This window comes from Saccharothrix obliqua (assembly GCF_019375475.1).
GTDB classification, from domain to species: domain Bacteria; phylum Actinomycetota; class Actinomycetes; order Mycobacteriales; family Pseudonocardiaceae; genus Actinosynnema; species Actinosynnema obliqua.
The window spans coordinates 173,014-230,684 of the sequence record NZ_JAHXGQ010000012.1 but is presented as its reverse complement, the minus strand read 5'-3'; the positions used below and the strand labels follow the sequence as shown (position 1 = coordinate 230,684).

Genomic DNA, 57,671 nt, shown 5'->3' with positions numbered 1-57,671 from the left:
CCTGGAGGAGTCCGCCGAGGAGCACGGCAACGCAGCGGACCGGAGCACGTGGCGGGTCGTCGTCCCGCTGCACATCGCGGAGACGAGGGAGGAGGCTTACCGCGACGCGCGTGAGGGCTTCTCCGACTGGCTTTGGAACTACTGGGGCAAGGCCGCCGGCTTCGACGTGGCCGCCGGCATGGAGGGCGTCCAGCCCGGCCAGGAGCTGGAGGTCGGCGTCGAGAGGGGCTTGGCGATCATCGGCTCGGTGGAGGATGCGGTCGAGGCGATCGAGAACCTCCAGGAGCGGACCGGTGGTTTCGGCTCGTTCCTGGTGTACGGCATGAACTGGGCTTCGTTCGACAAGACGAAGCGGAGTTACGAGTTGCTGGCGGAGCAGGTCGCCCCGCGGTTCTCCGGCACCACGAAGCGCGGCGACGAGTCCGTTCAGTGGAGCATCGACAACCGGCACCTCTTCCCGCACACCGCCGCCCGGCGTGAGCGGATGGAACGCGAGAGGAGCACCACGACCCGCTGACCGGCGCTGCGCCGGGTGTCCCCAGGCACGGCGCAGCGCAACCACAGAGCCCCGCGGCACATCGGGCCGCGGGGCTCTGTGCCGTCGTGAGCAGTGGGAGCCGTTTCGACGCGGCGTCCGCGAGCTTGTTGTTCACGGCGATGATTCCCCCGGCGGCGGTCTTCACGACGGTGACACCACCACAAATGGTGACAGCGGAGTCTGGGAAATGCCGCGCACCAACGCGATGATGAGTGCATGAGCGGGGATATCCGCACCCGATTGGCCTTTTCCGCCGTAGACGTCACCCCGGCCACTTCACCGGCCGAGAACAGTTCATCCCAGGAAGGGGTGGACAGCACTTGTTTCGAGACCCCACCGGGAGTCGGCACCGAAGCCGTCCCGCACCTCACCGCCGACGGCCTGGGCGTCCTGCCGCAGGGCACGACCGGGCTGCACTTCGCACCTGCCCACCAAGAGACACCGGAGAACGCATGAACGCGTGGTTCCTGGAACGAATGCACGATTTCGGCGATGCCGAGGCGATCGTCCACGACGGACGCGTGGTGAGCTACGCGGAGCTTCTCGACTTGGCGGTGGAGTGGCAGGACTACCTCGACCTCAAGGGCGTCCGCGCGGGGCAGGTGGTGGCGCTGGAGTCGGTGAGCGGTGTCGCGGCCTGCGCCGGACTTCTCGCGCTGATCGCCCGCGGCGCCATCTCCGTCCCGCTGGCCCCGTTGTCCGCTGCGAAACGAGCGGAGTTTCACGAGATCGCCCAGGTAGAGGCGGTGATCACCCTCGACGCGCACGGCCGTTCCCACCACGACACCGACCGCAGGGCCGACCACGAGCTGTATCGGCGGCTGCGCGATGACGGCGTCCCCGGCCTCGTCCTGTTCAGTTCGGGAACCACCGGCCGCAGCAAGGCCTCCGTGCTGGACCTCTCGAAGGTCCTGGCCAAGTACGGCGAGGTTCACCGCCCGAAGCGGACGGCCGGTTTCCTCAACCTCGACCACATCGGCGGCATCAACACCGTGCTGCACACCCTCAGCCGGGGCGGGACGCTGGTCACCCTGGCAGCGAGGACACCGGACGCGGTCTGCGCCGCCATCGCCGCGCACCGCATCGAAATCCTGCCGACTACCCCGACGTTCCTCAACATGCTGCTCATCTCGGGTGCCTGCGGGCGGCACGACGTGAGCTCGCTCCAACTGATCACCTACGGGACGGAGCCGATGCCACTCGGCGTCCTGAAGCGCCTGGACGAGGCGCTGCCCGGTGTCCGGTTGAAGCAGACGTACGGTCTCTCGGAACTGGGCATCATGTCGACCAAATCGCGTGCCAACGACAGCCTGTGGATGAAACTCGGCGGGGACGGCTTCGACTACCGCGTCCGCGACGGCGTGCTGTGGGTCCGGTCGGACATGGCGATGCTCGGCTACCTCAACGCCCCGGCACCCTTCGACGACGAGGGCTACTTCAACACCCAGGACGCGGTGGAGGTCGACGGCGAGTACGTGCGAATCCTCGGCCGCAAGTCGGAGATCATCAACGTGGGAGGAGAGAAGGTCTACCCCGTCGAGGTCGAGAACGTCCTGCTGGAACTGCCCTTCGTCGGCGATGCGACGGTTTCCGGACGGCACAGCCACGTCACCGGCCAGGTGGTGAGCGCGCTCGTCAAGCTGACCGAGCCGATCGACCCGCGTGAGGTCGCCAGGCGGGTGCGAGCGCACTGCGCCGGCCGCCTGGAGCCGTACAAGGTGCCGCTCGTGGTCGAGGTCTCCCAAGACGATCAGCACTCCGACCGGTTCAAGAAGATCAGGAGCGCCTCGTGAACGCCACCGCGACGCAACGCAACGTCGGCGTGGTGACAGGCGGCAGCCGAGGACTGGGACGGGTTCTGGTCGAGCGGATGCTGGCGAACGGCTGGCAGGTCGCCACGTTCAGCCGCAACGCCAGCGACTTCACCGAGATGGCCACCGAAAAGTACACAAAGGACTTCTACTGGGAACCCGTGGACCTGCACCACGCGTCAAGCCTGAGGAGCTTCACCCACGCCGTCGAGTCGATCTTCGGTCGGGTGGACCTGCTCGTCAACAACGGTGGCGTGCTGCACCAGGAGTTGTTCCTCACCACCGCTCCGCAGCGGATGCAGGACATCGTGACCACGAACCTGGTCGCCCCCATGCAGCTCGCCCAGGTGTGTGCTCGCGCGATGATGCGCGGCGGTGGCGGCTCGATCGTCAACATCTCATCGATCAACGCCGTCCGCGGCTACCGGGGCGTGGCGCCGTACTCCGCTGCCAAAGCCGGACTGGAGGGGCTCACCCGCAGTCTGGCCAGGGAGCTCGGCCCGCTGAACATCCGCGTCAACACGCTCGCCCCCGGCTTCTTCGACAGCGAGATGACGGCGGAGATCACGTCGGCCAACCGCGAGAAGATCCGCAGCCGCACACCGCTGGGCAGGCTGGGAACCGCGGAGGAGGTAGCGGACGCGGTTTCCTTCCTCGCCTCCCCACAAGCTGCTTTCGTCACCGGTCAGACATTCGTCGTGGACGGAGGAATCACATGTTGAGTGAACCAGAGGTCGAAAGCGTCGTTCTGCGGGAAATCGCCGCTGTGCTGCTCGACGACAGCGGTGACGAGTACCTCCTGGACGACCCGCTGCTCTCAACCGGCTTGAACTCCCTGATGCTGGCGCAGTTGCTGCTGCAGTTGGAGTCCGCGTTCGGCGTTGACCCGTTCGGCGACGAGCGCTCCATCGCCGAGGTTCGGACCATCCGGGACCTGGTCACCGCGTACGAGGAAGCGCTGATGACCAAGACGGCAGGGGCGCTGGACAATGGCTGACAGCACTCTGCTCCTGGCCTCGATCGACGACTACCTGGGCCCGGGCGAGAACCGCTTCTTCTCCCGCGGGTACCAGCGCGCCGGGTACCGAGTCCGCGACATCACCGTCGATCCGCCGGACTTCTCCGAGCCCGGTGTGCGAGCACGGGTGGACGTCGAGTACCCGGCGGACTGGTCCAGGAAGGGCGATGTGGACCAACGGCCGCACCTGAGTACCGTCGACGCCCTCGTGCTGGGCGTTCAACTGACGGAATTGCACCTCGCGCACGGGTTCGGCCTCAGCCCAGCCGACCGTGCCCGCGCCCGGTTGCGCAAGGCGGTACTGCGCGCCGGTGGTGAGCCGCAGGAGGACCTCACGGACATCCCGCTGTCGACTCGGCTGGTACGGAGCGAGGCGACCACGCCGTCGTATTCGCTGTCCGTGTACGACTGCGCGGTCGGATCCCTGCGGATGCGTTGCGAGGTCGAGCACCCCACCGGTGCTTCGAGACGGGAACCGGGCAACTACGACGACCTCGACGACGTTCTCGGCGATGGCGGCAGGCGGTACTACGGCGAAGCTTTCAAGTCCCGACGGCACCACGTGCGGGATGTGCGCGTCGACTTGGACACCCTCGACGCGCAGGCAGAAGTCCACTTCTCCCCGGAACCCGACGTGGCGGATCGGGGCATTGGCGGCCGATTTCAACCGTCGGTCACCTTCGTGGACGCCTTCGTGGTCAACCTCCAGCTCGTTCAGGTCCTGCTCTACGAACTGGACTCCCTGTCCAGAGCGACGAGCAACACGCTGTGGATGATGCAGACCGTCCTGGAGGCACTGGCGCCACCACCTCCGCTGCCTGACCGCGCCGAGGTGGCACTACCCGCCTCTGCGACCCTCGTCGGGAAGCGGCTGCTCACCCTGCGCGGCGGCACGTGGCGTAGCGTCGACATCGAGGCCAGGATGGCCGGCATCGGCATCCGCTGCAGTTTCGCCCACGAGCTGCCGACGTGAGCCTGCACTCAGGTCGCCCCCGGGCCGATCGTCATCCTGTTCCCGGTCGAGGACGACGTCGGCGCTCCTTGTGCCTGGGACCATCGGCCGCAGTTGTGCCGTCGCGGCAGGCTCGGGCACCAACGCGGCGAGCACGATGTTGCTCACGCAGGTGATCGGCAGGTGCCGTCGGATTCCGTCCGCGAGAACGGACTCAAGCCGGCCGGGTCGGTCCGAGCGATATCCGAGCCGGCACCCCACCCAGGCGCGTAAGGTCGCTGTCGGCTACTTGACGTGACCGAGCGCTTGTCGGGGGGTCATCAGGTGCTTGATGAACGGCCGAGCGCGTACGACGCCTTCCTCTCCTACAGCCACGCCGCGGACGGGCGGCTGGCTCCGGCGGTCGAACGGGGTCTGCACCGGTTGGCCAAGCGGTGGAATCAGGTGCGGGCGTTGCGGGTGTTCCGCGATCAGACCAACCTCGCCGCGAGCCCGGACCTGTGGGGCACCATTACCACCGCGCTGGACCGGTCCCGGTTCTTCATCCTGTTGGCCTCACCGGAAGCAGCGGCCTCGCCGTGGGTGGGGCGCGAGGTTTCCCACTGGATCGAGCACCGGGAGCGGGAGACGTTCCTGATCGTGTTGACCGGCGGCGTCATCGCCTGGGCCGGTGACGACTTCGACTGGGACCGCACCGACGCGTTGCCGCCGCGGCTGCGCGGGTGGTTCGACGCCGAGCCGCTGTGGATCGACCTGAGCTGGGCGGGCGACGAGGCGCACCTCTCGTTGGGGCACGCCGGGTTCCGCCGGGCGTTGGCCGCCCTGGCCGCGCCGATCCACGGCAGCACCGTCGACGCCATCGACAGCGAAGACGCGCGACAACACCGCCTGGGCAGGCGACTGCGCCGGTCCGCGGTGGCCGGTGTCGCGTTGCTGCTCGCCGTCGCCCTGGTGTTGAGCACCCTGCTGTGGTCCCGGACCGAGGGCCAGCGGACCGCGGACCAGTCGCGCGCGCTCGCGGCCCGCAGCCAGGCCGTCGGCGACCGGGACCCGGAGTTGGCGCGGCTGCTGGCCCTGGCCGGTCACGCGGTCGGCCCGACCGTCGAGTCCCGCACGGCGATGCTGCTCGCGGCCGACCGCCCGGGGCTGGCCGCCATGGACGGCGGGCAGCCGGTGCACGCCCTCGCGGTCGGCGCTCGCGGCACGCTCATGGCCGGCGGGACGGAGGTGCGCCGGTGGGATCTCGCCACCCGCCGCGAGGTCGCACCACCGAGGCCGATGCTCGACGGCCCGGTCAGGACCGTGGTCTTCAGCCCCGACCTCTCGCACCTGGCCGTCACGAGTCGGCGCAAGGTGGAGGTGTGGGCGTTGGACGAGCGGGGCGAGCCGCGCAACCCGCGCATCATCGCCACCGAACCCCTTGACGACCCCGATCGCCCCGAGCACCGGACGGTGTCGTTCAGCCCCGACGGCGCGCTGCTGGCGATCAGCGGGTCCGGCCACTCCGTGCGGCTCTGGGACGTGCGGGCCTCCCGGCAGGTCGCCCACAGCGACCTCGGGCGGCAACCACCCGCCCTCACCACGTGGACCTCGAACGTGGCGTTCAGCCCGGCCGGGTCGCTGATCGCGACCGGCGGCCGCGACGGGAAGCTGTGGTTCCGCGACGCGACGACCCTCGCCCCGGTGGGCGAGCCGCTGACCGTCGACACCACCGACCACGCCGCGCCCGCCTTGGCCTTCAGCCCGGACGGCGCGCTGCTGGCCACCGCGAGCCCGGACGGCGTGGTCCGGCTCTGGGACACCGCCGCGCGCCGCCCGGTCGGCGAACCTCTCACCGCTCCCGCCGCGGGGCGATCTTCGGTGGCCTTCAGCCACGACGGGCGCCTCCTGGCGACGGGAGACCGTGACGGGGCCGTGCGGTTGTTCGACGTCGACACCCGGCGCCAGGTCGGCGATCCGCTGACGGGGCACGTCGCTCCGGTGCTGTCGGTGGCGTTCGCCCCGGACGGCCCGACGCTGGTCTCCGGCGACGGCGACGGCGTGATCCGCGTGTGGGACGTCGAGAACCACTCGCGCACCGCCGATCCGCTGACCGGACACCCCGGACCGGTCCACGCGGCCGCGTTCAGCCCCGACAGCCGTTTCCTGGCCACCGGTGGTGACTACGGCAGGGATTTCGCCCCACCGGCGCGAGGCTCCTACTGCGCGGAACGCGGCTCGGACGTCTGCGTCCGCGGCGACGGTTGGGAGGCGTCCCTGACCCGCCTCGGGTTCGACACCGGGCTCCTGGGTGACGACGAGATCGCCCACCTCCGGACGCGGGTCGTGGACGGGCCGACCGTGCTGCTGTGGGACACCTCCAAGCGCACCGCGGTCGGCCGGTTCACGACGGGCGACACGCGGACCGTGCGCTCGTTGGCGTACAGCCCGGACGGCTCGACGCTGCTGGTGGGCGGAGCGCAGGCGGGTCCGGGTGTCGCGACCGCGGGCACGGTGTCCACAATGGACCCCACCACCGGTCGCGTTCGCATTGCGGCGCAGTACGGCCCGATCCGCCCGGTGTGGTCGGTGGCCTACTCCCCGGACGGCCGGACGGTCGCGCTGGCCTCGAACAGCCTCGAACGCGACGCCGACAAAGCCACGGTCCACTACTGGGATCCCGTGTCCGGGGCGTCGATCCGCACGGCGCTGAAGGGTCGCACGGCCTACACCACCGCGTTCAGCCCCGACGGGCGGACTTTGGCCGCGGGCGCGGACGACGGCACCGTGTACTTATGGCCCGTGGACGGGGGCGACGGTGTCACGCTGGCGCACGACGGGCCGGTCCGTTCCGTGGCGTTCAGCCCCGACGGCAGGACGCTGGCCACCGCCGGTGCCGACAACCTCGTGTGGTTGTGGGACGTCGCGTCACGTCGACGGATCGGCGAGCCGCTGACCGGGCACACCGGGCAGGTGCACGCGGTGGCCTTCAGCCCGGACGGCGAGTTGCTGGCCTCCGGCGGCGGCGACGGCTCGGTGCGGCTGTGGCACGTCGCCTCGCGGCAACGGGTGGGGCCGACGCACCTCGCCCACGACGGCTCGGTGCGCGCGGTCGCCTTCAGCCCCGACGGGACGATGCTCGCCGGGGTGGGTGAGGACGGATCGGTGCGCTTATGGCGGGCCGGCCACCTGACCGACGTCGAACGCGCGCTGTGCGGCCAGGTGAGCAGGTCGCTGACGGCGGAGGAATGGGCCGAGTACGCGCCGGACGTGCCGCACCGGCAGGTGTGCCCGTGACCCGCGGGGGCGTCCTGGTGCTGGGGTTGGCGATGCTCGCGCTCATCTCGTGCGGCGGGACCGACGAACCGGTCCTCGGCACGACGACGTCCGGGGTGGCACCACTCGATCCCGGGCAGCGCCTGCGGGAACTCGGCACCACCTATCGGGTCGGTGGCCTGCGTTCGTGCTCCCCGCCACGCCTCGACGAGGCGCGCTGCGCCGAAGAACTCGTCGGCGCGGGCAGGGCGGTCGAGAAGTTGAGGGAAGCCGTCACCGCGGACGAGACCGTGGCGGCGACGCGCTACCAAAAGATCGTCGTGGTGGCCGACGACTTCCTGCGAGCGGTGAACGTCATGATCAAAGGCGGGTGCTACGGCTTGGGTCCGCCCTCGGCCGTCGAGGAATCCCTTTCGCTGTGCGGCGACCTCGCGGCGCTCGCGGTGCTGACCTGGATGGAGTTGGAAGCGGTCGCGAGTGGTCGATGACGGTGACCTGGTGCGACCTGCGAGCCACCGCCGCATTGAAACGCGCCGATCGTGCGGAGCAGCACGGTGAGTTGTTCTTCTGCGAGGGAACTGGAGGCAGGGCCGCGGAGGTCTCCCTCCGCGTGGGGGTGCAAGCCGAGCAACGTCGCCTGAACAGGACCACCCCCGTGCGCCGGCTCGGTGATGCGCCCGCGCAACAGGTCTTCCGCCGCGGTCAGGAGGTCGGTTCCCCATTCCCGCACCGCATCGTCGCCGGTGTCAACGCGTTCCTCACCTTCGCTCCCGATGAGCACGCCTTCATCTGCCAGCAGGTCGAGCGTCAGTTCGAGTTCGCGCCTGCCGTCGGCCAGTCGCACCTGGCGGGTGACCGGGTCGTAGCTCGCGGTCAGGCAGTGCAGACCCCGGCGCAACGTGGTGTTCTCCAGCCCTCCTTCCCAGGCCGTGCGTCCCAGTTCGACCCACCCCGCGCCCGTCAGCAACGTCTCCACCCGGTCCAAGACGGTATCGACGTGGCCTTCGCCCTCTCCGGCACCGTAAAGCCGCCGGTATGCGGTGCGGGCCCAGTCGTAGCCGCCGGTCGCGGCGGCGGCTTGTCCGGCGAGGACGATCGGGGTGAGCAAGGCCGTCACTTCAGGGAAGTCGAGGTCGGGGCAGCCGCCGCGGTGGCACCAGTGAGGACCGGGGCACGACAGGACGAGTCGGTGCACCGCGGCCAGGGCGTCGCCACCGCCGGTCGACCGGGTGGCGCACAGCAGGTAGCCGTGCAGCGGGTCGGGTACGGCGCTCAACCCCTCGTCAGCGTGCAGCGCGCCGCCGTAGACGTACACGACCAGCCCGCTCTTGCCCTCGTCCGCCCAGCCGGCGATCGCGGCCGTGGCGGTGCCGAGGAAACCGGTGCCGTCGTCGGGGGTGCTGGTGTCCAGCAGCCAGTGCCGGCTGTGTCGCCAGTCGCCTGCCGACGACAGCGCGGTGATCACCGCTTCGGCCCCGGCAGCGGTGTTGTCATCGACCGGCAGTCCCGCCAGGGTCGCGGTCGTCGCGAGCAACTCGCTGGCCACACCCGGGTCCTGCGCCGCCGGCACGGGCTGTGCGGGCTCGGTGGACCACCAGCGCTCGCCGTCGGGAACCAGGGCCTCGTTGGCCATCTCGTCGATCCGCACCTCACCGCGTGGTCCTTGCTCGTCCGCGGTGCCCAACAGCGCGTGCAGGACGACTTCCAGCTCCCCGATGCCGCCGGGGGCCATGGCCAGTTCCGGGCGGTCGTCGTGGTCGGTGGGCAGGTGGATCGTGACCTCGCCGAGTTCGGGGAAGCTCCGGACCACAACGGGACGACGTGGCCCCTCGCCCTGTGCGCCGGAGGGGTCGCGGTACTCCGGCCGGGCGTTGCCGTGGCGGTCGACCAGCGGGACCCACGACGGACGGCGTTCCTGGTGCCGGGTGATCCGCTCCAACTCGCCGAGCAGTTCTCCCTTGGTGGGGTGCGAACGCAGAAACCCGACCGCGGCAGGCCGTACCAACGCTTCGAGATCGTTCTTGGTCAGCTGCTCGGGGTGCGCGGGGATGTCGATGACCACCTCGGGCTTGGCCAGTTGAGCGATCATCACCTGGACGGCGGCGGCGAACCTGGTGGCGAAGTCCCCCCGCGTCGTCTCGAAGGCGATCCTCGCCGGCTCGAGGTCCACGTTCTCACCGACGAGGCTGTCCAGCATCCCCCGCAACAACTGGTTCCAACTCGCCGGGCTCACCATGGGGAAGACGATACGGATCTTCCAGGACGGAGGGCCGGCCAAGCTGTTTCCTGGAACGGCCTCACGGTGTTGTCGGTCAAGCAGGTGTGTCGGCGTGGTCGGTGGTGAGTCGCTCAGTGAGCTGTTCGACGCCCCGTCAGAGCTGGTCCGAGTGCCAGCTGGGGCGCGGGCGGCCGGCGGTGTCCGGGGTGGGTTCCGGGTTCATCAGGTTGAGCAGCATCATCGAGTCGTGGTCGGCGCTGCCGGGCGGCGCCTGGTAGACCACCAGGCGCTGGTGGTCGTTGAGCACGTCCAGCACCTCGTAGGTCAGGGTCATCAGGCCGACGCCCGGGTGGTCGAGCACCTTGCGGCCGGTCGACAGGCTGCGCACGTCGTGCTCGTGCCACAAGCGCGGGAACTCCTCGCTCTTGGCGCTGAGTTCGTCGACCAGCGCCTTCAGGGCCGGGTCGCCGGGCAGCAGGCCGTCCATCGCGTGTAGGTGCGCCACGGCGTTGCGCGCGATCATGTCCCAGTCGACGAACAGCGTCCGCGCGGTCGGGTGCAGGAAGATGTAGCGGATGGTGTTGCGGCGGGCGGGTGGCCACGACTCCAGACCGGCCAGCAGTGCCAGACCCGCGGCGTTCGCGGCCAGCATGTCGTTCCAGCGGTTCAGCACGTACGCCGGTGACGGGGACACGGTGTCCAGCAGCTGTCGCACGACCGGGCGCACCCGGCGATTCGTCGCCGGTGCGGGCGGGGTGCGCTTGCCGGAGTGCGCCGCCAAGCGGAACAGGTGGTCGCGCTCCTCGCCCTCCAGCAGCAGGGTCGAGGCCAGCGACTCCAGCACCGCGATGCTGGGGTTGCGCTCGCGCCCCTGCTCCAACCGGGTGTAGTAGTCGACGCTGACCCCCGCCGAGGCGGCGACCTCCTCGCGCCGCAGACCTTGCGTGCGCCGGAGGGTGTGCCCCTCGGTCAACCCGATGTCGGCCGGCCGGACCTTCGCCCGGCGCGATCGCAGGAACGTGCTGAGTTCCGTCTGCTGGGCCATGCACCCATGCTGCCACGGGTTCAGCCGGTCAGCCTGGCAGTGGCGCACCCGGGGACGGGGTTCCCAGGGAGGAACGCGTCCTGCCGGTGGGACGACGCACGACGCACGATCGGTGTCGTGACCGAAACGAAGACACCACCCGAGACCAGGACCGCGCTGCCGGTGCGCAGGCTCGCCGGCCGCACCGTCGGCGCGTTCGGCCTGGGCTGCATGGGTATGAGCGAGTTCTACGGCAGCCGGGACGACGCCCGGTCGGTCGAGGTCCTCCACGCCGCGCTCGACGCGGGCGTGACCATGCTGGACACGGCCGACATGTACGGCGACGGCCACAACGAGGAGCTGGTCGGCCGCGTGCTGCGGGATCGGCGTGACGAGGCGTTCGTGGCCACCAAGTTCGGCATCCGCCGGGGCGGGGGCCGCCGGTGGCACGACTCCAGCCCCGGGTACGCCCGCGCCGCGTGCGACGCGAGCCTGCGCCGGCTCGGCGTCGACACCATCGACCTCTACTACGTCCACCGGCTCGACCCGACCACGCCGGTCGAGGACACCGTAGGTGCGCTGGCGGAGCTGGTGCGCGCCGGCAAGGTCCGGCACATCGGCCTGTCCGAGGTGAGCACGACGACGCTGCGCCGCGCGCACGCCGTGCACCCGATCGCCGCGGTGCAGAGCGAGCTGTCCCTGTGGACGCGTGACGTGGTGACCGACGGCGTGCTGGCCGCCGCGCGCGACCTGGGCGTGACCCTCGTGGCGTACTCCCCGTTGGGGCGCGGGTTCCTCACCGGTGCGCTGCGCGACCGCGACGGCCTGGCCGAGGACGACTTCCGGCGGGCCAACCCCCGGTTCACCGGCGAGAACCTGTCCGCCAACCTGTCGCTGCTGACCCCGGTGACCGAGGTGGCGCGGCGGCACGGCGCGACGCCCGCGCAGGTCGCGCTGGCGTGGGTGCTCGCGCAGGGCGAGGACGTGCTCCCGATCCCGGGCACCAAGCGGCTCGACTACCTGCGGGAGAACCTGGCGGCGGCGGCGCTCTCGCTGAGCGCCGCCGACGTGGCCGCGCTCGACTCGGCCTTCGCGCCGGACCGGGTACACGGCGACCGCTACCCGGCGGCCACCATGCCGGACACCTCCGACGCACCGGGGACGCGGGCATGAGCGGCCGGGAGGACGCCGGCCGGCGCGTCATGGGCGTGCTGGGCATCGACCCGGACGCGGTGATCGCCTCGGTCGCCGCGCTCGACGAGCGGTTCGGCCACACGATCGTGGAGTACGCGTTCGGCGACGTCGTCGGGCGCCCCGAGCTGGACCTGCGCACCCGGCAGCTGGTGACCCTGGCCCTGCTGGCCGCGCAGGGCGGGTGCGAGCCGCAGCTCGACACCCACATCCCGGCGACCCTGCGGGCCGGCGCCACCCGCGACGAGATCGTCGCGCTGTTCGTCCACCTCACCCCCTACGTCGGCATCCCCCGGTCGTTGAACGCCCTCTACCAGGCGAAGCGACTGTTCGACGCGGCCGACGACACCATCCCGGAGCAGGAGCGCACCCCGTGACCACCTCGCCGTCCACCGCCGCGCCGCCCGTCGTCGCCGAGGAGGTCGAACCCCGGTCGTGGCCCGCCGTGTGGGTGCTCGGCCTGGGCACCTTCCTGTTCGTCACCACCGAGCTGCTGCCGATCGGGCTGCTGCCGTCGATCGGCGCCGGGGTCGGTGTGCCGGTCGGCATCGCCGGGCTGGTCGTGTCGGTCTACGGCGCCATCGCGGCCATGACCGCCGCCCCGCTGACGTCCCTGGTGCGGAGGATGGACCGCCGCCGGCTGCTGGTGGGCCTGCTGGGGCTGCTGGTGCTGGGCAACCTGGTGTCCGCCGTGGCGCCCAACTACCTGGTGCTGATGCTCGGCCGGGTGCTGATCGCCTTCGCGCACGGCGTGTTCTGGTCGACCACACCCGCCGTCGGCACGCGCCTGGTGGACCGCGCGAGCGCGGTGCGGGCGCTGTCGGTGGTGCTGGGCGGCATCTCCGTGGCGTCGGTGGTGGGCGTGCCGCTGGGCACCGCCATCGGGCAGGCGGCCGACTGGCGCGTGGCGTTCCTGGTGGCGGCCGGTCTCGGCCTGCTCGTCATGCTCGCGGTGCTGGTGCTGCTCCCGTCGATGCCGGCACGCAACGGCGGCAGCCTCGCCGCCATCCCGCGACTGCTGCGCAACGGCCCGTTCCTGGTGGCGATCGGCGTGGCGGCGTTGACCATGATCGGCCACTACCTGGCCTACACGTACGTGACGCCGTACCTCCAGGAGGTCGTGGGCATCTCACCGGCGCTGGTCAGCGTGCTGCTGCTGGTGTTCGGCGCGGCGGGGATCGCCGGGAACTTCCTGGCGGGCGGCGCCGTGGCCAGGGGGCTGCGCCGGGCGCTGCTGGGCGCGGTCGGCCTGCTCGCCGCGTCGCTGCTGGCGCTGACCCTCACGGGTGGCGGTTCCGCGGTGGCGGCCGTCGTCCTGCTCGTCACCTGGGGCGTGTCGTACGCGGCGCTGCCGGTCTGCCTGCAAACCTGGGTGCTGCGCTCGGCGCCCGACGCCACCGACGCCGCGTCCTCGTTGTACGTGGCCGTGTTCAACGCCGCCATCGCGCTCGGGGCGCTCGGGGGCGGGCTCGCCGTGGAGTCCGCGGGAGTTCGTTCGGTCACAGGGATCGGCGCCGTTCTCGTCGGTGTGGCGCTGATCGTGGTGCTCATCACGCGAAAAGCGCACCGAACCACGGAATAGACTCGAATATTCGCCCGGCGTGCGAATATTCCGATTTGTCGCGGACCGGTCCTCCGTGCATCATGGATATGTCCGGAGATCCCGGCGGAGGGGAATATTCCCCGGGGCGGATCCGGCTCGGATCGGTGCCGCGACGCCACGCCGTCTGAATTCACCGAAATCACCGCAGTGTCAAGGGGAATACTTGTGATGTCCAGCGCGAACACCGCTGTCAACTTATCGGAGCACCACGCCGCGAAGGTCGACCAGGAGCCGACGGACAACGTCGTCTGCCTGGTCGGCGACAGGTTCACCGGCATGGGGGCCGTGCCCGGGGTGCAGACCCTGAGCCGACTGGTCGGCGACCTGCGGCGTGGTGCGCCGGTGCCCGCCGCGATCGTCATCGGGCAGGGACTGGGCGACTACGAACTCGACTACCTGCACGCCGCGCTCGCCCGGCGGGAGGACACCAGGGGCGTGCCCGTGGTCACCGCCAAGGGCACGCCGGTGGCCAGGTCCCTGGTCCACAAGCACCGTGAGCAGAACGTCCTGCTGTCGGACCTGCGCACCCTGCCCGACGGGCGGCGTCAGGCGGCCCTGGTGGTGCACGGGGAGAACGAGCTGCTGCTCGACCACCAGACCGGGCAGCACGTGCAGGGCATGATCGTCGCCGAGGCGATGCGCCAGATGTTCATCGCGGTCTTCGAGGCCGAATACGGCGTCCACTTCCCGGATCGCCACTACTACGTGGTGTGGAACTCGATGTCGGTCACCTTCGAGTCCTTCCTGTTCCCGCTGCCCGCCGAGATCACCTGCGAGATCGTCGAGGCCGATGTCTCCGACCCCGAGCGGATGACGTTCCGGGTGACCATGGGCATCACCCAGGCGGGCACGTCGGCGGCACGGGCGGACGTTTCCTTCGCCGCGTTCGACGACCACCGCATCAAGCGGTCGGAACTGCGCCGGGCAACCTCCGCGGTACAGGCGCTGGTCGCCGACCGCGCTACCGAAGTGGCGTGGTGACGTGACACGCGTCGCCGCTTTCTTCGACATCGACGAAACATTGATCACCGGCAAGAGCATGTTCGACTTCCTGCGGTTCCACCTCGCCGACGAGCGCACCCCCCAGGTGGGCCAGGCGGCGCGGTTCGCCGAGTGGGAACGCCTCGTGGGCGCTGTCTCCCGGCACACCGCCAACCAGGGTTACTACCGGATCTACCGCGACGTGCCCGCCGACCTGGTGCGGCAGCAGGGCCGGAAGTGGTTCGCCCGCAGCCGCCGCACCCCGGGCTTCATCAAGCCGCGGGTGGTCGGCGCGCTGGTGCGGCACCGCCTCGCGGGCCACCGCGTGGTCCTGGTCAGCGGCTCCTTCCCGGCGTGCACGCAGCCGCTGGCGGAGGCCCTGGGCGCGCACCACGTCCTGTGCACCGTGCCCGTCACCGGCCCCGACGGCCTGCTCACCGGCGAGGTCGACCGATCGGTCATCGGCCCGGTCAAGTCGCAGGCCGTGCGTGAACTGGCCCGGCGGGAGGGCATCTCGCTGCCGCTGAGCTTCGGCTACGGCGACCACGCCAGCGACCTGCCGCTGCTGCAAGAGGTCGGGCACCCGGTCGTCGTGGGCGTCGACCCCGAACTGGGCAGGCACGCCGACCGCAACCGGTGGCTGCGACTGGACGGGGTGGCGGCGTGAAGGGGGACTGCTTCTGCGGCTGCGCGCTGGCCGAGTCGGCCGACGGCCCGTTCCACCGCGAGCCGGCGACACCCGCCGGCGTGGGTGTCCTGGGCTGCGGCAGCTACCTGCCCGAACTGGAGGTGGGCAACGACGTCGTGGCCGCCGAAGTCGGGGTCGAGGAGCCCTGGATCGAGCGCAAGACCGGCATCCTGACCCGCCGCCGCGCCGCGCCGTGGCAGGCCGCCTCCGACCTCGCGGCCCCGGCCGCCGAGGAGGCGCTGAGCCGGGCCGGGTTGACCGCCGCGGACCTGTCGGTGATCGTCGTCGCCACGTCGACGCCCGACTCGCCGCAGCCGGCGACGGCCTGCGTGCTCCAGGACAAGCTGGGCGCCGTCGGCTCGGCGGCGTTCGACGTGAACGCGGTGTGCAGCGGGTTCGTGTTCGCGCTGGAGACCGCACGCCGGCTGATCTCCGACGGCGGGTACGCCCTCGTGGTCGGCGTGGACGTCTACTCCCGGATCCTGGACCCGACCGACCGCCGCACCGCCGTCCTGTTCGGTGACGGCGCGGGTGCGGTCGTGCTCGGGCCGACGCCCGCGGGCCGCGGCGTCGTGGCCTCCTCGCTGGCGAGCTTCGGCCAGTACGCCGGGATGATCCGGGTCCCGGCGGGCGGCAGCCGCATCCCGCCGTCCAAGGAGTCCCTCGCGGCGGGCGAGCACTACTTCGCCATGGACGGCCGCGGCGTCCGGGAGTTCGTCGACCGCGAGGTCCCCGGCGCCGTGCGGAGCTTCCTGGCCGAGTCCGGGTACCGCGACGACGCCGTCCGGCACTTCGTCCCCCACCAGGCCAACCGCCACATGCTCGCCGACCTGGAGACCAAGCTGGCGCTCCCGGCCGCCCGGACGCACTACACGGTCGAGCGCTACGGCAACACCGGAGCCGCCTCCGTGCCCATCACCCTGGCCGAGGCGCAGCACGAGTTCACCGAGGGCGACCTGGTCGTGCTCGCCGCGTTCGGCGGCGGCATGGCGATGGGCCTGTCCCTCATCCGCTGGTGAACCACCCCATTACGAGAGGAACGACCATGCCCGCGACCACCTTGCTGATCACCGAGGTCACCACCGCGCCGGGCGCGCTCGACAGCGCCGCCAAGGAGTGGACCCGGCTGCGTGCCGACGACGGGACGGGCAGCGTGCTGTACCGGGCCCTGGACGGCGACACGCTGATGGAACTCACCCCGCTGGCGGACTTGGCCGGGCTCGCCGCCGAGGTGGAGCTGTTCGACCGCCAGTTCGCCGAGCTGGCGCCCCACGTGGCCGGCGACTTCCGCCGCCAGGTGCTCCGGTTCGTCGAGGCGCCGAAGTCCACGGACGACGCCGTCCCCGCGACGCGCTACGTGCAGCTCCGGCACATCGAGGTGCCGCCCGCCGTGTTCGCCGACTACCGCCGGTGGCGCGAGGACACGATCTTCGACGTCGTGCGCCACGCCGACGAGGTCGAGGTGTTCCTCGCCTACCACTCGCTGCTGAGCACCGAGCCGGGCGTCATGTTCGTGTCCGGCTTCGACACCACGCCCGAGCGGTACGGCGCGGTGTTCACCAGCCCCCGGTACCGGGAGATCGTCCGCCAGGCCGGGTCCGCCTACATCGCCGGCGGCGAGCGCGGCCTCTACACGACGGTCTACGAGCGGGTCGAGGCGCGGTGACGGCGGTCGCGCTGAGCGTCACCACGCAGGGACCGCTCTACCCGCCCAGCGAGATCATGAACGCCGACGGCGACTTCGTCGTCGTCGGCCGGGTGAACCGGGCGACCGCCGACGGTGGCGTGACCTCGCCCTGGGAGTCGGTGCTCGTGAGCGCCGACAGCCCGGTGCCGGAGTTCGGGCGGCACCTGCCGCACGACGTCGTCCGCCCGCTCACCCGGGACGACGACGACATGGTGCTCCACACCCTGCCGGTGCCGCTGCCGTGCAACAACTACCCGATGACGTTCGCGCCGGACCAGCCGGTCGGCGCCCGGGACGTGCCGAGCTACCCGCTGCACCGGGTGCCGATCCCCGACCTGCGGGCGGAGGACGGGCCCAAGATCACCGAGCCGATCACGCTCGGGCAGTGGCTGCGGGCGCGGGGCGAGGTGACGGTGCGGGTGTCGCCGGACCGCGGTCGGGCGGACTTCGACTTCGAGTTCGCCGACCTCATCCCGAACAGCCTCTACACGGTGATGTCCCTGCGCGAGCGGGACCTCGACCCGGCGGGCCCGACCCGACCCGGACCGCTCGGCGTGCCGAACGTGTTCACCACCGACCGGCGTGGTGCGGCCCGTTACTCGGCGACCCTGCCCGACCCGTTCCCGGCCCACGACCGCCCGGGGCGCAACCGGGTCGTGAACGTCATCGTGCTGTGGATGAGCTACCAGCGCAGCTACGGCGGCGCCATCGGGCAGTTCGGCCTGGGCGGGGACATCCACGCCCAGCTGAAGCTGACCGGGCCGGGGTTCCACGAGCACACCACCCAGATCTGAGGAGGACCCATGCCCATCGTGTCGGTGACCACCTGGCCCGGTTCGGACGACCAGACCCGTCGGTTGGTGGAGGAGTTGACCAAGACGGTGCGCGAGGTGACCGGCGCGCCCATGGACAAGATCACGGTCTACGTCCAGGAGATCCCGCGCGAGCGCTGGGCGGAGGGCGGCGTGCTGGGCAACAACCCGGACTTCCCCACCCTGAGCCGCCGCACGTGACCACCGGTGGGCCCGTCCCCGGGACGGGCCCACCGTCGCGTGCCTGACCGCGGAGTACCTGGGCGTGCCGGCCAGGCGGACCAGCGGGGGGGGGCGAGTGGCCCTCGACCATCCCTGTCGACGCCGAGACCACCGGGCGCGCACGTGCCGTCGCGGTCGGGGCCGGCGTGGTGTTATGGGACAGCGGGCGTGGCCCGCGCGCTGTTCCTCGCCGGCCGGGCGGTGGACCGACCCGTCTGGCGGTGCACCACGCGCGACTCGCTGACCGCCGCCGCACGCGACACCACGACCATGGCCGACTGCGGCCTATGCCACGGCTGGGCCGGCCTGCTGCACGGCGCGCGACTCCGGCGAACCGGTGCTAGCGGGCCTGCTGCCAGGGCTGGACGCTCGCGTCCTGGACTGCTTCGACCCGACCGCGCCGTTCGGCTACCGCGGCGACGACGCCGGCGGACAACACGGCCCGGTACGCGCGGGGGCTAAACACAGGAGAGACGAGCATGACTGATCTCGAACTGCCGGTGAAGCGGTCACGGGTTCCCGATCCCTCGTGAAACCAGTGACCGCTTGCCCTTGATCACCATGTCGCGTAGTCAACGACAGAGAATCCCGCGATGTCCCGTTTCCTCAGTACCAGACCTGGTCGGGATACTTGCTGTCGCACCGCCATCCCAAGACCTTCCCGTCGCTGTGGGCGGCGAGACACTTGCCCCGGTGATTGAGGTTCTGGAATCGGTAACCGCCGCGGACCGAGGAGCGGGTCCACCTCTGGTCGGTGTAGTTATCATTGCAGGAATGAGTGAAGACATTCCCGTTGCTGTGCATCGCGAGACATTTTTTGCTTTGCAGGTTGACCAATTGCTTCTTGCCGTTCCACGTCCAGCGCTGATCCCGATGTTCCCCGCACGTGTACATGAACACCCGGGGGTGACGGTTTGCCAAGCACTTATTGGAGGGCAACCCCTTATTGCGCAACTTCGATCGGGCGGCTATGTCGACAGATTGGGATTCATCGGTGGGCGAGGCCGTCGCGCTCGCGTCGGAGTGTGCGGTACCGGACGGGACGGGCACCGTTTCCTCATCGGAGCCCGCAGGGTAACCGTGCTCGACGGACGCGGTCGCCCAGCCCTGCTGCGGCACAGCTTGTACCGGCGTCGGCACCGCCAATACTGGCACAGCAAGCAGAACTCCGGCCGCCGCTATGGTCATCACCGTCTCTCGTATCCCCATTTATCTTTTCTCCCCTCGTGACTTGTCGATGGATCCAGTTGCCAACGCCGATCCCTGGCGGCTGCGTGAGGGGGTTGATCGCCCCTGTGCTGTCCGATTCGACAGCAGGCCCTGCCCACTGGCAGAGGGGAAGCCAACCTCAGCGCCCTTTCCCGAGCCGCCCGCATGCAGGCCGGCATAACCAACTCTGGTCAGCTCGTGTTGGGGGATCCTTGCGAGAACCTTGACGACGCAGGTCGCTTCGGTTATTCCAGTCGGTGGAGACGGCGAGTGGGATGCGGTGGTGGCTGAAACCCGAGTACCGGCACCTGAAGGAAGGGCTCGGACTCGCCGACGTAGGCGCGCGGCACTGATACGACATGGCTCGTTGACACCTGGCCTGCGACGTTGCGGGCCAGATGCCAGGAACGGAAAGGAAGCAGGTGAACTCCGCCCATCCGCCATGGTTCGTCCGCCGACGGACTTCCCGTAGCCAGGTGCTGGACCGCTTCCCACTGCACCTGGTCGGCGTCGGCCCTACCGCCAATCGCAGTGGCCGCCGCTCGCCGCGCCTCGGCACCGCTCGGCCGGACCGCCTCCCTGAGCGACATCGGCGAACCGGAGTGGATCCTGGACCAAGTGGAGCGGTAGTCCGTCACGGGCGGCGGACGTCAGCCGCACATCCGGGCGTTCATCGGCCACGCCCCGGCGGCGGGCACCTGGGGTGTCGGTGACAGGTTCCCGGCGACGGCGGCGAGATCACCGTGATCGGGGCGCGCACCACAGGTCACTGCGGCCCCACACGGTTTCGGCTTCGAGTAACCACCACGCGCTCTCCGGCCGAAGCCCATCGCCGTGGGACTTCGGGCCGCTGCGGACCGCCTCCCGCAACGGGTTCGCCGCCGTATCGGTGTCGCGGATCGCCGGCCGCGGACCACCGAGGCCCGTCGCGCGGGAGATTCGTGTGCGTTTTGTGTCCTGCCTTCGAACGCGTTGCGGTCAAGCGGCCTGGTGTCGCTGCGGTCGCGCCGGGGCGAGTGTCCGCACCAGCCACCGGTAGTGACACGCCGTGTGCACGCGGGCTTGCTTCCGTCTTCCGGCCGCACGCCGTGCACCCGAGGAGGCCACGGAACAGGTTAGGGCCGTTTCGTAGGTCGCTCAGGTGAACCCGCGTGGAGTCCTCAACGCTCACGATCGCCGGATGAGAGGGCTTACGGGACCGCCCGTACCCGTCGGGCGGCGGGGGTGGTGTGGCGGATGGGGGGTGGGAGGGAGCTCGTGTGGCTGGGCCCGCGTGGGCTTCTCGGTGCTGTAGCCCGGTGCGAGGCTGGTGGTTCGAAAGCTGCTCGGGTGTGGTGTGCTGGCGGTGCGGAGTGTCCGGTCTCAGCCCGCTCGTTCTCCGGTCGTGGTGCGCCATCGGCGTCGCCATGCCCCTGGTGCGACCCCCTCGACGCGGCGGAAAGCCCGGCTGAAGGCGGCGTCGGTGTCGTAGCCGATCGTCAGCGCTATCTGCCGCAGGCTCAACCGCGTGTCGCGCAGCAGTCTTTTCGCTCGGTGCATCCGCCAGCAGGTGAGGTAGTTGATCGGTGAGTCGCCGGTCTTCTGCTTGAACGCCGCGGCGAACGCCGCACGCGACATCCCGGCCCGGCGCGCGAGTTCGTCGACCGTCCACGGGTGGGCGATGTCGGTGTGCAGCTCGCGCAGGGCCGGCGCGAGCCCGGGGTCGCTCAACGCGGCAAGCCACCCGGGCGAGGTCATGGCCGACGACGAGGCACAGGTCCGCAGCGCATACACGAAAAGCGCTTCGACCAAGCGGCTCATGATGAAGCCCGACCCGAAGCCGGGGAACGTGCGCTCCAGCTCCAACAACCGGAAGGTGGACCGCAACGCGTCGTCGGCCGAGTCGTCGAGGTCGAACCGCAACACCGGCGGCAGCACCCGCAACAGGGGCTCGGTGACCTCGGTGTCCAGGGTCAACCGAGCCGAAACGATCTCGGTCAGCGGTCCGTTCCCGCCATGCCGCACCGAGGGATCGTGTCCGGCCGCCAGGAGGCTTTCGCAGTCGACCGTGCTTCGCCCCGGTTCGTCCGCGATGATGAACTCGGCGTCGGCTTGGACCAGGAAACACGCACCGGCGGTGAGCAGCACCGGGGCCTTGTCCGCACCACGCAGCCACCAGCAGCGCCCGCTCCTGATCATCATCACGTAGGTCGCACGGGGCGAGCGGAACGAGATCCCCCACGGGCCGCGGGCCTGCACCCGCACGTACCGCGAATCCTCACCGGACCTTGCTGTCAGGACATCGTCGATAGCGTCCACACCGACACGGTAGACGATCAGTCATAAAAGCAAGACGATCAACGATCGCCCGTCTTGAAGCTCCGTCGTAGCGTCGCGGTAACGCACCAGCCGAACACCATTGGAGTCGACATGCCCGGGTCCCCCACCCCTTCGGTCGCCATCGCCTTCCACTCCGGCTACGGGCACACCGCGGTCCTCGCGGAGGCCGCCCGGCGCGGGGCGGCCTCCGCCGGCGCCGACGTGAGCTTCGTGCCCGTGGACACCATCACCGAGACGCAGTGGCGGCAGTTGGACGAGGCCGACGCGATCGTGTTCGGCTCGCCCACCTACATGGGCAGCGCGTCCGCCGCGTTCCACACCTTCGCCGAGGCCACCAGCCGCCGCTTCGCGGAAGGCCGCTGGGCGGACAAGCTCGCGGCGGGCTTCACCAACTCCGCCTCCAAGTACGGCGACAAGGCGGGCACTCTCGCCTTCTTCGCCACCTTCGCCGCCCAGCACCGGATGCTGTGGGTCAGCCTCGGCCTCGCCCCGGGCTGGAACTCGACCACCGCCACCGAGAACGACCTCAACCGCCTCGGCTTCTGGAGCGGCGCCGGAGCCCAGACCCCGCTGGACGGCGGCGTCGACACCGTTCACCCGTCCGACATCACCACCGTCGAGCACCTCGGCAGCAGGGTCGCCCACCAAGCGGCGCTCGTCGTAGCCGGGCGCCGCATCGCTCCCTGACTGCCAGAGCGCCCGAATCACCTGCCGAACAACGCTTGCCCAGGGCACGGACTCATGCGACCGATTCGTCCGCGTTGGTGGATCCGGGGCTGTTGCGCAGCGTTACCCAGATCGTCATCACCTTCTCGACCTGGTTCGGGGGCAGGCCGCAGGCGATCGCGACGTTGCGCACGTTGTCGGGCTTGGTCGGCAGCACATCGCGTTCGGGGTTCAGCATCAGGTACACGCTGTTGCGCGGGACCGCCGCCACGGCGGCCAGCCTGCCGGCGGTGATCCCCGCGTTGGCGCGGATGGTGTCCAACAACATCGCGAACTCCCGCGGGTTGCCTGCCCGGAGGGCATGGTCCGCGGTCGGCACGCATGGTTCCACGGGCTGGATTCGACGCCGTTTCGATGTGTCCGCGGACGCGTTGGTCCCCGCCGGTTTGCCATCGACCTTCTTCCGGACCAGCCGGAGCCCCGAGGCGCGGTAGCTTCGTTCCAGCGTGGAGGCGTTCCGCGGGGGCCGGTCGAGGTAGTTGCGGAGGTTGTCCTTCGAGACCAGCTCGGATGCGTTCACCATTGCCTCACCGATCAGCGCGAGCACGTCCGTGGCCGAGGGGTCGGGTGGTTCGGTGAGCAACACCCGACGCAGCAGCCGATGAGCCTCGTTCTCCTGGCGGACGCGCTTTTCGTCGCGCTCGGCCTGGGCGCGGCTGCTGGGCGGTGTCCAGACCGCGACGGCCGACGGGCCGTGGTGCGCGGTCTTCCACCGGTTCTCGATCCAGCGGCGTTGGGCCAGGGTGATGTCCAGGTGGAAGACCACCAGGGCGTAGTGCCCCAGGGGCAGCAACCGGTGGTAGGTCACGGCGTGGTCGAACCACCACGGCAGGCGGCGGGCGTCGGCCTGCCGCTGATGCGTCCGGATGATCGCGTGGTGCAACTCGCCCAGGGCGTCACCGGAGGACGGGTTCGTCATCATGCGCCTGGTCCGGCGGAGTTGCCGCCGAGCAGTCGCTTCAGCCACCGCCCGAGGGTGGCGGGTTCCGCGCGGGAGGCCAGCATCGTGCCGAACACCAGCACCAGCACCAGCACGACCGCGGACCACACCGAGCCGGCGGTGAAGTTCACCAACAACACCACTCCGCCGAGCATGAGCAGGAACAGCACCAGTTCCCCGGCGTGCACCCGCCGACGTTGGTCGACGTCACGGGAACGGTCCTGGTCCGCGTTCTTGTCGAGGGGTGCGCCCAACGACACCGCTTTTGGCTTCGCCACAGCGGTTTTTCCTTTCTGAGCACGCGAGCAACCGCCCCGCCGGGTACGGCAGGGCTGCACGCGGTTGGCACGGTGACCAGCCGGCCCGAGGTGTCAGCCGACCATGGCCGTCCGGGTGATGACCCCGGGCGACTCCGACGCGCAGTTCCCGCTACGCGACCCGGACGTACCCGCGACGAGCCCCTGTTCGCGGGAGTAGTACAAGTCCACCGCTCCGAGCCCGGGAGGTCAACCGAGCACCCCCGCGACGGCCCGGCAGGTGCCCAAAACCGTCCAAACGCCGCTGCGCCGCGCGTTGATCAGACCTACGCTGCTTCCCAGGCGCCCACCCGTGGAACAGCGTGCGGAAGCGTCGCCCTGAGCAGCACATGACCAGCCGGCCCAGGGCGGATGGGCCCCTGTTCCCGCGGGGGCCCATCCCATTCCGTCGAACGTTCTCGGAGCGCGCCGCACCCGACGCTCGGCAGGGGATCAAGCGGTGGGCACCGGGGCGCCACGTGCCCGGGTCAGGCGCAGGCTGCGCCCGGGGATGGTGTCGACCTCCGCGGTGGTGAGGTCGCCGGTGTAGGAGGACACGGGCGGGCGGCCCGCGTCGTTCCAGGCGCGCAGTCGTTCTCGCAGGGTGGTCGCGGCCGGGGAGTCCGGGGAGTCGGCGACGAGGTCGCCGTCCTGCGTGAGGGCCGCGGTGGCGGCGGCGGTGGTGGTGTGGACGACGGCGTCGGCGTCGCCGAGGCCGGCGGTGGCGAGGTGGGGGTCGCCGGCGGTGGCGGCCCAGGTGCGCCAGCCGACCCAGTCCCGCGGGGCGAAAGGTGCGTGGTGCTCGGTGTGCGGTGGGTCGAGCAGGAGTCGCAGGGCGGCGTGCGCGTCGGCGTGGCCGGTGGTGGAGATCCACGCGGGTGGGTGGCGGGTGGTGTCGGTGGCGGCGATCCAGCGGGTCGGGGTCAGGGAATCGCCGGGGACGGGCAGGGTTTCCATGTAGCCGCCGTCGTGGACCGACACCACCGCGGGGTGTCCGTTGTGGACGGTGATGGTGGCGATGGCGGTGAGGTGCGGTAGTTCCGCGATCGGCAGTGGCGTGACCAGGCGCGCGTCGTCGGCGAGGTGGTCGGTCCAGGTCGCCGGCAGCAGTGGTGGGGTGCACCAGGCGACGACGCGGTGGTACGGGCCGTGGTCGGGGTGCCCGGCGAGGCCGTCGGCGACGAGGCAGTCGACGTTGCGCACGCCCCGTTCCCGGTGCAGGGCACGGGCGCGGTCGACCAGGCGGGGGTCGACGTCGATGCTGACGACCCTGCCGTGCGGGCCGACCAGCGCGGCCAGCAGGGCGCCGGAGTAGCCGGAGCCGGTGCCGATCTCCAGGACCGTCATGCCGGGGCGGACGTCGAGGCTGGTGAGTTCGCGGTGGACGGCGTCGGGGTTGGAGCGCATGGCCGTGGTGCCGTGCCGGGGGTGGTGGCTGTAGTGCCGGCCGGGCACGGCGCGGGCGGTGTCGACCACGGGGGTTGGGGTCACGGTGCTCCTCGCGGGGCGAACACGACTCGTGTTCACTTCGAGTGATGACTGGTGACGGTGAGTGTAGGCGGCGGGTTCGGACCGCCGCGGTCGACCTCTCCCCCGCGTCGGTCAGCGCCCGCCCCACCGGGAGAAGGCCACGCGCACTTCCTCGGGTGAAGCGGCGAGTGCGCCTTCGTCGGGCGTGGCGGCGGTGACGTGGGGCAGGTGCACGATGACGTCGTAGGCGTGCACGAGGTTGACGTCGCCGTGGAAGGTGCCGGAACGCTGCTCCACGACGCCGTCCAGGACTGCGGTGTCGGCGGGAGGCAGGTGTCGGAGGTTCACCGCGAAGGGGCCGTCGTGAGCGGCGGCGGCGAGCGCGTCCAGGGTGCCGGGCCGCGGCGGTGCCAGGTCGGTGAACAGCTCACCGGCGAAGAACTCGGCCGCGGTGTTGAGGGTCCGGCCGGTGCCGGTGGTCGTGCCGATGACCACGTAGTCGGGTCCCAGGCGGTCGGCCAGGTGCAGGCCCATCACCGCCGGCACCACGCCGGGCCACCGCTGCACGTGGCCGTTGTGCGCGGCGAGCACGATCCGGTCCTCCCGGCGCAGGACCCACTCCACGGTGTCGGCGATCGCGGCCTCCCGCGCCGAGTGCGCGCCCTGCTGGTCGCCGCGGGCCATCGCGCGCACGACCCCGTCCAGGGCGGTGGTGAGGCGCAGCGAGTGCAACGCCCGGTCGTAGGCGTCGACGGACGTGCGCCGCACGTATTCCAGGCGTCGTGCGGTGACGCGTGCGGTCAGGTCGGCCAGGCCCGCGGTCAACGCGTCCCTGGCCCCGGTCGGCAACGCGGCGTAGGTGGCGAACGCCGCGGGTAGGGAGAACGCCGACCGCGGCGCGAAGGCCGAGGCGGTGTCCCGCAGGTCCGCTTCGAACCCGGGGTCGGCCTCGGCCAGGTAGGCGAGCACGGCGTCCAGGCCCGGCAGCAGGGAGGCGTTCGAACCACCCAGGTCGATGCCGTGGAAGCCGACGCCGTGCCGACGCATCCACTTCAGGTGGTCGCCCATCTGGGACCACAGGCCCATCAACGACGTGATGCCGTTCGCCATGACGTGGCCGAGTTCCTGCGAGCCGCCGTGCAGCCACTGGTCCACCAGGTGTGCCTCGGTGAACCCGGTTTCCATGGCGTAGGCGCCGAACCCGTGCCGTTCGACCAGGTAACGCAGCAGGCGGTGACGCAGCAGGTAGGACTCGGCGTTGTAGTGGGCGCTTTCGCCGATCGCCACGACCCGCGCCCGGCCGACGACCTCGTCCAGCCACGCCAGGTCGTCCAGTGCCGCGGCCGGGTCCAGCGTGCGCAACGGGATGACCGCCTCATCGCTCAAGCGGACCTCGGTGGTCACAGCCGCCCCCTTCGATTGTTCCCAATATTGGGAACAGTACCACCTGTGGGAACATCAGGGCCGTGGACACGCTTGAACTGCTCCTGCACCCGGTCCGGCTGCGCATCGTCTGGGCGTTGTCCGGTGATCAGGTGCGCACCACGTCCGACCTGTGCGAGCGCCTGGCCGACGTGCCGAAGACCACCGTGTACCGGCATGTCGGCCTGCTCGCCGACGCGGGCCTGCTGGAGGTGGTCGACGAGCGGAAGGTGCGGGGAGTGGTCGAACGCCACTACCGGCTGCACCGCGAGCGGACGGCGGTCGACGCGGAAGCGGGTGCGTCGATGTCCCTGGACGACCACCGGCGCGGCTTCGCCGCCGCGATGGCCGCCCTGCTCGCCGAGTTCAACGCCTACCTCGACCAGCCCGGCGCGAACCCGTTCGCCGACTCGGTGGGCTACCGCCAGGGCACGCTCTGGCTCGACCCCGGCGAACTGGCCGAACTGGTCGGCGACCTGCGTGCCGTGCTCCGCGCCCGAGCCGACCACACGCCTGCCCCGGGCCGCAAGCCGCACCTGATCAGCGCGATCTTCTTCCCGACCGGGCCGCCCGTTGACCAGGCGTGAGGACCCCGTGCCACTCGCCAGGCGTCGTACCATCGCCATACGCAACTCTTCGCCACTGGTCGTGAGAATGCGGGGCCGTCATGACGACGCGTGTGCTCTACGTCCCGGCCAACCGCGAGTTGGACCTCTCCCGCCTCTCCGAGAGCGACTACCAAACGATCGCCTCGCTGCGGGGCAAAATCGGGCGCGGCGACCGCGTGCTGCTCTGCCTGGAACCGGCGGTCGCCGGTCACGACGAGATGTTCGTCCGCAGGCGTGACGGCAAGTATTACGCGAGCCACTTCGCAGGCGGTGGCCACGGCACGCATGAGATCGCACGGGAGAGCGACGAACACAAGCGGCAGAAGGAATACTGGCACCGGGCGGGAGACGACGCCGGCTTCCCCAGCACCACCGAGTTCACGACGAGCACCGGGAGCGTCCTCGACGTCGCCATCCACGGCCCCACCCGCACCGGCGTGGAGGTCCAGCTCTCCCGCATCAACGTGTCGACGGCGGGCAAGCGCACCGCTCGATCACATCGCGCCGGCTGGTTGTCGCTGTGGTTCACCGCGGCGGAGCGCCCGCCGAAGTGGTTCCACCGGGTGCCTTCGGTGGGCTGCAACCACATCCCGTGGGACGACCTGCCTCCCCGGGGCTCGGCCGTGGCCACCGGTCTGCGCCGGGTCCACCCCGCCAAGTGCACCGCCCAGAACTTCGACAGCTGCCCGAAGAACAACCACCGCCACTGCGGGGGTGATCACCCGAAGCTCCGGCCGTGGGCGGGCCTGACGCTGGACCACGTGGCGGGTCTGGTCCCCGCCGGCCAAGCGGTGCCGCTCATGACCACCGGCCGGACCGTGTACCTGGTCCCGCCGAACGACCTGCGACTCTACGAGGGGCTGACGGGCGGCCCTGCCCGCTACAACCCGGAGTTACCACCGGATGCCGACCGCGCCTCGGCGAAGCCCACCCACAGCGCGTCCCACCTCGCCGATTCGGGCGTGGAGTGCGAGAGGTGCGGCCAACGCCTCCTGTGGAAGCGCCCGGGCCGCGTTCTCTGCGAGCGCTGCGACCCGATCATGCGCCTACCGATCAGCCCCTATCCGCTCTGAAGGCCGCCCGCAGCCGCCCTACGTGCGATAGGCCCGAATGATCGTCTGGTCGACCCGGTTGCCGTTGGCGTCCGCGGCGGATGCCTTCAGGGAGACGGAACCGCCGGAGGGCGGGTTCCTGACCAGGGCGACACCGGCGTCCCCGGTCCGGACGTAGGCGGGCTTCACCCACGTCGCCCCGTCGTCGAACGACACCTGGAGGTCGAACTCCCGGGTCACACCGGCGGACGAGTCGGGTTGGTGCTGGATCGTGAACGGTACGGCGAAGATCCGCCCGGCGGGTGCTCGCTGGTCGAGGTCCAGCCGAGGGGTGAAGCGGACGGCCGACAGCGGCAGGTTCCGCGCCCGCTCCCCCGCCACGTGTGCCGACCGGAACGTCCACCGCGCGGTGATCGACCTGGACACGAAGTCCACGCCCGGCACCTGCCGGGCGGCCGAGAACTGGTACGTCGCGTCACCGGGCGGGACGTCGGCGTCCAACCGCACGGTGCGCGTGTTCTCCGCCACCACCACGCCGTCGCGGGTCAGTCTGGCGGAGGCGCTGCGCGTGTACCCGATACCGACGTGCGTGCTGCTGTCCGTCGCCAGTGACGGCGCGAAGGTCAGCGTGTCGCCCTGGCGGGACATGGCGATCGTCGTCTCGTCCCACGGGTCCAGCGGGGAGTTCTCGGGGAACGCCGGGCCGAGCACGCCGAGGTTCCACGTCTCCTTCGTGGTGCGGCCGGGGACCATCGTCGTGAACGGCGCGTAGCCGTGCGACTGGTTGGCATCGTCCACGATGCCCCGGAAGCTCTTGCCGTACTCGACATCGCTCGTCGCCGCGTAATACTCGGTCCGGACCAGCGGCAGGACCGCGTCGCCCCGGAAGCCCAGCCACCGCGACTTCGTGTCCCACACCGGCTTGTAGCCGACGTAGATCGAGGTGCGTTCGCCAGGCCCGGCAGCCGCGTACCGCGCTTCGGTCACCGCGAGGTCCTTGGGCGCGAACGTCCGGTTGAAGCCGTCGAAGAAGGTGCCCCGGCGGGAGTGCCAGGCGAGGTTGTACGCGTAGGGCGAGTTGAGCGTCGAACCGTCCTCGTTCTTCCGCAGGAATCCCGCCGCGGCACTGCCGGAGATCATGCCGTCCGGGTCGTCGGGACCGACCTGCCCGGCGTACAGCCGCTCGAACGTGAACCCGAGCAGGGTGTCGCCGAGGTACCACTCGCCGCTCCGCACGCGGTAGTTGAGGCCGATCTGCGCGATCGTCTGGGCCGCGTCCGGCTCGGGTGCGGTGACCGCGAGGGGTTTCGCCGTCCGGACGTCGACGACGATGGTCTGGTCGCGGTCCATCACGACCCTCGGCGCGACGAGCATGCTCTGCGTGCCGGTTTCCCACTCCCCGTCGTAGACCAGGGTGTCGAACGTGTACCGCCCCTTCGGCAGCCGGAGGGTGGCGATGCCGTCCGGGTGGTACACCGGCCGCCCGCCGGGGCGGTCGCCCTGGGAGATGAAGTAGGTGTAGGCCCGGTTGGTGGGATTGCCGTCCCAGCCGAACGCCTTGATGGTCAGCGTGTGCATCTCCGGTTCGAGGTACGCGGTCATCGGCGTGCGCAGGCTGGTGCCGTCCGCGGTCGCCGAGAGGACGCCGCCGAGGTACCTGTCGATCGGCACGGCGACCTTCGGGTCCATCGTGACGGTCACCGCGGCGGAACCGCCCGCGGGCACCGTGATCGTCGAGCTGTCGACCGCGAGGAACCCGCCCGGGAGTGCGGCACCGGTGCTGTCCATCGCATCGAGCTTGAGGTCCAGGCGCAGCGGCGCGGAGCCGTCGTTGTGGTAGGTCACCGTCCTGCGCACCGGATCGCGGTAGGGGAACTGTCGCACGCCAAAGGAAAGCGCGGCGGGTTCGGCGGTGGCGGCCTGGCCGACCGCGCGTGCCGCGTCGAGCCGGCCGGCGCCGGTGGCGAACCAGTTCCGCACGTCCGCACCCGCCGAGGCGACGAGCCCCTGCTTCAGCCGGGCCGGGCTCCAGTCCGGGTGGCGCTGGGCCAGCAGCGCGGCGGCTCCGGCCACGTGCGGTGTCGCCATCGACGTGCCGCTGAACTCGGCGTAGCTCCCTGTTCCGGCGCGTGCCGCGACGATACCCACCCCCGGTGCGCTGATCTCGGGCTTGACCGCGAGGTCGCCGAGCACCACACCGCGGTTGCTGAACGCGGCCGGCACGTCGGTGTCGTCCACGGCGCCGACCGCCAAGGCGCCCGGCGCGCTCGCGGGTGAGTCGGTCAGCCCCGCCTCGTTGCCGCTCGCCGCCACGAACAGCGTGCCGGGGTGTGCCTCGACCGCGCTCTCCAGCGGATCGGAGCCGGCGCGGTTGGCACCCCCGATGCTCATGTTGACGACCTTGACGCCCTTGGCTGCCAACCAGTCCATCGCTTGCAGGACAGCAGAATCCTGGCAGTTGCCCGACCGACGGCACGCCTTCGCCACGTAGAGCTTGGCCTCCGGGGCGACACCGGTGTGCTTGCCGCCCTGGGCGGCCCCGGTCCCCACCGCGATCGAGGCGACGTGCGTGCCGTGGCCGTGGTGGTCGATGTTGTCGGCTTCCGACGTGAAGTCGACCCGTTCGACGACCTTGCCCACGAGGTCGGGGTGCGTGTCGTCGACGCCGGTGTCGATGATCCCGATGGCCGTGCCCGCGCCTCGGTAGCCCGCAGCCCAAGCCGCCGGCGCGCCGATCCGGGGGACGCTGACGTCGAGCGAGACCTTCGACATCCCGTCCAGCCAGACCTTCTCCACGCCCGGCCGGCCGGCGACCAGGCCGCGCCAGGTGGACACCGCGTCGCTGTGGTTCTGCCGCACCGCGACGGTGCGGGTGGCCGGGGACTCCGCCGTCACCACGAGGCCGGCGTGCGACGCCGTCGCGCCCTCCGGGTACGTCAGCAGCAACGGGAGGTCGGGGCGCTGGTCGTACCCGTCCCTGACGAGCTGGGTCACGTCGAACAGCCGGGGATCCAGCCTGCCCTCGGCGAGCAGGGGCAACGCGTCCACCGGGATGACGTGCCGGTGGCCGTCGACCTCCCGCGCCACGAACCGCATTCCGGGTCTGGCCGGGGAGGGGTCGAGGGACACCCGGTCGCCGTCCTCGGACACCAGCACCCGGTCGCCGGTCACGAGCCGGACGGTGCGGACCGGCTGGTCCGCGCCCGGCTCCGCGCCCGGGTCGGCCCACGCCGGCACCCCGGGCGCCGCGACCAGTGACAGGACTACCAGCAGGCGGGACAAGCGGTGGGCCATGACCTGATCGCTCCGTTCGCGGTGCGCGGGCAGAGGGCAGTTCCTGCGAGTCGCGACCAGGCCGTGCGGCGGAACGTCCTGAGGTCCTCGGGTATCGGTACCTTGGCACAAGGCCGGGCAACCCGAGGGCTGATGTGCCTCAAGGGGCAACGCCGGAACCACGTTCAACGCGCCAGCGCCGCGACGGGCGCACCTCCATCCTTCGCGCGTTCACAGCCAGCCGACGAGGATCAGCACCGAGCGGCTATTTCGTTGAAGTCGATCCTGCTCTGGACCCAACCTTTGAAGACACGTCCGAGCGCCGATATCCTCGATGAACGCCTCGGGCGGGTTGCCGTACCGGCCGGGATCGGGTTCGCACCGGACCAAGACGTCCCGCACCGCACCTCCTGGAGCGTGATGGATCGCCGCGACCTGCTGACCGCCGGACTGCTCGCCTCCGCCTACAGCCTCCCGCTGTCGCGGTGGCTGACCGAACGCGACCCCGTGTCCACCACCGGACCGGGCCCGCGTGTCGGGCGGGCCGACATCGACCACCTCACCGCCACCGCCGCCCGGATCCGCGCCGCGGACTCCCGCTACGGCGGCGGAAGCCGGCGCGACGTCCTGCTCAACACCGCCCTGGTCCAACGCGCCACCCCGCTGCTGCACGGCACGTACACCGACCTCGTCGGGCGCAGGCTGTTCAGCGCGGTCGCCGAACTCGCCCGGCAAACCGGCTGGAGCGCCTTCGACGCCGGGTACCAGGAACTCGCCCAACGCCACTTCGCCCACGCCCTACGACTCGCCAGGGTCGCCGGTGACATCGGTCTGGGCTGCTACATCCTGGCTTGCATGGGCCTACAGGCGACCCTGCGCGGCCACCACGCCACCGCCCTGCACATCCTGGAAGCCGCCACCACGCGCGCCCACCACCACGCCACCCCGCGCACCGCAGCCTTCTGCGAACTGATCCACGCCCGCGTGCACGCCCGCGCCCACGACCAACCCCGCGCGCTACACGCCTTCGCCAACGCCGAAATCCTCCTCCAGCGCGCCGCCGACGACGACCCCGAGTGGATCAGGTTCTTCGGCCACCCCCGACTGGCCGCCGACGCGGTCGAGATCCACCGCGACCTCTCCCTACCCCGGCACGCCCGCCGCTGGAACGACCTCACCACCGACAACTCCACCCACACCCGATCCCACGCACTGCGCCACATCGTCCTGGCCGACACCCACCTCCAAGGCAGTGTCGACCTCGACCTGGCCCTGCACCACGCCACCACCGCCCGCACACTCCTGGACGACGTGACCTCCGCCCGCGCCGCCACCTACCTCACCGACCTCCGCCGACACCTGGCACCGTGGAACGACCACCCGCCGGTCGCGGCCTACCTGGCCTGAACCACACGCCTTCGGCGAGGAAGTCGGTCTGCTGTTCGCCACCCACGCCGCGTGCCGGACGGGTCCGGGTGGAGTGCTGTGATCCGGTGAGGTGGCGTGAGCACCCTCGGCCGCTCACGCCACCTCACCGACACCGAACACTCCGCAGCCCGCGCCGGCGGCCGCCCGCTCGTGTCCGGCAGGTCAGACGAGGTTCAACGCCGCGTCAGGCACGCCCTCCCAGCCACCACCGATCTGCACCCGCGACCCCCACCGCACCGTGCCATTGCTGTTGTAACCATCATTCGCGTAACCGAACAAGCCACCATCCTGCTTGCTCATCAGGTCCGCGCGCCCGTCACCATTCAGATCACCCAAGTACAACGCGGCATCCGGCACACCCTCCCAACCGCCACCGATCTGCACCCGCGGCCCCCACTGCACGGTGCCATTGCTGTTGTAACCGTTGTTCGCGTAACCGAACAGGCCACCATCCTGCTTGCTCATCAGGTCCACACGACCGTCACCATTCAGATCGCCCAAGTACAACGCGGCATCCGGCACACCCTCCCAGCCGCCACCGATCTGCACCCGCGGCCCCCACCGAACCGTACCGTTGCTGTTGTAACCGTTGTTCGCGTAACCGAAGAGGCCACCGTTCTGGACGCTCATCAAATCCGTGCGGCCGTCACCATTCAGATCGCCGTACTTCATTGCCGTATCCGGCACACCCTCCCAACCACCACCGATCTGCACCCGCGGCCCCCACCGCACCGTACCGTTGCTGTTGTAACCATTGTTCGCATAACCGAACAGGCCGCCATCCTGCTTGCTCACGAGATCAGTAAGACCGTCTCCGTTGAGATCGGCGAACTTCACCGCGGCTTCCGGGACCCCGTCCCAGCCGCCACCGATCTGCACTCTCGCACCCCACCGCACGGTGCCGTTGCTGTGGTAACCGTTGTTCGCATAACCGAACAGACCGCCGTTCTGGACGCTCACCAGGTCTGCCCGGCTGTCACCGCTCAGCGAACCGCCGCGCCGGCCGCAGTTCTGGCTGGTCAGCACTTCGGGTTGACCGACGCGCACGTTGACCGGAACTCCGTTGAACTCGGCTCGGACCGTGTTGCCCGGAGCGTCCGCCCATTGCTGGTAGTGCAGGTGCGGCGTACCGGAGTCACCGGTGCTGCCGACTCGCCCGAGTTGCTGACCGAGCGCCACCGCCTGTCCGGCCGTGACGGCGGGCGTCTCGATCATGTGGAGGTAACTGGTGCCCCAGCCGTCGCTGTGCCGCAGGTTCACCATCCACCCGCCGCCGTTGTCCCAGCCCGCGTAATCGACGGTGCCCGCGGCGGAGGCGAGGATGGGCTGACCGTTGGAGCCCCCACCGACCTTCAGGAAGTCGAGGCTGTTGGTGTTGGGCTTGTGCCCGTCATAGGTCGACGCCTCCCACACCTGTCCGCATTCGAAGGGTACTTGGAAGATCGGCCGGGGTCCGACCGCTTCGGCCGGAATGACGATCGTGAACAGAGCGGCGGTGAGCGACGTGGTGACGACCGTTGCCCTGCTCATGGACCGGCGAGCGGCAGCCACACCCGATCTCGACTCGATTTTCATGATCACTCCGTTTACCGGGGGACGGACCACTTCGTGCCGCAGAAGCGGCGAGGATCTGGAGAGCGACCCGGGGGGTGTGGGCTTGATGTGCAGCCCACACCCGTATCGCTCATGGATCAGACGTCCCACCAAGGCTTGCAGTAGTCGACATCACCGGAACCGGGCCGTCGCAGGCACACGTGGAACGACGTGACAGTCGAGGGCGCGTATGTGGTTCCGCAACCACCCGAGCTGCCGTTTTCGTCCCTGACCACACCCTGGCCTCCCGGCCACCGGTACTCCACGAACACACCCCGGTCGTCCGCTTTCGTATCGCACGCTTCGACCTTGTTTCCCAGGACGTGTCCGTACCCCCGACCGTCGTCGAGGTATTGCGTCACGTCCGCCGCGCTCGCCGTCGGAGCCGTCAACGCCAGTGCTCCCAGCACGGCCAAAGCCGCCATCCCGGCACGGATCACCCTCGTCATCTGATGTCCTTTCGTCGCCGGCCGTCTGCCGGCCCCCAAGGAATAGGTGTCCGCGAGGTGTCCGGACCAGGGCCGGGGCCGACCGGACATCGAACTCCGGACGCGCCCGCCGGGGAAGGTCGACGCGCGGCCGTCAGCAGGTCTGCTTGCGCGGCAGGTCGGGGATGAACTCGCGCCATTCGTCGTCGGTGGGTTCGCGGCCGAGGGTGTCGCAGATGTGCTGGGCCACGCGTTCGGCGTCGGTGTCCCAGAACAGCACGGCGTCGTCCGCACCTGTCGAGACCAGTGTTCGGCCGTCGGGGCTGAAGGCCACGGCGTGCACGGGCTTCGTGTGGCCGGGCAGCCGGGCCACGACCGTCTGCTGCTTCACGTCCCACAGCGACACGGTGTGCTCACCGGTGGCGTAAGCGAGAGTCGCCCCGTCCGGGCTGAACGCCGCTCCGTTGAACACCGCGTCGACGTGCCCGGTGACGGTCGCACGGGGCGAGCCGGTCTCGGCGTCCCACAGGCGCACGGTCGAATCGGCGCTCGCGGTGGCCACCATCCGGTTGTCGGGGCTGAACACGGCGCTGCGGACCCACCCGCTGTGCCCGGACAGCCGGACGCGGGGTGTCCAGTCGGCGGTCTCCCACAGCACGACGCTGGAGTCGTGGCTGGTGGTGACGAGCGTCCGCCCGTCGGGGCTGAACGCCACCCCGTTGATCACACCGGTCTGGCTGGTCAGCACGGCCCGCTCGGCCCGGGAGGCGAGGTCCCGCACGATCGTCCGCTGGTCCGCGCCCGCGGTCACGAACGTGTGCCCGTCCGGGCTGAACGCCACGTCCAGCACGTCGCCGGTGTGCCCGCCCACGCGCGCGACCTCCCGCCCGCCCGGGACGTCCCACAGGGTCGTCGTGCCGTCCTGGTTCGCCGTGGCCAGCACGGTGTTGTCCGGGCTGAACGCCACGGCGTTGACCACCGACCGCTCGGTCAGCACCGCGCGCCGCGAGCGCGTGCCCGGGTCCCACAACGTGGTCCGGTTCCCGGCCGCTTCGGCGAGCACCGCGCCGTTCGGGCTGAACACCAGGTCGCCCGCACCGGTCGGCTCCGGCTCGGCCAACGGCGCGAGTTCGGTGTCCCACAGGATCACCGAGCCGCTTTCCCCCGCCGACGCGAGCACGGGGCCGCTGCCGAACGCCAGCGCGTAGACGCTGCCGGTGTGGCCGGTGAGCCGGGCGCGCGGACTGCCGTGCGCCACGTCCCACAGCCGCACGTCGGTGTCGTTGCCCGCACTGGCCAACAGGGTCCCGTCGGCGTTGAACGCGAGTGCGATCACCGATCCGGTGTGGCCGGTCAGCGTGGTGCGTCGCGTCCCGTCGGGCATGTTCCACAGCCTGATGGTGGAATCCCAGCCGGTGGATGCGAGTACCCGTCCGTCGGGGCTGAACGCCAGGTCCTTGACCACGTCGGTGTGGCCGACGAGGGTTCGCACGACGGTCGCCGACGCGATGTCCCAGAGCAACACGGTGTGCCCGCTGCCGGCGGTGGCCAGGAGTCCGTCCGGGCTGAACGCCAGCCCTTGCACTTCCCCGCCGTGGCCGGTGAGGTGGGCGAGCGGGGTGCGGCGGGCCACGTCCCACACGATGGCCTGGTCGTCCGCCGCTCCGGTGGCCAGCAGCCGTCCGTCCGGGCTGAACGCGATCTCTTTCACCTCCGCGCCGTGCCCGGACAACTCGGCGATGCGCACCCGGCTGGCGACGTGCCACAGCACGACCCGGTGGTCGTCGCCACCGCTGGCCATGACCGACCCGTCCGGGCTCATCGCCAGGGTGCGCAACGGGGTGCGGTGCTCGTCGAGCGACGCCGATTTCGCGCGCCTGCGCACGTCCCACACGCCGATCGTGCTGTCACCACTGGCCGTCACCAACGTCCGGCCGTCCGGCGTGAACGACATCTCCGACACCGCACCCCGATGTGCGGTGAACGCGCCCTGGTACGCGCTGCGGGCGGACATGCCGAGCAACGTGCTGCGCGCCTCGGCCGTGGGCGCGGTCCGGTACGCCTGCACGCTGAGCAGCATCGCCGTGTCCGGGCGGGACCCGGCCAGCGCCTGCGCCTGCGTGGCCACTTGACGGGACACCGCGGTCTGCCGTGCCGCCACCGCCTGCTGCCGCTGTTCGACGGCCACGAACGTGACCCCGGTGACGACGGCCAGCAACACCACCAACCCGAGGACCAGGATCCTCAGCTGGAGATCACGCCGCGCCCGGCTCCTGCGCTCACGGGCCTCCGCGTCCACCGAGGCGTCGAGGAAGGCACGCTCACGTGAGTTCAGCTGCTCCCGGTGTCCGTCACGGGCACCCCATTCCCGCACGATCTCCAACTGCGCGCCCCGGTACAACGCGCCCGGGTCCTCGCCGAGCACCTGCCAGGTCCGCGCGGCTTCGGTGAGCCGCCGGTGGGTGCGCAGGTCGTCGCGGTCGGCCGCCAGCCAGTGGTGCAACCGCGGCCACGCCGAGATCAGCGCCTCGTGCGTCAACTCCACCGTGTCCTGGTCCAAGGTCACCAGCCGTGCTCCCGCCAGCACGTCCAACGTCGCCCGGACCTCGGGGGCGTCGGCGTCCAACTCGTCGCGCGAAATCCGCCGCTTGGTGTCCTCCGTGCCCTCACCCAGGGCCGTCAACCTCAAGAACAGGCCACGCGCCAACCGCTGTCGCGGCGGCCCCAACTCGCCGTAGACCCGTTCGGCGGTCTGTGCCAAGGCTTCTTCGATGCCACCCACGGCGCGGTAGTCCGCCAGCGTGAGCACATCGTCGCGGCTGCGCCGCCACGTCTCCAGCAAAGCGTGCGACACCAACGGCAACGCCGCGGCCCGACCCGTCGCGCCGGCCACGATCGCCGCGACCAGTTCCCCCTCGACCGTGCACCCCGCTCGCGCGGCAGGCTCCACGACGACCTGGCGCAACTCCTCCGGAGTCATCGCCCCGACCAAGACCTGCGCGTCACCCATCGCCACGCGCAACTCCGGGAAGTCCGCGCAGTGCGCGAGGAAATCCGTCCGCAACCCGATCACCACCCGGGTCCCCGCGCGCACGGCCCGCATCAAGCCCGCCACGAACCGGCCCCGCTCCCCCACGTCGTGGCAGAGCGTGAACACCTCCTCGAACTGGTCGACCACCACGACCACATCGCGCTCATCGCCATGGCCCGCCAACGACTCCATCAACGCGGCAACGGGCTGCGCCCCCGGCGTCATCACCACGGCCGCCACGTCACGGGCGCCGTCCAGCCCCCGCGCCCGCAGGCGAGCCACCAACCCGGCCCTCAACAACGACGACTTGCCGACCCCCGAGGCACCCACCACCGCGAGGAACGCGGTTCTCCCCAGCCGGCCGACGACCTCGTCCACCAGCCCGGCCCGACCGAAGAACCGGTCGCTGTCCTCGACCCCCAACGACGCCAACCCCGAGTACGGGGCCTCGTGCACCTCACCGCCGTCCACGGCGACCTCACGCCACCGCCGCTCCCACTCGACGACATCCCCACCGCACGCGCGGACGAAACCGAGGACGACAGCCAACGTCGGCAACCGCCGCCCACCGGCGGCATCGGACAAGGTCGTCGAGGAGTAGTGCGCCCTCCGCGCCAACTCCCGGTAGCTGGGCGTCCCCGCCCGCGCACGCAACCGCCGCAGGTCCGCGGCGAACCGGACCAACTCGGAGTCCTCACCACCCAACGGGCGCTCGCCCTGGGGCATCACGACCTCCCTGGATCGCCGAACTCACCATCGTGGGCCGCCGCGCACCCAAGAACACGCGTCCCGCGACGTCGTCACCGCACCGGACCAATCAAGCGCCGACGAGCGTGGTGCCGACTGCGTGAGCCAGGGTCGAGACCTGCCGGGTCGTTGGCAGGTCTCGACTCCTGGTTCGCGTCAGGCGTGGAGAGAACGGGCGGTGATCAGGATTTCCACTCGCCGGTCATCTCGACGTAGTTCTCGCCACGGACGTTCTTGCCGTCGTACCTACCGGTGAACGCCGCCGCGGCCTCCAGGTAGCCGCCCCCGTCGGGGGTCTCGATCTCCTGGTCCGGGTTTCCGGTGACCCGCACGTCGAGTTCGGACCGCAGGGCGGGAATCCGGATGTGCCAACGGGTGGGGTAAGTCTGGCCGGTGGCCGGGCTGGTCCACTGGCGGGAGGCGCCCCGGGCGAGTGGTTCCACGTCCACCACTTCGTAGGAGCCGTCCGGGTGGAGAACCGTCGCCCAGCTGTTCTTGGTCCCGGTGCCCACCGTGTCCCAGATGGCGATCTTGTCCCCGTTGGGCATGGCGAGGTTCATCCACGTCCAGCGGACGAGGGAGGTGGGCATCTCGCCCCACTGCCGGTCCAGCCAGGAAGTTCCCTTGATCTGGTGCGTCTTGCCGTCCACGGCGAGCGTTCCGGACGTCCGCATCGCCGGGAGTGCGAACTCGTAGTTCGGCACGCCGTCGGCCAGAGCGAAGAAGCCGGTGGACGCGTAGTTCAGGGCAGGACCGGTGGGTGTCAACTGGACGTCGAGCGATCCCCAGGGCGTCTCGACCTGAACCGATTGGTGGACGACGTCACCCGACCAGCTCAGCCCCGGCGCTGTGATGTCCAGCTTGCCCGGGCTCCACCGGTAGTCCTCCGGCTCCACCATCACGGCGTGATCCCGGTACCACCCGGTGGTCTTGTTGATCACCGCGAGCGTCCAGCGGTACGCGGCCTCGCCCCTGTTCGGGAGGATGCGCGTGTGGACCTGCAGGCCGAACTCCTGGCCGTTCGCCCGCACCGAACTGGTGAAGTAGATGGAGTCGAACCAGGTCGGCTGGGGTCCCGGCGCGTGCCGGCCCAGGTCGACCGCGGGATCGACGAGAGCCGGGATCCCCGAGGTGGGCGCCGGGGTCGGGGTGGCTTGCGCGGACGATCCGATCGGCACGGCGAGTGCCGCGGTGGCAACCAGGGCCACCGCTCGGCGCCTGGCTTGGCTTGTGGACATGAGGGCTCTCCGTTACATCTGAGTGGACGAGGCGAGACGACGCCGTGGCGCGGGCATGGGTTTCCTTGGGGCGATCGTTGCGATGCCGCTCGCGCCCGTGCCGCGAAGCGCTCTCCGGATTGGTTTGCACTACGTACTAATTCGAGTTTGGTTGGCAGTGCAAACTATGTCAAGTAGGATCGCGGCATGGGATCCGACGACGCGCTTGAGGACGCTTTGGTCCGGACGTCCTTCCGGGTGATGGCCGTGCTCACCCGCATCGGCTCCGACCACGACCTGTCCCTCACCCAGTTGCGGGTGCTCGGCCTCCTGCGCGACCGCCGACCGCGCATGACCGAACTGGCGGCGTTCCTGGGGCTGGACAAGTCCACGATGACCGGTCTCGTCGAACGGGCCGAGCGGCGCGGTCTCGTGGCACGGGGCAAGTCACCGGAAGACCGCCGTGCGGTCGACGTCTTCATCACCCCGGCGGGACGTGAACTCGCGGAACGGGTGCAGGAGGAGGTCCGCGCGGCACTCGCGCCCTTCACCGACCGGCTGCGCGCGGACGACCGCCAACTGCTCACCCGCCTGCTCGACTCCGTTTCCGCCGCGGCGACGGCGAACCAGGCCACGAGGGGCACCTTGTCCGGGCCGACCGGGTGATCTCGAAGCGTCCTGCGATCCTGGCGCACCACGGACCGTTGCGAGCAGTTCCGCCGCGCGGCGACCGATCGGGGCGTTCCCAGCGACGGGAGGGGAAACCCGTTGCCGGTCCTCGCTTCCGTCGACTGCACCGCCCTCCCGCGGGTGGAAGGGCTTCCCCTGCCGGAGGATGGCTCGCTGCTCTTCTCCGTGCACCACGCGGTGGCACCGCCGCCGGGCCACGACAGCACGGCGTTCCTGCCCGAACACCCGCTTTCCGCGTGGGTCCCCGGCGTAGACCACCAGGTCTTCAGGCAGGCGCGGGAAACGTGCGGAGCCACAACTCGGTGCTATGACAGGATGATCCGTGTCCGGCCGGCAGGGGCTCGGTACCGGTGAGGCGGGAGGTGCCCGGTGACGCGGTTCTCCCCGCGGGTGGACGGGGATCTGCGTGCCGCGGGTTGGCGTCCCGGGCGGGCGGTGGACGTCGGTGGGTGGCGTCAGCAGCTGGAAGCCGGTGGCCTGGTTCGGATGCACCCGGCCGCCGAGGCGTTCCTGGCCGAGTTCGGCGGGTTGGACGTGCGGATCTCCGGTCCGGGTATCTCGTGCGCGCGTGAGCCGTTCGAACTGGACCCCGGACTCTGCGTCGGCGAGGAGGACCGCTTCGCCGAATGGGGCGCTGCCCTGGGTTGCGCCCTGTTCCCCCTCGGCGAACTCGACCTGGGTCGGTTCTTCCTCGGCATCTCGGAGATCGGCGAGGTCTTCCTCGTGGAGACCTGGGTGGCCTCGTTCGGAGTCGGGGACGCCGCGCTGGAGAGCCTCGTCCTCGGCGTGGCGCCGCGGGAACGCTGAGTCGCCCGGCCACCGGGGTCGCCACCGTTCGGCAGGCCGGAACCGATCACCTGCTCCGCGGCGCAGCCGGCGGGGGCGCGATCGCCGTGGTGGCGCTGCTCGGTCTGCCGGGGACACGCGGGGAGGAATTGCCGTGGTCCGCGCATCGGCTCGGCCATTCACCGTCGCGCCCATTACCCGACCAAGCCCATCCGCCGATCCGAATAGCCACGGCCGGGCAATACGTCGGAATGACCCGGCACTGGTCCGGGCCGACGTCGCCGGCCGGGCGGTCGGGTGCCGACGCTCCCACTGTTCGGCGCATGTGGCATTGTCGCCCCGACTGATACGGTCGAACCACCCGAGCCAGTGAATTCGGCATCCGCTTCGGAGCGGTAATCACGCAGTACGTTGTTGCGGAGGAAGTGTGCAGAAGAGATCGTTGATTCGCACCGGCGCCCGGTTATTGGTCTCCGTGGTCGCCGTCATGCTCGTCGCATCGGGATCACCGGCCACCGCCGCGGCGCCGGATGCGGCGGACGGGTCGAGCGCCGTCGCGTACCGAGGTTTCGACGCCCTCGCGACCGCCGAAGAGCGCAACGGCACGCTGTGGAAGCACCTCGGCCTGATCGGTGACCGGTACGTCATCTTCGACGACACGCACATCTACGAAGGCCCGGCGTCGATCGCGGGCAAGTGGCCGTTCCTGCCCAGCCGGTTCACCAGCAACCTGGACGCGGCGTCGGTGGTGCTGGAACGCGGTGTCTGGAAGTACATGTTCACCAAGGGCACGGAACGGGTGATCTTCTTCGACTGGGGCCTGGCCATCGCCCCGCAGCACTACCCGTCTGTCTGGCCCTTCCTCGGGCCGCAACTGTCCAACGGCATCAATGCCATCACGACCCACCTGGAAGGCAACAACCTGTGGGTCCACCTCACCGCGGCCGGTGAGTATTACGCCATCCACAACGACACCCAGGCACGCAGCGGGCCGACGCTCATCCGCACGCGCTGGCCGTTCCTGCCGCAGCACTTCACCAGCAACCTGGACGACGCGTCGTACACGATCGAACAGGGATATCCCAAGATCAGTTTCTACAAGGGCACGGAACGCATCATCTTCAACGACGTGCAAGTGATCGAACACGTCAACATCGTGCAGAAGTGGCCGTTCCTGGCGGGTTTCCTGGAGGGCTGACCGAGCCGAGCACACGGGCCCCGAATCAGGCGATTCGGGGCCCGCGCCGCGCCCCGCGCGCAGCAGCGACTCGACCGGTGGGGAGTCGGGCGCTCGGCACCGGACCAGACGTCGGTCTCCCGTGGTCGCGCGCACGGGGGCTCCCCCGTGCCGCAACGGTTCCCGTCATCGAGCCGGGCGGTTGAGTGTGACGGTGTGCTCGGCGACCGTGTCGTAGAAGGACAGGTAGCCCTTGATCGCGACGGCCTCCGGTGTCGGGTCGAGGTAGGCCCACGCCACGTCCACCCGCGGCTCGTCGCCGCCGATGTAGGTCCAGTACGAGGCGAATCCCTTGTACGGGCAGCCGGTGCGCGACCCGGTGCGCGAGAACAGGTCCAGGCGCACGTCCTCCGGCGGCAGGTAGTAGCGCGCCGGGATGCCGGTTTCGAACACCAGCACGGGACGGCTGGACTCGGCGACCACCCGGCCGTCGATGGTGACCCTGACGTGCCGCGTGCTGCGGATCGCGTCGACCCGGTGGAGGGGGTCGCGCGCGGTCGTGAAGACCTCCTCGTCCTCCTCGTACCAGTGGTCCAGGACGTCGTCGCGGCGGAACCACTCGAAGGCCACGTAGTCGGCCAACTCGTCTTCGGCGTAGGTCCACGCGGCGTTCGGCACCACCACGTCACCCACCACGAGGTCGTAGAACGCGTGCGCGCCGGGAGGCGGATCGGCGGCGGGGCGCAGCAGGTCCGCCCGGACCTCGTCCTTGGGGAACGCGTACAGCGGCGTGTAGCGGTCCGGGTCGCGGACCAGGACCGCGTGCGTGCTGTCGACGACGGTGACGTCGCCCTTCGTACCGCGAACCCAGCGCTCGGTGGGCTCCCAGCTCAGCTCGGTGTACTTCGGCAAGGTTATTCCTCTTCGACACGCCTTGGGGCACAACCGCTACCCTTGGGAAACGTTCTGTTACCGACCGCATTTTCTGCGATGGGTGGGGGCTGGGGAAGGAGGGACATCCATGTCCCAGGGGAACACCGGTGTGACCGACGAGGCCATTCACGACGTGGCGTGCCCGATCCGCGAGGTGATCGACCGCGTGGGCGGCAAGTGGAGCGTGCAGATCATCCTGGCGACCGCGCAGGGGCCGGTGCGGTTCACCGACCTGGAGCGCCGGATCGAGGGGATCAGCAGGCGGATGCTCACGCTGACCCTGCGCAACCTCGAACGGGACGGCCTGATCGTGCGCAAGGTGTACGCCACCGTCCCGCCCAAGGTCGAGTACACCGGCACGGAGATGTCGCGCGAGTTGCACGACCCGCTGGAGCGGCTGGCCGACTGGGCGCGGCGCAACCGGGGCAACATCTCCGCCGCCCGTGCCGAGTACGACCAGGCCAACAGCCGCGACGACTAGTCGGCCGTCGTGGACCAGGTCGGCTCGTCGAGCACCCGCACGACGGCGCAGCCGAACGTGAAGCCCGCGCCGATGCCGGCGAGCACGACGTGGTCGCCCTTCCTGGCCGCACCCGTCTCCAGCAGCCGCGTCAGGCCGGCCGCCTGGTCGCCCGCGCCGATGTGGCCGACGGTCCGGCCCCACGACCAGAGCGAGCGCGACTCCTCGACGCCGAAGTCGCGCCGCCGCAGGTCCCAGTCGACCACGCCGCGGCCGGCGTTGGGGAACACCCACCACGCGACGTCGCCGCTGTCGATCCGGGCGTCCTTCAACGCCGTCTGGATCGCCTCCTGCTGCTTGAGGTTGGCCGACTCGATGAGCTTCCAGATGTCGACGCCGTTCGCCAGGTACTCGGCGCGGCGGCGGCGCATGTCCACCGGGTGCCCGTCGTGCCCGTACGCGTCACCCCACGGCCGGTCGCCGCGGTAGAGGGCTTCGTGCGTGGTGTCGCTGAGCACCGCGGTGGACAGCAGGCGCGCCGTGCCGCCCGCCCGGCTGAGCACCAGGGCCGTCGCGCCGTCGCCGCGGGTGAGGCCCTTATCGGACCGGTAGCGGTCGAACGCGGGCAGGTCGTACTTGTCGGCGGTGGTGAGCAGCGCCGCGCTGGGCGCCTTGCGCGCGGACAGGAACGCCGCGGTCAGCTCCAGCGCGGCCAGCCCGCCGTTGGACGCCTGCTTGACCTCCACCGCCGAGGCGGAGCCGCCGACCGTGCGGGCCTGGATGTACTGGGCCGGGGACCAGTGGTCCAGGCCCTGGAAGCCGACGCTGGCGTGCACGATCAGGTCGAAGTGCACGGGGTCCACACCGGACCGCGCGAGGGCGCGCTCGGCCGCCGTCACGGCCATGTCCGCGGCGGAGATGTCGCCCGCGACGCGGACCGAGGCGAAGTCGTCCTCGGCCGCCTCCTCGGCGTCGTACCGACCGGCGGCGACGGCGTCCCGCACGTCTTCCTTCTCCCCCAGCCACACGGCGGCCGAGCTGACGTATACCTCGTCCCACTGCATTCGGGTTTCTCCTTAGCCGGAAGGCGGATCAGGCGGTGGCGCGCTCGGGTTTCCGGAGCACCAACGCGATGGCGGCGCTGACGAGGGTGGTGGCGACGGCGAACCAGCCGCCGACCCGCAGGCCGGCGACGCCGCCCGGGATGCCGGCGTTGACCAGCGCGACGAGGAGCGCGAGACCGACCGAGCCGCCGATCTGCCTGCTGGTGTTGGCCATCGCGGAGGCGACGCCCTGCTCCAGCGGCGCCACGCCGACGCCCGCCGCGGCGAACATCGGCGAGAACGCCAGTCCGCCGCCGAAGCCCCACAGCACCAGGCCGGGCAGCAACGCCCAGTACGAGCCGGTGGCGCTGAACGCCGCGACCGCGCCGAGCGTGCCGATCGCGGTGATCAGCAGGCCGACCGCGAGCGTGCGGCGGATGCCCCACCTGGTGAGCAGCCGGGCGGTGAGGCTCAACGCGACCACCATCGACACCAGCGTGGGCGGCAGGAACGCCAGGCCCGCGGCCAGCGGCGAGTAGCCGAGGACGTCCTGGAAGTAGGTGGTCAGCAGGTAGTACACGGCGGCGGTGGCGCCTTGGAAGGTGAACGCCACGCCCATGGACACGCCGAGCCCCCGCACCCGGAACAACCGCAGCGGCATCAGCGGCGTGCCGGTGCGCGACTCGACGACCAGGAACGCGGCCAGCAGCGCCAGGCCCGCCGCGAGGGCCCAGACGCCCTGCACCGAGAGCCAGCCCGCCTCGGGGCCGTTGACCAGACCGAACACCACGGCGGACGCGCCGAGCGTGGCGATGATCGCGCCCGGCAGGTCGAAACCGCCCTGGTCGCCCGGACGCGGCTGGTCGGGCGCGAACACCGAGGGCGCGGCGAAGGCGGCGAACAGGCCCAGCGGGACGTTGACGAAGAACACCCACTCCCAGCCCAGGTAGTTCGTGAGCACGCCACCCAGCAACGCGCCCGCCGAGAGCCCCGCGCTGCCCGCCGCGCCCCACGTGGCGAACGCGCGGTTGCGCTCGGGACCCTCGGTGAAGTTGGTGAAGATCAACCGCAGCGTGGCGGGGGTGAGCAACGCGCCACCGACGCCCTGCACCGCCCGGCCCGCGATGAGCACCCCGGGATCGGTGGCCAGACCGCCCACCAGTGAGGCGATCGCGTACAGCGCCGCGCCGATGACGAACATCCGACGGGTGCCCAACCGGTCCGCGGCCCGGCCGCCGAACAGCAGGAAACCGCCCAGCACCACCACGTACGCGCTCACGACCCATTGCAGCGACTGGATGCTGAAGCCGACGTGGCGGCCGATGTCCGGCAGCGCCACGTACACGATGTTGAAGTCCAGGGCGACGATGAACTGGGCCAGCGCCAGCAGACCGAGCCGCAGGCCGTAGGCCGACGGCGGGCGGGTTGTGGTGGGTGCAGCCACGGTGTGGACCCTCTTTCGACGGTGCGGGATGGGGCAATCACAGCGAGTTCCCCCGGGTGGGGGAAGAAGGCACTTCGCTGTCCCAGGGGAACACCGGTGTGTCAGCGCAGGTCAGCGAGCACGTGCCCGGCCGAGCGCACGCGGGTGGCGCTCGGCCGGGTGCCCCGTCAGCGCACGCCGCCCAGGGCGACCGGCAGTTCGGCCAGCGTGCGCATCGAGATGCCGGGCGCCCGAAGGGGTTCGGGCACCGCCAGCTCGACGTCGTGCCGGATCAGCGCCGCGAGGGTCACCTGGGCGGTCATCCGGCCGATCGGCGCGGCTACGCAGAAGTGGATGCCGTGGCCGAAGCCGAGGTTGCGCTTGGGCGGCCGGGTCAGGTCCAGGCGGTCCGGGTCGGTGTGCTCCTCGGGGTCGCGGTTGCCCGCGCCGAGGAGGAGGGCGAACTGGTCGCCGGGACCGACCGCCACGTCGCCGATCTCCGCCTCCTCCAACGCCGAGCGCACGACGAGCTGCATCGGCGCGTCGTACCGCACCAGCTCCTCGGTGGCGCCGGCCAGCTGCTCGGGGTGGGCACGCAGCCACGCGAGTTCGTCGGGGTGCCGCAGGATCGCCAGGATGACGTTGCCCATCATCGCGGCGGAGGCGTTGAAGCCCGCCGCGAGCAGGTTCATCAACGTCAGCTCCAGCTCCATCCGGGTCAGCCGGTCCCCTTCGGACTCGGCCAGGGCGAGCAGGCTGACCAGGTCGTCGCCGGGCTTCTCCCGACGGGCGGCGGCCAGCCCCGCGCCGGCGGCGGTGATCTGGTCGCGGGCGTCGTCACGCAGCTTCTTCTCCTCGGCGGAGAGGGTGAAGCCGGGGTCCAGGCCGCGACCGCTCTCCTTGGCCAGCGCGATGAACATCGAGTGGTACTCCACCGGGATGTCCATCAGCTCGCTGAGCACCATGCCGGGAAGCGGGCGCAGGACGGCGTCCATCAGGTCGACCACGCCGTCCACGGTTTTCTCGCGCGCGGCGGCCACGAGTTCGGCGGCGAACAGCTCGGTCTTGACCCGCAGGCGTTCCACCGTGCGCGGCGTGAACGCCTTGGACACCAGGCGGCGCACGCGGGTGTGGTCGGGCGGGTCCATGAACAGCAGCGGCCGGTGCGGCGCGCCGCCGTCGGGGTCGGGCACGAACTGGTCGGAGATGGCCGGGTCGTCGCCCCACCCGAAGCGGGGGTCGCTGAGCAGCTGCGAGCAGTGCCGGTGGCCCAGCACGGAGATCATGCCGCCGGGCATCCGGAAGAGCTGACCGCGCTCCGCGCGGATGCGTTGGTACACCGGGTAGGGGTCGGCCTGGTAGCCGGGGTCGAAGGGGTCGAACGGCAGGAGTCGCCGGACGGTGTCCAGGTCGACGGCGGTGCTGGTCATCGGTGGGTTCCCTCCTCCGCGCGCCGGGCCGCGACGGACCGGGCGAGCGCGGCGAACTCGGGTTGGTGGCCGGTGTCGAACCGCCGCCACAGGTCGGCGATGCGGTGCTCGGCGTCGGAGCAGTGGATGTCGGCCACGTCCTGGCTCGGGCCGCTGTCCGAAGAGGACGGTCCGGCGGTCGTGGCGAGCAGGGTCAGCACGCCCAGCAGCTCGCCCGCGATCTCGCCGAGCAGGGCGACCGGGTGCTGGCGCGCGTCAGGGGATCCGGACAGGTCGGCGCACGCCTCGGCGAACCGGCGCACGTGGCCGGCCGCGATCCGCAGGTGCACCCGGTTGGCCGCGGACAGGTCCCCTCCCCGGACGTCCTCGGCCGCCATCGCCGCGGTGGCGAACGCGTGCCCGTCGGCCAGGAACGCCGCCATGGCCGTGTGGTCGAGCCGGAAGTCGACGTTGCCCGCGATCCGCAGCCCGCGCGCGTCCCGCAGGGCGCGTTCGGTCGGGACCGGGTCCACGCCGCGCCGCCGCTTGCTGCGCACCGTCTCGACGCCCTCGCCGCCGAACAGGGAGACGGTGCGGTCGACGACGCGCCAGGCGGTGCGGGCGCACAGGTTCTTGAGCAGGGTGCGCTCGAAGTCACGGCCCTCGGCCAGCAGGCTCCACCGCGCCGCGCTGTCCAGCGCCGCCACGTCCGCGGCGTTGAGCGCCAGGATCTGCTGGACCTGTTCGTAGTCGAGGAGTTCGCGGCCGTCGACGCGGCGGCGCGTCACGAACGACCGGCTCCACTCCAGGCAGTCGCGGGCGATCGCGACGGCCGGCGCGGCGGTGAAGTACAGCATCCCGAGCAGGACGACCGGGCCGAACCCGGCCACCGGCATCCGCGGGTCGCCCTCGGCGCCGATGAGCACGCGGTCCGCCGGCACGTGCACGCCGTCGAACCGCAGCGCGCCGTTGGGCAACCCCCTGCTGCCGGCGAACTCCAGCCGCGAGGTCACCTCGAAGCCGGGGGCCGCGGTGTCGACGAAGCACACGCACAGCCGCCGCCGGTCGCCCTCGCCGTGCACCGCGGTGACCGCGAGGACTTCGGCGACGGTTCCGTTGCCGGTGAACAGCTTCTCGCCGTGCAGCAGGAAACCGCCCTCGGTCGAGGTCGCGGTCAGCTCGGGCCAGGTGTTGTTGCGGCCGGCCGGTTCGGTGACCGCGAACCCGGACAACGCACCCGCCCGCACCCGCTCGGCCAGGTGGTCGGCCAGCGGACCGGCGGGCAGGGCGGGCAGCAGCGCCGGGACGCCCACGCCGGACTGCACGGCGAGGAGCTGCCCGATCGCGACCGAGTCGCGACACGCCCGCTCGACCACCCGGAAGGCGTCGTAGGCCGACAGCTCCCGGCCACCGAGCGCGGAATCGTTGCGCAGGGCCAGGAACCCGCCCTCGCGCAACCGCGTGACGAGGTCCGCGGGCACCTCGCCGGTCTCGTCGACCTCCTCCGGCGACGCCGTCGCGAGCACTTCTCCCAGCGCCTCCAACGCCTCGTCGCCCGACTTGCGGTCGACCGGGTCGTGGACGGGGAAGTCCAGCAACCCCGCCCAGTCCACCCGACCCGAGGCGAAACCGGCCCGAAGGCCCGGCCCACTCCGTTCGCTGCTCACCACGATTCCCCCGGATTTCACACGTGCGGAAGCCACGCCGGACCACGCGGTCGGAAACAATCGGACCGCGGTGCCCAACGGGAGAGAAGACGGCCGCAAAAGCCCGTGTTCACCGGACTACGCGCCGGTGTTCGGGACTGATTTCAGGCTACGGCCGCACCAGGGGTGTTCCAACCCCGAGTCGACCCCTATTCCGGCAGCAGCTCCACCGGGACGTCCAGGGGGATGGTGTGCTTGTTGCTCGCTCCCCAGACCACCGGGCCCGCGGGCCGGATCTCCCGCACCCGGTCCAGCAGCGCTTCCAGCACCAGCGCGATCTCCAGCTTCCCGACCTCGTCGCCCAGGCAGAAGTGCGCGCCGTGGCCGAACGACAGGTGCGGGTTGGGGTCGCGGCGGATGTCGAAGGTGTCGGGGTCGGTGAAGACCGCCTCGTCGCGGTTGGCCGAGGGCCACCACAGCGTGACCTTCTGCCCCGCCCGGATGAGGTTGCCCCGCAACACGACGTCGCGGGTGGCGGTGCGCCGGTTGTAGGGGTTGGGCGGGTTCCACCGCAGGACTTCCTCGATCGCCGACGGCAGCAGCTCGCGGTGCTCGCGCAGCAGCCGCCACTGGTCGGGGTGCTCGGCGAACGCCCGCACCGCGCCCGCGATCGTGTTCCGGGGCTGTTCCAGCCCGGTGACCATCAGGACGTTCGCGTTGACCTCGCGCTCGGCGTCGGACAGCGGCGGCTGCCCCGGTGGCGGGTCGCCCGCGGCCAGGACGCTGCCCAGGTCGGGACCGGGCGCCGCGCGCTTGGCCGCGAGCAGCCCGCCGAAATACTCCCGCATGGCGCCGAAGATCTCCGCCGACTTCGCGTCCGCCTCGCCCGTGCGGCGGTTGAGGAACCCCAGCGCGTGGTGCGACCAGTCCCGCAACCGGCCCCAGTCGGCCTCCGGAACGCCCAGGAGCACGGCCATCGCCTGCACCGCGAACGGGTGCGACACGTCGTCGACGAAGTTCACCGGGCCCGCGCCGACGAACGGCGCGACCAGCTCATTGGCCATGGCACGCAGGTCACCGCGCAGGGCGGTCACGGCGCGGCCGGTGACCGACGGGGCGAGCAGCCGGCGGATCACGTCGTGCCGCGGGTCGTCCATCATCGCGATCATCACGCCGGGGATGACGCCCATCGGCAGGTCGTCCAGGTGGTTGCCACCGCCCGCCCGGCCCCCGCCGCCCTCGGCGGAGAACACCGGGTCGGCGGCCACCGCCGCGATGTCCTCGTGCCTGGTGAGCACCCAGAAGCTCTCGCCGTCCGCGCTGCGGCCGGGCGGGTGCCACAGCACCGGCGCGGCCACGCGCAATCGCGCGAAAAGCTCGTAGGGCGTCCCCTCCGCGAATCTCGTCTGGTCGGTCAGGTCGAACCCGCCGAGCACCGGCGGTAATCCGTCGACGATTTCCCTGGCGTTCACACCGCCCCCTCCCGGTTCGTACTCGAACGCTATTGAGCGGCAACCCCTAACGCCAACCCGGAACCATCCCCTATTCCGTCAGCCCGACCGCCAGGACCGCCGGTGTGCCGGCCCCAGCCGGTGACCGCGCTGTCGGACGGCGGTGCTCCGGGCCGAAGCCGGTCGCGCGGTGCCGGCGCAACGCCTTGATCCCGGTGGACGACCCCTCGTCCAGCACCAGCCCGATGCGCTCGTGCGGGGTGGGCTTCCCCTTGGCGTGCCGCGATCTTCAACGCGGCCGGCTCGGTCGGCCGTACGTGGACCCCGGTCATCGTGCTGCCAGGGCGTTCAGCGACTCCTCGACGTCGGCCAGCTCGGCGGGCCGGGTACCGCGGGCCGCGACGTAGTCGTCCGGCCGCAGCACCAGGAAACCGGCACGGCCGCGGGCCAGGTGGTGGTGCGCCACGCGGTCGGGCGCGCGGTCGGCGATCGCGGCGGCCAGCCGGGCGACCGCGCCGGCGGCGGGACCGGTGGTCACCAGCCGCAGCCGCGCCGGGTCGCGCCCGGCCGCGGCCACCACCCGGGCCGGCGCCCGCGTGCTCCGGCGGCGGCCGGTGCCCAGCAGCACGTCCGGGTAGTGGACGCGCCTGCCCGCGACCAGTGGCGCGAACCAGCGGCGCAGCAGCCCCGACGACTCCAGGGCGCTCCACGACGCGTTGCGGACCTTGGCCCCGAACGGGCCGAGGGTGAACATCCGGACGAACCGGCGGGTGATGCCGACGACCTGCTCCGCCGCCGTCCGGCGCTCGGCGTCGTAGGAGTCGAGGACGGCCGGGTCGAACCGGCCGTGGATGACGCCGGCGAGCCGCCACACCAGGTTGCGCACGTCCTGGAGGCCCAGGTTGAGCCCCTGGCCGCCGACCGCCGAGTGGGTGTGCGCGGCGTCGCCCAGGAGGAACCAGCGCTTGCCCTGGAACGCGGTGGCGATGCGCTCGTGACTGGTGAACTTGGCTATCCGGTCGACGCCGGTCAACCGCAGCCCACCGGGACCGCGTTCGTCCAGCAGCGCTTGAACGCCTTCCGGCGTCTCCGGGGTGGCGGCGGCGACGATGGCACCGATGCGGACCACGTCGTGCCGCATCGGCGCGAACACCAGGGAACCCGTGCGACCGAGGAAGTAGTGCACGGCGCCCTGCTCGTACTCGCCGTCGACCTCGCCTTCGGCGATGAGGAACGGCATCGGCACCTGCGCACCCGGGAACTCCACACCGAGCCGCTCGCGCACGGTGCTGTGCACGCCGTCCGCGCCGAGCAGCCAGTCCGCCTCGATCACCTCCGGCCCGTCCGGACCGGTCACCTCGACCTTGACGAACCCGTCCCCGGCCACCACGTCGGTGACCGCGGTGCCGCGTTCGACCCGGACGCCCAGCTCCGCCAGCGCGCCTTCCAGCAGCCCGTCGGTGGTCTCCTGGGGCAGCAGCAGCGGTTCGTTCTCGGCACCGACCGCGACGCGCAGCGTCGGCCCGCCGGCCAGGTGGTAGCTCATGGCGTGCACCCGCTGCCCGGCGGCCAACGCTTCGTCGAGCACGCCGAGGTCGTCGAGCACTTCCAGCGCGGGCGGCCACAGCTGGACCGCCCGGCTCCCCTTGCGTGGTTCGAGCGCGGACTCCACGACCCGCACCGAGACGCCGTGCCGCCGCAGCGCGCACGCCGCGGCGAGACCGCACGGACCCGCTCCGACCACCAGCACCTGTCGCACTGCTGCCTCCGTTCAGGGTTCGAGCCACCGCTCCACCGCGCGGGCGGCGTCGTCGGCGTGCTGTTCGATCAGGGAGAGGTGGGTGCTCGGCACCTCGACCGACACGTGGGGCAGGTCCCACCGCGCACCGTCGGTCGAGCGCACCAGCAGGGTCGGCGGCGCGTCCCCGCCGGGCGACCAGTCCGCCAGCAGCCGCAGGTAGTGGTCGGCGGCTGCGGTCCGCCGCCGGTCGGGTGGCGTCAGCTCGCCGAACGGCACCCGCTCCGGCGGCGGGCCGGACCGGTGGGTGTCGAGCAGGACGACGGCGTGCGGCGGTGCGCCGCCCGCCGCCAGCTCGCGGGCCACGGCGTGGGCGAGCAGGCCGCCCGAGGAGTAGCCGACGAGCGCGACCGGCCCGGCACCACGCACGATGCGCGCGATGTCGGCGACCAGCGACCCGAGGTCGGGCGGCAGTCGCTCGCCGGCCAGGTAGCCGGGCAGGGCGACCGCCGAGACGGTCCGCGTGCCCGCGAACCACGCGGCGAACCGGGCGAACTGGTGCGGCGCGGACGTGGCGAGCACCGTGGGCAGGCAGATCAGGGCGGGCGTCGCCGGTCCCGTCGCGAGCGGGACGAGCCGCGGTGCGTCCGAGCGCTCGGGAGGCGGCGGCGTCGAGCCCAGCGCCACCGCCAGCAGCCAGTCCGCCAGCCCCTCGGGTGTCCGGGTGTCCAGCACGATCCGCGCGGGCAGGCGGATGCCGGTGGTCGCGGCGAGTTGGTTGCGCAGCTCCACCACGGTCAACGAGTCCATGCCCAGCTCCAGGAAACCGCTTCCCGGCGGCACGGCGTCGATCCCGGAGTGGCCGAGCACGGCCGCGACCCGTCGCCGCACGACGTCCAGCACCCGCCGGCCGCGCTCGGCCTCGGGCAGGTCGGCGAGGCCGGCGAACGGGTCGGCCTCCTCGGCTTCCCGGTGCGGCGCGACGAGGTCGCGCACCAGCGGGCGGGCCCCGAACGCCCTGGTGTACGCGGGCCAGTCGACGTCGGCTACCAGCCCGCCGGTCACCTCCGGCAACGCCTTGAGCGCGGCGCTCGGCGGGATCGTGCCGAGGCCGCGGCGGGCCAGGCGGGCGCGGCGGTCCTCGTCGCCGTCGTCCCACACGCCCCAGGCGATCGACCTGGCGGGCAGGCCCAGGCCGATGCGGTGCTGCGCCAGCGCGTCGAGGTAGGCGTTGGCCGCCGCGAAGCCGCCGAGCCCCGGCCCCGCAGGCAGCACGGCGGCCACCGACGAGAAGAACACGAGTTCGGTGTCCGGGGCCAGGTCGTGCAGGTTGCGCGCCGCGACGACCTTGGCGCGCAGGATCTCGGCGAGCCGTTCCCCGGTGACGTCCTCCACCGGCCCTTCGCCACGCACCTCGGCGGTGTGCACGACGGCGGTGGGCCGGGTGCGGGCGAGCACCTCCGCCAGCTCGTCGCGGTCGGTCGCGTCGCAGACCACCGCCCGGACGCCCCGGTCGGCCAGCCAGCGCACGACGTGGTCGCCGTGCTCGCCGCCGGTCACGAGGACCGTGCCGCGCGGTGTCCAGGGCCGGTGCGCCGGGCGGCCACCACGCGCCAGCCGCTTGACGTACGTGCCGCTCTCGCGGATCGCCACCTGGTCCTCGTCGCCGGTCAACACGCGGACGAGGCGGGTGAGCACGCGGTCGTCCACCCTTCGCGGCAGGTCCACCACGCCGCCCCACAGGTGCGGGTGCTCGACGGCCACGGCGTGGCCCAGCCCCCAGACCTGCGCCTGCTCCGGGTCGTGCAGCGGGTCGGCGCCGCTCGTGGACACCGCGCCGCGGGTGATCGACCAGATCGGCGCGCTCACGCCCGCGTCGAGGAGGTCCCGGACCAGGGCGAGCGTCGCGCCGACGTCGGCGCGGGCGACCACACCGGAGATGCCCGGTCCGATGTCGCGGACGACGGTCGCGCCGTGCGCCTCCAGCGCGGGCACGACGTCCGCCGTGTCCTCCCCCACCACGAGCCACGTCCCGGTCAACGCGGGCACCGGCCCGTCGGCGACGGGACGCCACCGCACCCGGTAACGGCGCTCGTCGGCGGCCGACCGCTCACGCCGCCACGCGGCCAGCGCGGGCACCAGCTCCCCGACCACGAACGCGTCGACGCCGAGCATGTCGGCCAGGCCCGCCACGTCCTGCCGCTCCACGGCCGTCCAGAAGCCGTCCGCGGGTTCGGGTGCGCTCCGCTCGTGGTCCGGCCAGAAGCGCACGCGCTGGAAGGGGTACGTCGGCAGCGGCGCGGGACCGACCGCGGGCAGCGCGGTCGCCCAGTCCACCGGCACGCCGTGCGCCCACAGCTCGCCCGCCGACAGCCGGAACCGCTCCAGACCGCCCTCGCCGCGGCGCAGCGACCCGACCACGACGGGGTCGGCCCCGACCTCCTCGGCGATCTCCACGACCGGCGCGGTGAGCACGGGGTGGGCGCTGGCCTCGATGAACACGTCGTGGCCGTGGTCGAGCAGCGCGCGCACCACCGGCTCGAAGCCGACCGGCCGGCGGCAGTTCTCGTACCAGTAGTCGGCGGTCAGCTCGGAACCGTCCAGCACCTCGCCGGTGACCGTGGAGTACAGCGGCACGGCGCCGCGCACCGGGGAGACGAACGACAGCAGCTCGATCAGCCGTTCCCGCAGCGGTTCCACCTGGGGCGAGTGCGAGGCGACGGTGGCGGCGACGACCCGCGCGCGCACACCGGCGGCGACGCGGTCCGCGACGAACCGCTCCAGTTCGGCCGGCGGACCGGCGACCGTCACCGAGCGCGGCCCGTTGACACCGGCCACCGCCAACCCCTCGGGCAGGTCCAGTTCGTCGACCGGCGACGCCACCGACGCCACCGCGCCCCGGCCGACCAGCTCCTCGGCGAACAGCCGGGACCGCGTCACAATCAGCCGCGCGGCGTCCGCCACGGAGAGGGCGCCCGCGAAGCACGCCGCGGCCACCTCGCCCTGGGAGTGGCCCACGACCGCGTCCGGCACGACGCCGTGCGCGCGCCACAGCTCGGCCAGCGCCACGTGCACCGTGAACAGCACCGGCTGGACGACTTCGATCCGCTCCAGCGACACCTCGCCGCGCAACGCGCCCTCGACCGACCAGTCCACGTGCTCCTCGACGGCTTTGGCCACCTCGGCGAACCGCTCGCGGAACACCGGGGAGGACGCCAGCAGGTCCAGCGCCATGCCCGCCCACTGGGAACCCTGGCCGGGGAACACGAACACCGCCCGGTCGCGGTCGCGGGCCGTGCCGCGGACCACGTCCGCCGACGGCTCGCCCGCGGCCAGCGCCGCCAGCCCCGCCTCGCCGCGGACGACGGCGCGCTGCTCCAACGCCGCGCGGTGCACGGCCAGGGTGCGGGCGACGGCCGGCGTGGTACCCCGGCCGCGCAACCGGGCCGCCTGCTCGCGGAGCGCCGCCTCGCCACGCGCCGACAACAGCAGGGGCGTCGAACCGTCCACTTCGGACGCTTCCATCGGATCGACAGTGTCCACGTCGGACTCTTCGAGGATGACGTGCGCGTTGGTGCCGCTCATCCCGAACGCGGACACGGCCGCGCGCCGCGGGCGATCGCCGCGCGGCCACGCCACCGGTTCGGTCAACAGCGCCACCGCGCCGGCACTCCAGTCCACGTGGGGCGACGGCTCGTCGACGTGCAGCGTGCGCGGCAGCCTGCCGTGCCGCATCGCCTGCACGACCTTGATCACGCCCGCCACCCCGGCGGCCGCGAGGGTGTGCCCGAGGTTGGACTTCACCGACCCCAGCCACAGCGGCCGGTCGCGGTCCTGACCGTAGGTGGCGATCAGCGCCCGTGCCTCGATCGGGTCACCCAGGCTGGTGCCGGTGCCGTGCGCCTCCACGACGTCCACGTCGGCGGGCGTCAGCCGGGCCTGCTCCAGCGCCGCGCGGATCACCCGGCGCTGCGCGGGTCCGCTCGGCGCGGTCAGCCCGTTGGACGCGCCGTCCTGGTTGACCGCGCTGCCGCGGACGACGGCGAGCACCGGGTGGCCGTTGCGCCGCGCGTCGGACAGCCGTTCCACGACCAGCACGCCGACGCCCTCGCCGAACCCGGTGCCGTCGGCCCGCGCCGAGAACGCCTTGCAGCGCCCGTCCGCGGCGAGCCCGCGCTGGCGGCTGAAGTCCACGAACGGGTCTGGGGTGTTGAGCACGGTGACCCCGCCGACGAGCGCGAGCGACGTCTCACCGGCCCGCAGCGCCTGCCCGGCCAGGTGCAGCGCGGTCAACGACGACGAGCACGCCGTGTCGACGGTGATCGCGGGACCCTCCAGGCCGAAGGTGTAGGCGACCCGACCGGACAGCACGCTGCCCGCCGTGCCGGTGAGCCGGTACGGCTCGACGTCCGGCGGCGGCGTGGCCAAGAGCGCGGCGTAGTCCTCCGACGCGCAGCCCGCGTAGACGCCGGTGTCGGTGCCGCGCAGCGACAGGGGGTCGATGCCGGCGTCCTCCAGCGCCTCCCAGGCGGTTTCCAGGAACAGGCGCTGCTGCGGGTCCATGGCCAGCGCCTCGCGCGGTGAGATGCCGAAGAACCCCGCGTCGAAGTCGGCGACGTCGTGCAGGAAGCCGCCTTCGCGGGTGAAGCTCGCGCCCGGCTTCCCGGGTTCGGGGTCGTACAGGGCGTCGACGTCCCAGCCGCGGTCGTCGGGGAACGACGTGATCGCGTCCCGGCCCGCGTCGACCAGCTCCCACAGCTCGTCCGGCGTGCGGACGCCGCCGGGGAACCGGCAGGCCATGCCGACGATCGCGATCGGCTCGCCGGTCCGCCTGCGCAACTCCGCGGTGACCCGCTTGAGGTAGTCCCGCAGCTTCCGCTCGTCCGACGTCACAGCGCCCCCAGCTCGTTGTCGATCAACCGGAACAGGTCGTCGTCGGACGTGTCGTCCAGCCCGTCGGCCACGACCGGCGCCCGCACCGCTGCCACGTCGACCGACCCGTCGAGTTCGTCGCGCAGGAACCCGGCGATGGCGGCCGGGGTCGGGTGGTCGAACACGAGGGTCGCGGGCACCGCCAGGCCGGTGGCGGCGGCGAGGCGGTTGCCCAGCTTCACCGCCGCCAGCGAGTCGAAGCCGAGGTCCTTGAGCGTGTCGCG

General features: G+C 71.4%; 47 protein-coding genes and 1 pseudogene (2 of these 48 only partly in view). 26 read left to right on the top strand and 22 right to left on the bottom strand.

Translation table 11 applies throughout. The annotated features are described in order from the left end of the window. From KZQ38_RS30860 to KZQ38_RS30825, 8 genes are all read left to right on the top strand, one after another. Window positions 1-517: the 3' portion of an LLM class flavin-dependent oxidoreductase gene (locus KZQ38_RS30860; protein ID WP_219447081.1), read on the top strand. The gene continues 644 nt to the left of window position 1, outside the view; the window shows 517 of its 1,161 coding nt (coding positions 645-1,161); its start codon lies off the left edge, out of view; its stop codon occupies window positions 515-517. Window positions 518-754: 237 nt separating this feature from the next. After that, on the top strand, window positions 755-994 hold the full coding sequence (locus KZQ38_RS30855; RefSeq protein WP_219447080.1) for a hypothetical protein: 240 nt from the start codon (window positions 755-757) through the stop codon (window positions 992-994). After that, on the top strand, window positions 991-2,331 hold the full coding sequence (locus tag KZQ38_RS30850) for a class I adenylate-forming enzyme family protein (protein ID WP_219447079.1): 1,341 nt from the start codon (window positions 991-993) through the stop codon (window positions 2,329-2,331). The genes KZQ38_RS30855 and KZQ38_RS30850 overlap by 4 nt, the downstream gene beginning before the upstream one ends. Next, entirely contained in the window at window positions 2,328-3,071 is a 744-nt protein-coding gene (locus KZQ38_RS30845) for an SDR family NAD(P)-dependent oxidoreductase (protein WP_219447078.1), read from the top strand. Before KZQ38_RS30850 ends, KZQ38_RS30845 begins: the two co-directional genes overlap by 4 nt. Beyond that, window positions 3,065-3,346 (top strand): phosphopantetheine-binding protein, encoded by a 282-nt coding sequence (locus KZQ38_RS30840; RefSeq protein WP_219447077.1) that lies wholly within the window; start codon window positions 3,065-3,067, stop codon window positions 3,344-3,346. Before KZQ38_RS30845 ends, KZQ38_RS30840 begins: the two co-directional genes overlap by 7 nt. Then, a complete protein-coding gene (locus KZQ38_RS30835) occupies window positions 3,339-4,340 on the top strand; it encodes an AvrD family protein (RefSeq protein ID WP_219447076.1) in 1,002 nt (333 codons plus the stop codon). The genes KZQ38_RS30840 and KZQ38_RS30835 overlap by 8 nt, the downstream gene beginning before the upstream one ends. 303 nt (window positions 4,341-4,643) lie before the next feature. Then, window positions 4,644-7,595: a TIR domain-containing protein gene (locus KZQ38_RS30830; protein ID WP_219447075.1), complete on the top strand. Its 2,952-nt coding sequence runs from the start codon at window positions 4,644-4,646 to the stop codon at window positions 7,593-7,595. Beyond that, window positions 7,592-8,062: a hypothetical protein gene (locus KZQ38_RS30825; protein WP_219447073.1), complete on the top strand. Its 471-nt coding sequence runs from the start codon at window positions 7,592-7,594 to the stop codon at window positions 8,060-8,062. The genes KZQ38_RS30830 and KZQ38_RS30825 overlap by 4 nt, the downstream gene beginning before the upstream one ends. Here the strand turns inward: KZQ38_RS30825 and KZQ38_RS30820 are convergent. Together KZQ38_RS30820 and KZQ38_RS30815 are read right to left on the bottom strand one after the other, a co-directional pair. Continuing rightward, complete coding sequence (locus KZQ38_RS30820) at window positions 7,948-9,810, bottom strand: hypothetical protein (protein WP_219447071.1); 1,863 nt, start codon at window positions 9,808-9,810, stop codon at window positions 7,948-7,950. The two genes, KZQ38_RS30825 and KZQ38_RS30820, sit on opposite strands and share 115 nt — an antisense overlap. 136 nt (window positions 9,811-9,946) lie before the next feature. After that, on the bottom strand, window positions 9,947-10,837 hold the full coding sequence (locus tag KZQ38_RS30815; RefSeq protein WP_219447069.1) for a helix-turn-helix transcriptional regulator: 891 nt from the start codon (window positions 10,835-10,837) through the stop codon (window positions 9,947-9,949). A gap of 117 nt (window positions 10,838-10,954) precedes the next feature. Between KZQ38_RS30815 and KZQ38_RS30810 the strand changes: the two genes are divergently transcribed. The 10 genes from KZQ38_RS30810 to KZQ38_RS37550 all read left to right on the top strand — a co-directional run bounded on the left by KZQ38_RS30810 (window position 10,955) and on the right by KZQ38_RS37550 (window position 18,462). Beyond that, the gene (locus KZQ38_RS30810; protein ID WP_372452304.1) at window positions 10,955-11,989 is read left to right on the top strand and encodes an aldo/keto reductase; all 1,035 of its coding nucleotides are present in this window, start codon (window positions 10,955-10,957) and stop codon (window positions 11,987-11,989) included. Then, window positions 11,986-12,384: a carboxymuconolactone decarboxylase family protein gene (locus KZQ38_RS30805; RefSeq protein WP_219447067.1), complete on the top strand. Its 399-nt coding sequence runs from the start codon at window positions 11,986-11,988 to the stop codon at window positions 12,382-12,384. Before KZQ38_RS30810 ends, KZQ38_RS30805 begins: the two co-directional genes overlap by 4 nt. Beyond that, window positions 12,381-13,589, top strand: coding sequence for an MFS transporter (locus KZQ38_RS30800; protein WP_219447065.1), 1,209 nt, complete (start codon window positions 12,381-12,383; stop codon window positions 13,587-13,589). The genes KZQ38_RS30805 and KZQ38_RS30800 overlap by 4 nt, the downstream gene beginning before the upstream one ends. 189 nt (window positions 13,590-13,778) lie before the next feature. After that, window positions 13,779-14,591, top strand: a complete 813-nt coding sequence (locus KZQ38_RS30795; protein ID WP_219447063.1) for an AfsA-related hotdog domain-containing protein — start codon at window positions 13,779-13,781, stop codon at window positions 14,589-14,591. Window position 14,592: 1 nt separating this feature from the next. Further along, on the top strand, window positions 14,593-15,258 hold the full coding sequence (locus KZQ38_RS30790; RefSeq protein ID WP_219447061.1) for an HAD family hydrolase: 666 nt from the start codon (window positions 14,593-14,595) through the stop codon (window positions 15,256-15,258). Then, window positions 15,255-16,298 carry a 3-oxoacyl-ACP synthase III family protein gene (locus tag KZQ38_RS30785; RefSeq protein WP_308258680.1) on the top strand — a complete coding sequence of 348 codons (1,044 nt, stop codon included), beginning with the start codon at window positions 15,255-15,257 and terminating at the stop codon, window positions 16,296-16,298. The genes KZQ38_RS30790 and KZQ38_RS30785 overlap by 4 nt, the downstream gene beginning before the upstream one ends. Before the next feature lie 26 nt (window positions 16,299-16,324). Continuing rightward, a complete protein-coding gene (locus KZQ38_RS30780; protein ID WP_219447059.1) occupies window positions 16,325-16,945 on the top strand; it encodes a hypothetical protein in 621 nt (206 codons plus the stop codon). Next, window positions 16,942-17,760: a hypothetical protein gene (locus KZQ38_RS30775; protein ID WP_219447057.1), complete on the top strand. Its 819-nt coding sequence runs from the start codon at window positions 16,942-16,944 to the stop codon at window positions 17,758-17,760. The genes KZQ38_RS30780 and KZQ38_RS30775 overlap by 4 nt, the downstream gene beginning before the upstream one ends. A 9-nt stretch (window positions 17,761-17,769) precedes the next feature. Further along, window positions 17,770-17,979 carry a tautomerase family protein gene (locus KZQ38_RS30770; RefSeq protein WP_219447055.1) on the top strand — a complete coding sequence of 70 codons (210 nt, stop codon included), beginning with the start codon at window positions 17,770-17,772 and terminating at the stop codon, window positions 17,977-17,979. 6 nt (window positions 17,980-17,985) lie between these two features. Further along, complete coding sequence (locus tag KZQ38_RS37550; protein WP_372452303.1) at window positions 17,986-18,462, top strand: lanthionine synthetase LanC family protein; 477 nt, start codon at window positions 17,986-17,988, stop codon at window positions 18,460-18,462. Window positions 18,463-18,606: 144 nt separating this feature from the next. Here the strand turns inward: KZQ38_RS37550 and KZQ38_RS30760 are convergent, their stop codons facing one another. Together KZQ38_RS30760 and KZQ38_RS30755 are read right to left on the bottom strand one after the other, a co-directional pair. Beyond that, entirely contained in the window at window positions 18,607-19,209 is a 603-nt protein-coding gene (locus KZQ38_RS30760) for an RICIN domain-containing protein (protein WP_219447051.1), read from the bottom strand. 1,362 nt (window positions 19,210-20,571) lie between these two features. Then, the gene (locus KZQ38_RS30755) at window positions 20,572-21,507 is read right to left on the bottom strand and encodes an AraC family transcriptional regulator (protein ID WP_219447049.1); all 936 of its coding nucleotides are present in this window, start codon (window positions 21,505-21,507) and stop codon (window positions 20,572-20,574) included. A 111-nt stretch (window positions 21,508-21,618) separates the two neighbouring features. Between KZQ38_RS30755 and KZQ38_RS30750 the strand changes: the two genes are divergently transcribed. Continuing rightward, window positions 21,619-22,215 carry a flavodoxin family protein gene (locus KZQ38_RS30750; RefSeq protein WP_219447047.1) on the top strand — a complete coding sequence of 199 codons (597 nt, stop codon included), beginning with the start codon at window positions 21,619-21,621 and terminating at the stop codon, window positions 22,213-22,215. Between the two features lie 52 nt (window positions 22,216-22,267). Here the strand turns inward: KZQ38_RS30750 and KZQ38_RS30745 are convergent, their stop codons facing one another. The 4 genes from KZQ38_RS30745 to KZQ38_RS30730 all read right to left on the bottom strand — a co-directional run bounded on the left by KZQ38_RS30745 (window position 22,268) and on the right by KZQ38_RS30730 (window position 26,364). After that, window positions 22,268-23,221 carry a hypothetical protein gene (locus KZQ38_RS30745; protein ID WP_219447045.1) on the bottom strand — a complete coding sequence of 318 codons (954 nt, stop codon included), beginning with the start codon at window positions 23,219-23,221 and terminating at the stop codon, window positions 22,268-22,270. Next, the gene (locus KZQ38_RS30740) at window positions 23,173-23,472 is read right to left on the bottom strand and encodes a hypothetical protein (protein WP_219447037.1); all 300 of its coding nucleotides are present in this window, start codon (window positions 23,470-23,472) and stop codon (window positions 23,173-23,175) included. The genes KZQ38_RS30745 and KZQ38_RS30740 overlap by 49 nt, the downstream gene beginning before the upstream one ends. 471 nt (window positions 23,473-23,943) lie before the next feature. Beyond that, the gene (locus KZQ38_RS36655; RefSeq protein ID WP_308258679.1) at window positions 23,944-24,981 is read right to left on the bottom strand and encodes a protein-L-isoaspartate O-methyltransferase family protein; all 1,038 of its coding nucleotides are present in this window, start codon (window positions 24,979-24,981) and stop codon (window positions 23,944-23,946) included. 111 nt (window positions 24,982-25,092) lie between these two features. Next, on the bottom strand, window positions 25,093-26,364 hold the full coding sequence (locus KZQ38_RS30730) for an erythromycin esterase family protein (protein WP_219447035.1): 1,272 nt from the start codon (window positions 26,362-26,364) through the stop codon (window positions 25,093-25,095). A 62-nt stretch (window positions 26,365-26,426) separates the two neighbouring features. On the opposite strand from KZQ38_RS30730, the gene KZQ38_RS30725 reads away from it, so the two are divergent. Further along, the gene (locus tag KZQ38_RS30725; protein WP_219447033.1) at window positions 26,427-26,969 is read left to right on the top strand and encodes a helix-turn-helix domain-containing protein; all 543 of its coding nucleotides are present in this window, start codon (window positions 26,427-26,429) and stop codon (window positions 26,967-26,969) included. A gap of 80 nt (window positions 26,970-27,049) precedes the next feature. Next, window positions 27,050-28,063, top strand: a complete 1,014-nt coding sequence (locus KZQ38_RS30720; RefSeq protein WP_219447031.1) for a hypothetical protein — start codon at window positions 27,050-27,052, stop codon at window positions 28,061-28,063. Between the two features lie 18 nt (window positions 28,064-28,081). On the opposite strand, the gene KZQ38_RS30715 is transcribed toward KZQ38_RS30720, so the two are convergent. Next, window positions 28,082-31,336, bottom strand: a complete 3,255-nt coding sequence (locus KZQ38_RS30715) for a S8 family peptidase (RefSeq protein ID WP_219447029.1) — start codon at window positions 31,334-31,336, stop codon at window positions 28,082-28,084. Window positions 31,337-31,468: 132 nt separating this feature from the next. Here KZQ38_RS30715 and KZQ38_RS30710 point away from each other — a divergent pair, with 132 nt between their 5' ends. Further along, window positions 31,469-32,722: an NsdA family TPR-like regulatory protein gene (locus tag KZQ38_RS30710; RefSeq protein ID WP_504739572.1), complete on the top strand. Its 1,254-nt coding sequence runs from the start codon at window positions 31,469-31,471 to the stop codon at window positions 32,720-32,722. 183 nt (window positions 32,723-32,905) lie between these two features. Here the strand turns inward: KZQ38_RS30710 and KZQ38_RS30705 are convergent, their stop codons facing one another. From KZQ38_RS30705 to KZQ38_RS30690, 4 genes are all read right to left on the bottom strand, one after another. Next, entirely contained in the window at window positions 32,906-34,318 is a 1,413-nt protein-coding gene (locus KZQ38_RS30705; protein ID WP_219447026.1) for a VCBS repeat domain-containing M23 family metallopeptidase, read from the bottom strand. Between the two features lie 116 nt (window positions 34,319-34,434). Continuing rightward, window positions 34,435-34,785: a hypothetical protein gene (locus KZQ38_RS30700; protein ID WP_219447024.1), complete on the bottom strand. Its 351-nt coding sequence runs from the start codon at window positions 34,783-34,785 to the stop codon at window positions 34,435-34,437. A gap of 133 nt (window positions 34,786-34,918) precedes the next feature. Then, window positions 34,919-38,521 (bottom strand): nSTAND1 domain-containing NTPase, encoded by a 3,603-nt coding sequence (locus tag KZQ38_RS30695; RefSeq protein WP_219447022.1) that lies wholly within the window; start codon window positions 38,519-38,521, stop codon window positions 34,919-34,921. 203 nt (window positions 38,522-38,724) lie between these two features. Beyond that, window positions 38,725-39,780 (bottom strand): lipocalin-like domain-containing protein, encoded by a 1,056-nt coding sequence (locus tag KZQ38_RS30690; RefSeq protein ID WP_219447020.1) that lies wholly within the window; start codon window positions 39,778-39,780, stop codon window positions 38,725-38,727. 186 nt (window positions 39,781-39,966) lie between these two features. Between KZQ38_RS30690 and KZQ38_RS30685 the strand changes: the two genes are divergently transcribed. From KZQ38_RS30685 to KZQ38_RS30675, 3 genes are all read left to right on the top strand, one after another. Then, on the top strand, window positions 39,967-40,425 hold the full coding sequence (locus tag KZQ38_RS30685; RefSeq protein ID WP_219447018.1) for a MarR family winged helix-turn-helix transcriptional regulator: 459 nt from the start codon (window positions 39,967-39,969) through the stop codon (window positions 40,423-40,425). A gap of 393 nt (window positions 40,426-40,818) precedes the next feature. Beyond that, the gene (locus KZQ38_RS30680; protein WP_219447016.1) at window positions 40,819-41,256 is read left to right on the top strand and encodes an SUKH-3 domain-containing protein; all 438 of its coding nucleotides are present in this window, start codon (window positions 40,819-40,821) and stop codon (window positions 41,254-41,256) included. A gap of 466 nt (window positions 41,257-41,722) precedes the next feature. Beyond that, window positions 41,723-42,433, top strand: coding sequence for a hypothetical protein (locus tag KZQ38_RS30675; RefSeq protein ID WP_219447014.1), 711 nt, complete (start codon window positions 41,723-41,725; stop codon window positions 42,431-42,433). 165 nt (window positions 42,434-42,598) lie between these two features. On the opposite strand, the gene KZQ38_RS30670 is transcribed toward KZQ38_RS30675, so the two are convergent. Beyond that, window positions 42,599-43,324: a DUF427 domain-containing protein gene (locus tag KZQ38_RS30670; protein ID WP_219447012.1), complete on the bottom strand. Its 726-nt coding sequence runs from the start codon at window positions 43,322-43,324 to the stop codon at window positions 42,599-42,601. 109 nt (window positions 43,325-43,433) lie between these two features. Between KZQ38_RS30670 and KZQ38_RS30665 the strand changes: the two genes are divergently transcribed. Beyond that, a complete protein-coding gene (locus KZQ38_RS30665) occupies window positions 43,434-43,826 on the top strand; it encodes a winged helix-turn-helix transcriptional regulator (protein ID WP_219447010.1) in 393 nt (130 codons plus the stop codon). On the opposite strand, the gene KZQ38_RS30660 is transcribed toward KZQ38_RS30665, so the two are convergent. From KZQ38_RS30660 to KZQ38_RS37615, 8 genes and pseudogenes are all read right to left on the bottom strand, one after another. Further along, window positions 43,823-44,869, bottom strand: a complete 1,047-nt coding sequence (locus KZQ38_RS30660; RefSeq protein WP_219447008.1) for a ketoacyl-ACP synthase III family protein — start codon at window positions 44,867-44,869, stop codon at window positions 43,823-43,825. The two genes, KZQ38_RS30665 and KZQ38_RS30660, sit on opposite strands and share 4 nt — an antisense overlap. A 28-nt stretch (window positions 44,870-44,897) precedes the next feature. Then, window positions 44,898-46,292: an MFS transporter gene (locus tag KZQ38_RS30655; protein ID WP_219447006.1), complete on the bottom strand. Its 1,395-nt coding sequence runs from the start codon at window positions 46,290-46,292 to the stop codon at window positions 44,898-44,900. 167 nt (window positions 46,293-46,459) lie between these two features. Further along, entirely contained in the window at window positions 46,460-47,701 is a 1,242-nt protein-coding gene (locus tag KZQ38_RS30650; RefSeq protein ID WP_219447004.1) for a cytochrome P450, read from the bottom strand. Continuing rightward, window positions 47,698-49,347, bottom strand: a complete 1,650-nt coding sequence (locus tag KZQ38_RS30645; RefSeq protein WP_219447002.1) for an acyl-CoA dehydrogenase family protein — start codon at window positions 49,345-49,347, stop codon at window positions 47,698-47,700. Before KZQ38_RS30645 ends, KZQ38_RS30650 begins: the two co-directional genes overlap by 4 nt. A gap of 188 nt (window positions 49,348-49,535) precedes the next feature. Next, window positions 49,536-50,798: a cytochrome P450 gene (locus KZQ38_RS30640; RefSeq protein WP_308258678.1), complete on the bottom strand. Its 1,263-nt coding sequence runs from the start codon at window positions 50,796-50,798 to the stop codon at window positions 49,536-49,538. A 307-nt stretch (window positions 50,799-51,105) separates the two neighbouring features. Further along, window positions 51,106-52,536: an FAD-dependent monooxygenase gene (locus KZQ38_RS30635; protein ID WP_219447000.1), complete on the bottom strand. Its 1,431-nt coding sequence runs from the start codon at window positions 52,534-52,536 to the stop codon at window positions 51,106-51,108. Window positions 52,537-52,548: 12 nt separating this feature from the next. After that, window positions 52,549-57,384: pseudogene (locus KZQ38_RS37620) on the bottom strand (beta-ketoacyl synthase N-terminal-like domain-containing protein); the annotation flags it as partial. Between the two features lie 20 nt (window positions 57,385-57,404). Then, window positions 57,405-57,671, bottom strand: partial view of a type I polyketide synthase gene (locus KZQ38_RS37615; RefSeq protein ID WP_443706247.1) — the end only. The gene runs 2,832 nt beyond the window's last position; 267 of the gene's 3,099 nt are visible here — the last part of the coding sequence; its start codon lies beyond the right edge, outside the window — the gene reads right to left on this strand; the stop codon is at window positions 57,405-57,407.

What these genes read in the sequence shown, in the direction of transcription:
- KZQ38_RS30855 (WP_219447080.1), top strand. Translation starts at nt 755, where the DNA reads ATGAGCGGGGATATCCGCACCCGATTGGCCTTTTCCGCCGTAGACGTC.
- KZQ38_RS30850 (WP_219447079.1), top strand. Translation starts at nt 991, where the DNA reads ATGAACGCGTGGTTCCTGGAACGAATGCACGATTTCGGCGATGCCGAG.
- KZQ38_RS30840 (WP_219447077.1), top strand. Translation starts at nt 3,065, where the DNA reads ATGTTGAGTGAACCAGAGGTCGAAAGCGTCGTTCTGCGGGAAATCGCC.
- KZQ38_RS30835 (WP_219447076.1), top strand. Translation starts at nt 3,339, where the DNA reads ATGGCTGACAGCACTCTGCTCCTGGCCTCGATCGACGACTACCTGGGC.
- KZQ38_RS30820 (WP_219447071.1), bottom strand. Translation starts at nt 9,810, where the DNA reads ATGGTGAGCCCGGCGAGTTGGAACCAGTTGTTGCGGGGGATGCTGGAC.
- KZQ38_RS30815 (WP_219447069.1), bottom strand. Translation starts at nt 10,837, where the DNA reads ATGGCCCAGCAGACGGAACTCAGCACGTTCCTGCGATCGCGCCGGGCG.
- KZQ38_RS30805 (WP_219447067.1), top strand. Translation starts at nt 11,986, where the DNA reads ATGAGCGGCCGGGAGGACGCCGGCCGGCGCGTCATGGGCGTGCTGGGC.
- KZQ38_RS30795 (WP_219447063.1), top strand. Translation starts at nt 13,779, where the DNA reads ATGTCCAGCGCGAACACCGCTGTCAACTTATCGGAGCACCACGCCGCG.
- KZQ38_RS30780 (WP_219447059.1), top strand. Translation starts at nt 16,325, where the DNA reads ATGCCCGCGACCACCTTGCTGATCACCGAGGTCACCACCGCGCCGGGC.
- KZQ38_RS30770 (WP_219447055.1), top strand. Translation starts at nt 17,770, where the DNA reads ATGCCCATCGTGTCGGTGACCACCTGGCCCGGTTCGGACGACCAGACC.
- KZQ38_RS30760 (WP_219447051.1), bottom strand. Translation starts at nt 19,209, where the DNA reads ATGGGGATACGAGAGACGGTGATGACCATAGCGGCGGCCGGAGTTCTG.
- KZQ38_RS30750 (WP_219447047.1), top strand. Translation starts at nt 21,619, where the DNA reads ATGCCCGGGTCCCCCACCCCTTCGGTCGCCATCGCCTTCCACTCCGGC.
- KZQ38_RS30720 (WP_219447031.1), top strand. Translation starts at nt 27,050, where the DNA reads ATGACGACGCGTGTGCTCTACGTCCCGGCCAACCGCGAGTTGGACCTC.
- KZQ38_RS30715 (WP_219447029.1), bottom strand. Translation starts at nt 31,336, where the DNA reads ATGGCCCACCGCTTGTCCCGCCTGCTGGTAGTCCTGTCACTGGTCGCG.
- KZQ38_RS30710 (WP_504739572.1), top strand. Translation starts at nt 31,469, where the DNA reads ATGTGCCTCAAGGGGCAACGCCGGAACCACGTTCAACGCGCCAGCGCC.
- KZQ38_RS30705 (WP_219447026.1), bottom strand. Translation starts at nt 34,318, where the DNA reads ATGAAAATCGAGTCGAGATCGGGTGTGGCTGCCGCTCGCCGGTCCATG.
- KZQ38_RS30700 (WP_219447024.1), bottom strand. Translation starts at nt 34,785, where the DNA reads ATGACGAGGGTGATCCGTGCCGGGATGGCGGCTTTGGCCGTGCTGGGA.
- KZQ38_RS30695 (WP_219447022.1), bottom strand. Translation starts at nt 38,521, where the DNA reads ATGCCCCAGGGCGAGCGCCCGTTGGGTGGTGAGGACTCCGAGTTGGTC.
- KZQ38_RS30690 (WP_219447020.1), bottom strand. Translation starts at nt 39,780, where the DNA reads ATGTCCACAAGCCAAGCCAGGCGCCGAGCGGTGGCCCTGGTTGCCACC.
- KZQ38_RS30685 (WP_219447018.1), top strand. Translation starts at nt 39,967, where the DNA reads ATGGGATCCGACGACGCGCTTGAGGACGCTTTGGTCCGGACGTCCTTC.
- KZQ38_RS30675 (WP_219447014.1), top strand. Translation starts at nt 41,723, where the DNA reads ATGCTCGTCGCATCGGGATCACCGGCCACCGCCGCGGCGCCGGATGCG.
- KZQ38_RS30665 (WP_219447010.1), top strand. Translation starts at nt 43,434, where the DNA reads ATGTCCCAGGGGAACACCGGTGTGACCGACGAGGCCATTCACGACGTG.
- KZQ38_RS30660 (WP_219447008.1), bottom strand. Translation starts at nt 44,869, where the DNA reads ATGCAGTGGGACGAGGTATACGTCAGCTCGGCCGCCGTGTGGCTGGGG.
- KZQ38_RS30650 (WP_219447004.1), bottom strand. Translation starts at nt 47,701, where the DNA reads ATGACCAGCACCGCCGTCGACCTGGACACCGTCCGGCGACTCCTGCCG.